46 protein-coding genes and 1 tRNA gene (1 of these 47 running past the window's edge) are annotated in these 57,671 nt (G+C 45.4%); 18 read left to right on the top strand and 29 right to left on the bottom strand.

The window, feature by feature from the left end:
• Nucleotides 1-551, top strand: partial view of a glutamate racemase gene (gene murI / locus E6Q52_RS10080; protein WP_287034153.1) — the 3' portion only. The gene continues 232 nt to the left of window position 1, outside the view; the window shows 551 of its 783 coding nt (coding positions 233-783); its start codon lies off the left edge, out of view; the stop codon is at nucleotides 549-551.
• An 803-nt stretch (nucleotides 552-1,354) separates the two neighbouring features.
• Here murI and E6Q52_RS10075 read toward each other — a convergent pair.
• Together E6Q52_RS10075 and E6Q52_RS10070 are read right to left on the bottom strand one after the other, a co-directional pair.
• A complete protein-coding gene (locus E6Q52_RS10075; protein ID WP_292821619.1) occupies nucleotides 1,355-1,975 on the bottom strand; it encodes a glutathione S-transferase in 621 nt (206 codons plus the stop codon).
• Entirely contained in the window at nucleotides 1,975-2,991 is a 1,017-nt protein-coding gene (locus E6Q52_RS10070) for a quinone-dependent dihydroorotate dehydrogenase (RefSeq protein ID WP_292821617.1), read from the bottom strand. The genes E6Q52_RS10075 and E6Q52_RS10070 overlap by 1 nt, the downstream gene beginning before the upstream one ends.
• 167 nt (nucleotides 2,992-3,158) lie before the next feature.
• Between E6Q52_RS10070 and E6Q52_RS10065 the strand changes: the two genes are divergently transcribed.
• Nucleotides 3,159-3,284, top strand: a complete 126-nt coding sequence (locus E6Q52_RS10065; protein WP_194741635.1) for a DUF3149 domain-containing protein — start codon at nucleotides 3,159-3,161, stop codon at nucleotides 3,282-3,284.
• Between the two features lie 54 nt (nucleotides 3,285-3,338).
• Here the strand turns inward: E6Q52_RS10065 and E6Q52_RS10060 are convergent, their stop codons facing one another.
• Complete coding sequence (locus E6Q52_RS10060) at nucleotides 3,339-7,208, bottom strand: DUF3683 domain-containing protein (RefSeq protein WP_292821613.1); 3,870 nt, start codon at nucleotides 7,206-7,208, stop codon at nucleotides 3,339-3,341.
• 95 nt (nucleotides 7,209-7,303) lie between these two features.
• On the opposite strand from E6Q52_RS10060, the gene E6Q52_RS10055 reads away from it, so the two are divergent.
• The 3 genes from E6Q52_RS10055 to E6Q52_RS10045 are packed head-to-tail and all read left to right on the top strand — an operon-like array spanning nucleotide 7,304 to nucleotide 8,972.
• A complete protein-coding gene (locus tag E6Q52_RS10055) occupies nucleotides 7,304-7,810 on the top strand; it encodes a TlpA disulfide reductase family protein (protein ID WP_292821611.1) in 507 nt (168 codons plus the stop codon).
• Nucleotides 7,811-8,221, top strand: coding sequence for a CopD family protein (locus E6Q52_RS10050; RefSeq protein WP_292821609.1), 411 nt, complete (start codon nucleotides 7,811-7,813; stop codon nucleotides 8,219-8,221).
• A gap of 4 nt (nucleotides 8,222-8,225) precedes the next feature.
• A complete protein-coding gene (locus E6Q52_RS10045) occupies nucleotides 8,226-8,972 on the top strand; it encodes a hypothetical protein (RefSeq protein ID WP_292821606.1) in 747 nt (248 codons plus the stop codon).
• 45 nt (nucleotides 8,973-9,017) lie between these two features.
• Here E6Q52_RS10045 and E6Q52_RS10040 read toward each other — a convergent pair whose 3' ends face one another.
• Nucleotides 9,018-9,515 carry an SRPBCC family protein gene (locus tag E6Q52_RS10040; RefSeq protein ID WP_292821604.1) on the bottom strand — a complete coding sequence of 166 codons (498 nt, stop codon included), beginning with the start codon at nucleotides 9,513-9,515 and terminating at the stop codon, nucleotides 9,018-9,020.
• Between the two features lie 150 nt (nucleotides 9,516-9,665).
• Between E6Q52_RS10040 and E6Q52_RS10035 the strand changes: the two genes are divergently transcribed.
• From E6Q52_RS10035 to E6Q52_RS10015, 5 genes are all read left to right on the top strand, one after another.
• Nucleotides 9,666-10,232 carry a TetR/AcrR family transcriptional regulator gene (locus E6Q52_RS10035; RefSeq protein WP_292821602.1) on the top strand — a complete coding sequence of 189 codons (567 nt, stop codon included), beginning with the start codon at nucleotides 9,666-9,668 and terminating at the stop codon, nucleotides 10,230-10,232.
• A gap of 83 nt (nucleotides 10,233-10,315) precedes the next feature.
• Nucleotides 10,316-11,284, top strand: coding sequence for a carbohydrate kinase family protein (locus E6Q52_RS10030; RefSeq protein WP_292821600.1), 969 nt, complete (start codon nucleotides 10,316-10,318; stop codon nucleotides 11,282-11,284).
• Nucleotides 11,285-11,314: 30 nt separating this feature from the next.
• A complete protein-coding gene (locus E6Q52_RS10025; protein WP_292821598.1) occupies nucleotides 11,315-11,773 on the top strand; it encodes a glycine zipper 2TM domain-containing protein in 459 nt (152 codons plus the stop codon).
• A gap of 176 nt (nucleotides 11,774-11,949) precedes the next feature.
• Entirely contained in the window at nucleotides 11,950-12,738 is a 789-nt protein-coding gene (locus tag E6Q52_RS10020) for a GNAT family N-acyltransferase (RefSeq protein WP_292821596.1), read from the top strand.
• A gap of 1 nt (nucleotide 12,739) precedes the next feature.
• Complete coding sequence (locus E6Q52_RS10015; protein ID WP_292821594.1) at nucleotides 12,740-13,489, top strand: 1-acyl-sn-glycerol-3-phosphate acyltransferase; 750 nt, start codon at nucleotides 12,740-12,742, stop codon at nucleotides 13,487-13,489.
• Between the two features lie 70 nt (nucleotides 13,490-13,559).
• On the opposite strand, the gene chrA is transcribed toward E6Q52_RS10015, so the two are convergent.
• The 6 genes from chrA to E6Q52_RS09985 form a co-directional block, all read right to left on the bottom strand.
• Complete coding sequence (chrA, locus tag E6Q52_RS10010; RefSeq protein WP_292821592.1) at nucleotides 13,560-14,921, bottom strand: chromate efflux transporter; 1,362 nt, start codon at nucleotides 14,919-14,921, stop codon at nucleotides 13,560-13,562.
• Complete coding sequence (locus tag E6Q52_RS10005; RefSeq protein WP_292821590.1) at nucleotides 14,905-15,672, bottom strand: TSUP family transporter; 768 nt, start codon at nucleotides 15,670-15,672, stop codon at nucleotides 14,905-14,907. The genes chrA and E6Q52_RS10005 overlap by 17 nt, the downstream gene beginning before the upstream one ends.
• A gap of 15 nt (nucleotides 15,673-15,687) precedes the next feature.
• Entirely contained in the window at nucleotides 15,688-16,527 is an 840-nt protein-coding gene (locus E6Q52_RS10000; protein WP_292821588.1) for a symmetrical bis(5'-nucleosyl)-tetraphosphatase, read from the bottom strand.
• A 77-nt stretch (nucleotides 16,528-16,604) separates the two neighbouring features.
• On the bottom strand, nucleotides 16,605-17,108 hold the full coding sequence (locus E6Q52_RS09995) for a c-type cytochrome (protein ID WP_292821586.1): 504 nt from the start codon (nucleotides 17,106-17,108) through the stop codon (nucleotides 16,605-16,607).
• A gap of 150 nt (nucleotides 17,109-17,258) precedes the next feature.
• Nucleotides 17,259-18,743, bottom strand: coding sequence for a choice-of-anchor I family protein (locus tag E6Q52_RS09990; protein WP_292821584.1), 1,485 nt, complete (start codon nucleotides 18,741-18,743; stop codon nucleotides 17,259-17,261).
• 105 nt (nucleotides 18,744-18,848) lie between these two features.
• Nucleotides 18,849-19,988 (bottom strand): NDP-sugar synthase, encoded by a 1,140-nt coding sequence (locus E6Q52_RS09985; protein WP_292821582.1) that lies wholly within the window; start codon nucleotides 19,986-19,988, stop codon nucleotides 18,849-18,851.
• 158 nt (nucleotides 19,989-20,146) lie between these two features.
• Between E6Q52_RS09985 and E6Q52_RS09980 the strand changes: the two genes are divergently transcribed.
• Nucleotides 20,147-20,223: transfer RNA gene (locus E6Q52_RS09980), tRNA-Arg, on the top strand.
• Nucleotides 20,224-20,552: 329 nt separating this feature from the next.
• Nucleotides 20,553-22,202 (top strand): YecA family protein, encoded by a 1,650-nt coding sequence (locus tag E6Q52_RS09975; protein WP_292821580.1) that lies wholly within the window; start codon nucleotides 20,553-20,555, stop codon nucleotides 22,200-22,202.
• Nucleotides 22,203-22,407: 205 nt separating this feature from the next.
• Here E6Q52_RS09975 and E6Q52_RS09970 read toward each other — a convergent pair whose 3' ends face one another.
• Together E6Q52_RS09970 and E6Q52_RS09965 are read right to left on the bottom strand one after the other, a co-directional pair.
• The gene (locus E6Q52_RS09970) at nucleotides 22,408-24,051 is read right to left on the bottom strand and encodes a recombinase family protein (protein ID WP_292821578.1); all 1,644 of its coding nucleotides are present in this window, start codon (nucleotides 24,049-24,051) and stop codon (nucleotides 22,408-22,410) included.
• Between the two features lie 161 nt (nucleotides 24,052-24,212).
• On the bottom strand, nucleotides 24,213-24,971 hold the full coding sequence (locus E6Q52_RS09965; protein WP_292821576.1) for a hypothetical protein: 759 nt from the start codon (nucleotides 24,969-24,971) through the stop codon (nucleotides 24,213-24,215).
• A 1,912-nt stretch (nucleotides 24,972-26,883) separates the two neighbouring features.
• Here E6Q52_RS09965 and E6Q52_RS09960 point away from each other — a divergent pair.
• Nucleotides 26,884-27,678, top strand: a complete 795-nt coding sequence (locus E6Q52_RS09960) for a hypothetical protein (protein WP_292821574.1) — start codon at nucleotides 26,884-26,886, stop codon at nucleotides 27,676-27,678.
• Here E6Q52_RS09960 and brxL read toward each other — a convergent pair.
• The 11 genes from brxL to E6Q52_RS09905 all read right to left on the bottom strand — a co-directional run bounded on the left by brxL (nucleotide 27,675) and on the right by E6Q52_RS09905 (nucleotide 46,950).
• On the bottom strand, nucleotides 27,675-29,711 hold the full coding sequence (gene brxL / locus E6Q52_RS09955; protein ID WP_292821572.1) for a protease Lon-related BREX system protein BrxL: 2,037 nt from the start codon (nucleotides 29,709-29,711) through the stop codon (nucleotides 27,675-27,677). The genes E6Q52_RS09960 and brxL overlap by 4 nt on opposite strands.
• Before the next feature lie 5 nt (nucleotides 29,712-29,716).
• Nucleotides 29,717-32,329, bottom strand: coding sequence for a BREX-1 system phosphatase PglZ type A (pglZ, locus tag E6Q52_RS09950; RefSeq protein ID WP_292821570.1), 2,613 nt, complete (start codon nucleotides 32,327-32,329; stop codon nucleotides 29,717-29,719).
• Nucleotides 32,330-32,338: 9 nt separating this feature from the next.
• Nucleotides 32,339-32,935: a Fic family protein gene (locus E6Q52_RS09945; RefSeq protein ID WP_292821568.1), complete on the bottom strand. Its 597-nt coding sequence runs from the start codon at nucleotides 32,933-32,935 to the stop codon at nucleotides 32,339-32,341.
• 231 nt (nucleotides 32,936-33,166) lie between these two features.
• Nucleotides 33,167-34,555, bottom strand: coding sequence for a DUF2130 domain-containing protein (locus E6Q52_RS09940; RefSeq protein ID WP_292821566.1), 1,389 nt, complete (start codon nucleotides 34,553-34,555; stop codon nucleotides 33,167-33,169).
• On the bottom strand, nucleotides 34,555-36,438 hold the full coding sequence (locus tag E6Q52_RS09935) for an ATP-dependent endonuclease (RefSeq protein ID WP_292821564.1): 1,884 nt from the start codon (nucleotides 36,436-36,438) through the stop codon (nucleotides 34,555-34,557). Before E6Q52_RS09935 ends, E6Q52_RS09940 begins: the two co-directional genes overlap by 1 nt.
• 17 nt (nucleotides 36,439-36,455) lie before the next feature.
• Entirely contained in the window at nucleotides 36,456-37,613 is a 1,158-nt protein-coding gene (locus tag E6Q52_RS09930; protein WP_292821562.1) for an SH3 domain-containing protein, read from the bottom strand.
• 84 nt (nucleotides 37,614-37,697) lie between these two features.
• Nucleotides 37,698-41,207 (bottom strand): BREX-1 system adenine-specific DNA-methyltransferase PglX, encoded by a 3,510-nt coding sequence (gene pglX / locus E6Q52_RS09925; RefSeq protein WP_292821560.1) that lies wholly within the window; start codon nucleotides 41,205-41,207, stop codon nucleotides 37,698-37,700.
• A 24-nt stretch (nucleotides 41,208-41,231) separates the two neighbouring features.
• Complete coding sequence (gene brxC / locus E6Q52_RS09920; protein WP_292821558.1) at nucleotides 41,232-44,828, bottom strand: BREX system P-loop protein BrxC; 3,597 nt, start codon at nucleotides 44,826-44,828, stop codon at nucleotides 41,232-41,234.
• Nucleotides 44,829-44,845: 17 nt separating this feature from the next.
• Nucleotides 44,846-45,424 (bottom strand): DUF1788 domain-containing protein, encoded by a 579-nt coding sequence (locus E6Q52_RS09915; protein WP_292821556.1) that lies wholly within the window; start codon nucleotides 45,422-45,424, stop codon nucleotides 44,846-44,848.
• Nucleotides 45,424-46,008 carry a DUF1819 family protein gene (locus E6Q52_RS09910; RefSeq protein WP_292821554.1) on the bottom strand — a complete coding sequence of 195 codons (585 nt, stop codon included), beginning with the start codon at nucleotides 46,006-46,008 and terminating at the stop codon, nucleotides 45,424-45,426. The genes E6Q52_RS09915 and E6Q52_RS09910 overlap by 1 nt, the downstream gene beginning before the upstream one ends.
• A 525-nt stretch (nucleotides 46,009-46,533) precedes the next feature.
• The gene (locus E6Q52_RS09905) at nucleotides 46,534-46,950 is read right to left on the bottom strand and encodes a hypothetical protein (protein WP_292821552.1); all 417 of its coding nucleotides are present in this window, start codon (nucleotides 46,948-46,950) and stop codon (nucleotides 46,534-46,536) included.
• 176 nt (nucleotides 46,951-47,126) lie between these two features.
• Here E6Q52_RS09905 and E6Q52_RS09900 point away from each other — a divergent pair, with 176 nt between their 5' ends.
• From E6Q52_RS09900 to E6Q52_RS09885, 4 genes are all read left to right on the top strand, one after another.
• Nucleotides 47,127-50,540 (top strand): TM0106 family RecB-like putative nuclease, encoded by a 3,414-nt coding sequence (locus E6Q52_RS09900; protein WP_292821550.1) that lies wholly within the window; start codon nucleotides 47,127-47,129, stop codon nucleotides 50,538-50,540.
• A complete protein-coding gene (locus tag E6Q52_RS09895; RefSeq protein WP_292821548.1) occupies nucleotides 50,540-51,511 on the top strand; it encodes a YafY family protein in 972 nt (323 codons plus the stop codon). Before E6Q52_RS09900 ends, E6Q52_RS09895 begins: the two co-directional genes overlap by 1 nt.
• A 102-nt stretch (nucleotides 51,512-51,613) precedes the next feature.
• A complete protein-coding gene (locus E6Q52_RS09890; protein WP_292821546.1) occupies nucleotides 51,614-51,874 on the top strand; it encodes a hypothetical protein in 261 nt (86 codons plus the stop codon).
• A 110-nt stretch (nucleotides 51,875-51,984) separates the two neighbouring features.
• Nucleotides 51,985-52,731: an HNH endonuclease gene (locus E6Q52_RS09885; protein WP_292821544.1), complete on the top strand. Its 747-nt coding sequence runs from the start codon at nucleotides 51,985-51,987 to the stop codon at nucleotides 52,729-52,731.
• Here the strand turns inward: E6Q52_RS09885 and E6Q52_RS13160 are convergent.
• The 6 genes from E6Q52_RS13160 to E6Q52_RS09860 all read right to left on the bottom strand — a co-directional run bounded on the left by E6Q52_RS13160 (nucleotide 52,661) and on the right by E6Q52_RS09860 (nucleotide 56,381).
• The gene (locus tag E6Q52_RS13160) at nucleotides 52,661-53,056 is read right to left on the bottom strand and encodes a DUF3293 domain-containing protein (RefSeq protein ID WP_367125112.1); all 396 of its coding nucleotides are present in this window, start codon (nucleotides 53,054-53,056) and stop codon (nucleotides 52,661-52,663) included. The genes E6Q52_RS09885 and E6Q52_RS13160 overlap by 71 nt on opposite strands.
• Before the next feature lie 73 nt (nucleotides 53,057-53,129).
• The gene (locus tag E6Q52_RS09880; RefSeq protein WP_292821542.1) at nucleotides 53,130-53,606 is read right to left on the bottom strand and encodes a hypothetical protein; all 477 of its coding nucleotides are present in this window, start codon (nucleotides 53,604-53,606) and stop codon (nucleotides 53,130-53,132) included.
• A 299-nt stretch (nucleotides 53,607-53,905) separates the two neighbouring features.
• Nucleotides 53,906-54,394, bottom strand: a complete 489-nt coding sequence (locus E6Q52_RS09875; RefSeq protein WP_292821540.1) for a hypothetical protein — start codon at nucleotides 54,392-54,394, stop codon at nucleotides 53,906-53,908.
• A gap of 9 nt (nucleotides 54,395-54,403) precedes the next feature.
• On the bottom strand, nucleotides 54,404-54,874 hold the full coding sequence (locus E6Q52_RS09870; RefSeq protein WP_292821538.1) for a hypothetical protein: 471 nt from the start codon (nucleotides 54,872-54,874) through the stop codon (nucleotides 54,404-54,406).
• A gap of 75 nt (nucleotides 54,875-54,949) precedes the next feature.
• Nucleotides 54,950-55,321: a hypothetical protein gene (locus E6Q52_RS09865; protein ID WP_292821536.1), complete on the bottom strand. Its 372-nt coding sequence runs from the start codon at nucleotides 55,319-55,321 to the stop codon at nucleotides 54,950-54,952.
• Nucleotides 55,322-55,370: 49 nt separating this feature from the next.
• Nucleotides 55,371-56,381, bottom strand: a complete 1,011-nt coding sequence (locus E6Q52_RS09860; RefSeq protein WP_292821534.1) for a WYL domain-containing protein — start codon at nucleotides 56,379-56,381, stop codon at nucleotides 55,371-55,373.
• A 150-nt stretch (nucleotides 56,382-56,531) separates the two neighbouring features.
• Between E6Q52_RS09860 and E6Q52_RS09855 the strand changes: the two genes are divergently transcribed.
• Nucleotides 56,532-57,620 (top strand): ATP-binding protein, encoded by a 1,089-nt coding sequence (locus E6Q52_RS09855; protein WP_292821533.1) that lies wholly within the window; start codon nucleotides 56,532-56,534, stop codon nucleotides 57,618-57,620.
• The last annotated feature ends 51 nt before the right edge of the window (nucleotides 57,621-57,671 follow it).

Here is a 57,671-nt window from a genome sequence, read left to right as displayed (position 1 = left end):
GTAACACCGCCACCGCGGCCGCCATCGCCGCCATGCGTGAGCGTTACACACTGCCCATTATCGGCATGGAACCCGCCGTCAAACCCGCTGCGGCTGCCAGCAACAATGGCATCATAGGCGTACTCGCAACCACTGGCACCCTCAAAAGCGCGCAATTCGCCGCCCTGCTAGAACATTATGGTCAGGGCGTTCAGGTCGTGACACAAGCCTGCGTGGGACTGGTAGAGTGCATAGAACAGGGGCAGCTGGATAGCCCACAGACACTAGCTCTATTGCAACAATACTGCCAACCGTTGATGGCAGCAGGCGCAGATACCATAGTGCTGGGCTGCACACACTACCCGTTTGTTAAAAAGCATATTCAAGAGATTGTGGGGCCCGAAGTCACCTTGATTGATACCGGGGCTGCGGTTGCCAAGCGCTTGCAACAGGTGCTGGAGCAAAAACAGATGCTTAATGTTGCCACTGAGGCTGGGGATTTTGTGTTTTTAAACAGTGGAACAAAAGATACTCAACGAGTAATGCAGCAGTTGTGGATTCATTCTAATTAAGCGACTCAACTCACGTAAAAGACTTCAAAAATAACTCTTTTGAATTACTATTGAGGTCCAAAATTTCCTTTGGCGTACTAATAACTATCTTTTTCGCCTCTCGGCGAGTTACTTTCTGTTGCTTGCCCCACAGAAAGTAACCAAAGAAGAGGGCCCCCAGCCATCACGGCCTTCGGCTCCCTTGCGTTGCTCAACAAAATAAGCCGGTCACGAAACTCATCCTAGCGGGCTGCAAACTACGCAGCCCACCGCGGGATTCGGACAGTCGCTCCCTCTTCTCTTATTTTGTTTCCGCTACTCAGCCTGATGGAATGGGATTATTCTCGCTAAACTCACATTGACGAGATTTGGACGGTTTAAAAACAAGATTCTTTTTTCTTCTTTGTTTAATTTAGGAGCGGTGGCAGTCGCATGGTGTTCGGGGTCCCCATCTGACGCGCCGAGTAGCGCAGGCGAAGTGGGAGCTTTCGACCATCGGATGTTTGAGCTCCGCAACAAGCCACGTTTTGTGTGGCTTGTCAGGGCGAGTTTCGATGGACGCCCACTTTGGCGAGCAACGCAGGATAAAAGCGGAAGCTGGGGTGCATTTCTTTTGGTTACTTATTCTTTGGGCAAGCAAAGAAAAGTAACTCGCCTAAGGGCGAAAAGAAACCTAACAAACAACCACAAACGCATGGGCAAAAATGCCCCCCCACGAATAAGGCTGATGGATAAGCATGAGAATGAAAGTCGCCGTAGAGGCGAAAGAAACATTACAAAAAAGAATAACCTTTTATTGTAATCAACCAAGCCTGAATCTTGGCCTAAGCAATCATCTCGTTGTAAGTAGGAAATTTCTGCATAATCTCTGCAAACAAAGGGCTTTCCAACCATCCCTCTAACCAATCCCGCAATTGCGGATAAGCACTCCCCGCAAACCACTCAGCATCCACCGCTGCAAACTGTCGAATAAACGGAAAAATTGCCACATCGGCCATGCTGGCAGAATCACCCAACAAAAAAGGATGTTGCTGCAAAGCCGTTTCTAACAGTAACAAAAACTGCTCGCCTTGCTGGCGGTAAACCAATTGTGGTTGCTCCGGGTAACGTTCCGGATATTTATAGCGATCGAGCGCTTGTTTAAAATCACCATCATTGATACTAATGAAGTGATTCGCGGCTTCACCATCAGCATGTAACCAACCTTGTGGGTCATGCTGCGCTAATGCCCACTGCATAATCTCCAGGCTTTGCTCCAGCACCTTGCCATCTGGCAGTTGCAAGACGGGCACAGTGCCTTTGGGGGAAATTTGCAATAAATGCGCAGGTTTGTCGCGCAATGACACTTCACGCACTTCAAGCTGGATATTAGCTGCCCACAACGCCATGCGCGCACGCATGGCATACGGACAACGGCGGTAGGAGTAAAGAATAGGCAATGCCATTAGAGCAGTGCTTTGCGGCAATCCTTGATGAGTTGTGGCCCTTTATAAATCAGGCCACTGTACAACTGCACCAGGCTGGCGCCTGCAGCCATTTTTTCTTTGGCATCCTCACCATTTAAAATGCCACCGACACCAATAATCGGCAAACTGCCTTGCAGGGTTGCCGCCAGGGTTTGAATCACGCGTGTAGCGCCTGCCTTGACCGGCGCGCCAGATAAGCCACCCGCCTCTTCTGCATGTTTTAAACCGGCCACCGCCTGACGTGCCAGCGTGGTGTTGGTAGCAATGACGCCATCCATGCTGTGCTGCATGAGCAATTCAGCGATTTCCTGCACTTGTTCGGTCGTCAGGTCCGGCGCGATTTTAAGCACCACGGGAACATATTTGCCATGCACTTGCGACAGGATTTTTTGTTCTGACTTAAGGGTGGCTAGCAATTGGCCCAGCGCGTCTTTTTCCTGCAAGGCGCGCAGGTTTTTGGTGTTGGGCGAAGAAATATTCACCGTGATATAGCTGGCATGGCTATACACTTTGCGCATGCAGGTCAGGTAATCCTCGGCTGCCCTGTCGTTAGGCGTATCAAAATTTTTACCGATATTGATGCCCAAAATGCCCGTAAATTTGGCGGCTTTGACGTTTTGGATCAGTTGATCCACACCCAAGTTGTTAAAACCAAAGCGGTTAATAATCGCCTGCGCTTCAGGCAAACGGAACAAGCGTGGCTTGGGATTGCCGGGTTGTGCGCGTGGCGTGACGGTACCAACTTCAATAAACCCGAAGCCTAGCGCTGCCATACCATCAATCACGGCGGCGTTTTTATCCAGACCAGCGGCTAGGCCGACCGGGTTAGGAAACGTCAGCCCCATCACTTGTGTCGGTTGCTCAGGCATACGGCCTGCGGCTAATGCCAGCAGTCCCAGTTTTTCAGCGCGCTTGAGCGATTGCAAGGTGAGGTCGTGCGCCTGCTCTGCATCCAGTTGAAACAGCAGCGGCTTAAGCAGCGGGTAAATATTCATCCGTTATTTTCCTGAACAATTTTTGAGTGCAGTGTCGACAACCCTTATTTCAGCGGTTGTCGCCTGCATCACTTTTGCGTTACATCAAAAACCATGTTAGCAATAGGGTTCAAAATAATCCTCAGAGACATTGCTTGCCAGATGACTAGCTTAGAGGAGGAAACCCTATGAAAATTTTGATTGATTTGTTATCTACTGACTATGGTTTGATGAGTTTTATCGTGATTGCCATTATCTTTGTGGTCATGACGTGGGCGGGCATTTATGTCTACCTCAAAGCGCGCCAGCAATAAGTCGCGCAGGCATAACCACTAACACAAACCCCGCTTGCGCGGGGTTTATTTGATTTACAGCAGCACTTTTTCAATGCCGCCGTTATTGGCTTTCTGGATGTAATTTTCCATCCAGTTTTCACCCAGTACATGCTTGGCCATTTCCACCACAATGTAGTCGGCTTCAATCCCTGTGTCATCACCGTAGCGTGACAAGCCTTGTAGGCAGCTTGGGCAAGAGGTCAAAATTTTGACTGCCTGCTCAGGGGCACCCACGGTCAGGCCCATTTTTTCCATGCCTTTTTCCAGTTCTTCCTGCTTGCGGAATTTCACTTGGGTCGCAATATCAGGACGTGCCGCCGCGAAGGTGCCAGATTCACCGCAGCAACGGTCATTCAAAGCAACATCAGTGCCCATCAGCTTATTGGTGACTTCCAGTGGCTTATAGGTTTTCATCGGCGAGTGGCATGGGTCATGGTACATATAACGTGTCCCGGTCACACCTTGCAGACGCATGTCTTTTTCCATCAGGTATTCGTGGATATCGAGCAGACGGCAGCCCGGGAAAATCTTCTCGAACTCGTATTTCTGCAACTGATCCATACACGTACCGCAAGACACAATCACCGTTTTAATATCTAGGTAATTGAGTGTATTGGCGACACGGTGGAACAGTACACGGTTATCCGCCGTAATCTCCTGGCCTTTGTCATGGTTGCCAGAAGCCGTTTGCGGATAGCCGCAACACAGATAGCCTGGTGGCAGCACGGTAATCGCGCCGACTTCGTACAGCATGGCTTGCGTGGCCAGACCGACGTTAGAGAACAAGCGCTCAGAACCGCAGCCTGGGAAATAGAACACGGCTTCCGAATCCTCGGTCACTTTTTGCGGATTCCGAATCACCGGGATCATGGTGTCGTCTTCCACGCCCAACATCGCCCGTGAGGTTTTGGACTGCATTTTCTTCGGCATCGGGCGATTAATAAAGTGAATCACCTGCGCCTTGATTTCAGCCTTGCCTACGGTGGCTGGTGGCGCTTTTTTATCCTTAAGCAGACCAAATTTCTTAGCCAGGCTATTGGCAATATTAATCGCTTTATAGCCCATGCCTATCATGGTGCCGCGCAGGAATTTAATGGTCGCCGGGTCTTTGGCGTTGAGGTACAACATGCCTGCCGCGGTGCCAGGGTTGAATTTCTTTTTACCCTGTTCGCGCAAGAAGTTGCGCATCTTCACTGACACATCACCAAAGTCGATATTGACCGGGCATGGTTTCTCGCAACGGTGGCAGACCGTACAATGGTCGGCGACATCGTTGAACTCATCAAAATGCTTGAGTGAAATACCGCGACGCGTCTGCTCTTCATATAAGAAGGCTTCGATCAGCAGTGAGGTACCCAGAATCTTGTTACGTGGTGAGTAGAGTAAGTTAGCGCGTGGCACATGGGTAGAACACACCGGCTTACACTTACCGCAGCGCAGGCAGTCAGAAATATCATCCGCAATCTCGCCGATAGCAGACTGCTCCATGATGATAGACTCTTGTTCCAGCAAGCCAAAGCTAGGCGTATAGGCGTTTTCCAGCCCAGAACCAGCCATCAGCTTGCCCTTGTTAAAGCGACCTTCCGGGTCTACTTTGGCCTTGTATTTAGCAAACGTATCAATGGTTGCCTGGTCCAAAAACTCCATTTTGGTAATGCCAATGCCGTGCTCACCAGAAATCACGCCATTGAGGCCACGTGCCAGGTCCATCACCCGTGCCACGGCAGCGTGGGCATCTTGCATCATGCCGTAGTCGTCAGAGTTGACCGGGATATTGGTGTGCACGTTACCGTCACCGGCGTGCATGTGCAGCGCGATAAACACGCGGCTCTTCAACACGGTTTTCTGGATTTCGTCCAGTTTATCCAAAATTTTCTGGAATTCGCGGCCGGCAAAAATGTCTGCCATTGGGCGCTTGAGCTCACGCTTCCAGGAGACGCGCAAATCGTAAGATTGTACGGCACGGAACACGTTGTCATATTGCGTAAACGCCTTGCCCAACTCGCCCAACACAGTCACAGGCTCATCCAACGTATTCAGCAACAACCGCCATTTGGCGCGCACATCGCGCAACAATTGCAGCGCAATATTCTGCTTGGATTTCACGCCTTCAGGGTCAGCATTACCGTCCTCGTCCGGCTGCAAGGGCAAATCGCCAGAGACAAAGGCCTCTAATTCATCGACCAAACGCAGTTTGTTTTGAATCGACAATTCGATATTGATGCGCTCAATGCCGTCAGAATACTCACCGAGGCGCGGCAATGGAATCACTACGTCTTCGTTGATTTTAAAGGCGTTGGTATGGCGCGCAATCGCTGCGGTACGTGAACGGTCTAACCAGAATTTTTTACGTGCCTCAGCGGAGACCGCAATAAAGCCTTCACCGTTACGGGCGTTACACATACGCACCACGGCAGACGCCACTTCACCTACGGCGTTTTCGTCATCAGAAGCGATATCGCATAACAACACCATTTTTGGGCGTTGCTGACGCGCAGCCTTTGTCGCGTAACCCACGGCTTTCACATAGCGCTCGTCCATGTGCTCCAGACCCGCCATAATCACGGCCGGGTCTTGTTTGGCCGTGGCATCCAGATAGTCTTTAATTTCAACAATCGCAGGCACCGCGTGCGACACATTGCCAAAAAACTCCAGCGCAATCGTACGCACATGCTTGGGCATGCGGTGCAGAATAAAGGTGGCAGAGGTAATCAGACCATCACAACCTTCTTTTTGCACGCCAGGCAAACCAGACAAAAACTTGTCTGTCACGTCTTTGCCTAGGCCGACTTTACGGAAGCTAGGGCCAGGAATTTCGAGAATCTCTGGCTCGGACAGCAGGTTTTTAAAGTCGATGTCGTAGCGGCTGATTTTAAAGCGCGCCAGCTCGATGTCGTGAATTTTGCCCAGGTTATGGTCTAGGCGCTCCACTTCCAGCCAGGTCGCATCTGGCGTCACCATGCGCCATGAGGCGAGGTTGTCCAGCGCGGTGCCCCACAGCACGGCTTTTTTACCACCGGCGTTCATGGCGACGTTGCCGCCGATACAGCAGGCATCCGCAGAGGTGGGGTCGCAGGCGAACTCAAGCCCGGCAGCCGTGGCTGCATCCATTGCGCGACGTGTCACCACCCCGGCGCCACACTCAATGGTGGCGACTTGGCGCGAGACCCCTGGCAAGGTACGCATTTGCACGCCAGTGTGCTGGTCCAATTTTTCGGTATTGATCACGGCAGACAAGGGTGTCAACGGCACGGCACCACCGGTATAACCAGTACCACCGCCACGCGGGATAATGGTCAAGCCTAATTCGATACACGCGCGCACCAGATAAGAGATCTCAGCCTCAGTATCCGGATTGATCACCACAAACGGATACTCCACGCGCCAGTCGGTAGCGTCGGTCACGTGTGACACGCGCGCCAGACCATCAAACTGTACGTTATCCTTACGCGTAAACTTGGTCAGTTTGGCCAGGGCTCTTTTACGCAAATCTGCGGTTTGTTTAAAGTCGTCGGCAAACTTCTCAACGGCTTTCGTGGCCGCAGCCACCAATTTTTGCACTTTATCGTTACCGCTGCTGCGCTCGTTAATAGCAGAAATCCGGTGGTACAAGGCCTCAATCAGCGCTTTGCGGCGCTTGGGATTTTCCAGCAAGTCATCCTGCAGATAAGGGTTGCGCGACACCACCCATAAATCCCCTAACACCTCAAACAGCATGCGTGCGCTGCGGCCGGTTTTGCGCTCTGCGCGCAAGACGTTCAGGATGTCCCAGACCTCTTCGCCCAGAAACCGAATCACAATTTCGCGGTCAGAGAACGAGGTATAGTTATACGGGATTTCGCGTAAACGCGTGAGAGGAGTAGAATTGTGCTTTAACAAATCTGCGTTGACAGGTGCGTTCATTGATAATTTATCAAAAACAAAAGCCAATTATACCACGCCGAATTCGGCACAAACACGGTACTGCCGCTAGGGTTTTTGACTAATCAGGTTTTCAGATGTCTACATTCAAATCTAAGCTTAAAAAATGGCTGGTGCCGCTGGTCGCGCTGGCACTGTTTGCGGGGTTGACGCTGGCGGTGATGCAAAAACCACAAGCGCCAGAGGTCACTTTTACCACCTTGAGTGGCGAGAAAATCAGCATGGAATCCCTGCGCGGTAAAACCGTGCTGGTAAATTTTTGGGCCACCGACTGCCCTGGCTGCATCAAAGAAATGCCAGACCTGATCAACACCTATCAGCAATATAAAGACAAAAACCTGGTGGTGATCGCGGTCGCCATGCCGTATGACCCGCCTGCGCAAGTCGCCAATTACACCAAAGAAAAAGCCCTGCCTTTCAGCGTCATGCATGACGGCTACGGTGAAATGGTGAAGGCCTTTGGTGATGTCAATCTCACTCCGACTACCTTTATTTATGACGCCCAGGGCAATCGCCTGCAAAAAACCATCGGCGAACTCAACTTTACTGAGTTGCGCAAATTACTAGACAAAGGCACCAGCTAAATGTTGTGGATCAAGGCGTTTCATCTTATTTTTGTCACCAGCTGGTTTGCTGGCTTGTTTTACCTGCCGCGCATTTACGTCAACCTGGCCATGGAGCAAGACCCACAAGCCCAGGCCCGCTTGCTATTGATGGCACATAAGCTCTATCGTTTTATGCAGCCACTGATGTTACTGGCGCTGGCTTTCGGCATCTGGCTCTGGCTGGGTTATGGTTTCAAGGGCGGCTGGCTGCATGCCAAATTGACGCTGGTGATTGTGCTGATCGGCTATCACCATTACTGCGGCAGACTACTAAAACAGTTCCGCGCCCAACAAAACCATCATAGTCACGTCTGGTTTCGCTGGTTTAACGAGGTGCCTGTGCTACTGTTGTTTGCGGTCGTCATTTTAGTGGTGACCAAACCGTTTTAACTGCATGCTCCACGCATTACTGCAATCCGATTGGCTGATACGCATGCTGGACAAATCCGGCAGGCCAGCTTCCCACAGGCTTTTAGCGCTGTTTAATATTCTGGATGACCTGCTTTCAAGCCCGATCGCCCAGCAAACACCAACACCTGCAGCAGATAGCTACCCGGCAGACCGTTTGCAAAACTATCTGACCAGCCAGGCACACCAGGCGGGCGCCAGGCTACCTGATATGCTGGCGAATCAATTGTATTTTATGGCGCTCAGCGCTTGTCAGGAAAAACTGCTACACCCACAATCAACCGCCTTGCAACAAGCCAAGCAGGCAGCGCAGGCACTCATCGACGTGCAAACCAAACGTGAGATCGACTGGCTGGCCATCCGCAATTATGGCGTAGTCATGCTGACCTTATTTCTTGGCATCACAGGCGGTTATTATTGGCACATGCAGGTTACGCCAGACCCGTTAATACAGGCAAAAGCGCCAGACGATCCACCACCCACACACCCGCTATCACAAGAAGCCAGCCCGTCGGAAACGGCCGCCATTTACAGCCGCCTCGAGACCATGAAGCACGGCGATTGTCGCCTGCTCGAAGCCATCCAACTGCCCGAGCGATTAAAAAGCGTTTATATTGAAAACATCATCAATGGTCATGTCACCACCAATCGCGACGAACAAGTCTTGGTCAATCAGTTGCTAGACCAGGTGAAATGTAATTACACGCCCAAATTGATGGTCAACTCCAAATAAAAAAGCCGTCGCATACGCGACGGCCTTTGGCGAACACCTAACCGATTACTGGAACAAGGTTTTCAGCTGATTTAAACCACCATCGTACACACCTTTGATCGTATCAGAAGCTGCTTTTTCATCTGCTGGCGCTTTGGGCAAAAAGTGGCTTTCCCACACCACCACAGACTTGCCATCACCATTGCTGTGCACGCTAACAGTTGAGGCGTACTCATTGACTGGCAACACGCCACCGGTAATTTTGTAAGAATAGCTTTTAGATTTAGCGTTGTAAGCGGTCAATGTTTCATTCACTTTACCGCCATCTTGTAGCGTTAAAACGCGCTGGGCACCGGCATTGTTGTTTTTACCAGACACAATCTCCGTTTTAGCCACCGCTGGATGCCAGGCACCCAGATCGCCAAAATCAGCCACTTTTTTCCAAACCACATCCACTGGCTGGTTGAGTTCAACTGACTTGACCACAAATAACGGCTCTGCCGCAAACGCGCTGCCTGCTGCAGCCAATAATGTCGCTAATACCAATGATTGTAGTTGACGCATGATGTTCTCCTTGTGTAATTGATTGACCATAAAAGTATACTATACGGTATAGTATATTTAACACGATAACTAAAATTAAATCAAGAGGATTTATTCCTTACCGCAAATCTGACAACTATACAAATCAGTATAGAGTGCTATAATTAAATCATGAATACTTTAAAACAAAAGATTCTTCAGGTATCCACTGACCTGTTTCAGACGCGCGGTATTAATTCGACCGGCGTCGATACCATTGTGGCCGTGGCTGGCACCACCAAAATGACGCTCTATAAGTATTTTGAGACCAAGGAAGAATTGATTCTGGCCGTGCTACAGCAAAGCCACCAGGACTTTCAAAACTGGATGAACGATAAGCTGGGCGGCCTAGGTGGCAGCCCAAATGAAAGAATCCAAAAGCTGTTTGAATTTATTGAAGAATGGGTGACCTCGCCTTCGTTCACGGGTATCGCCTTTATCAAGGCCTCTGCAGAGTTTCCCAACGAAGAGAACCGTATTCACCAATTGTCTTCGCAGCAATCGCGTGAATTTCGCCAGTTTATTACCAAGCTGGCGCAAGACGCTAACATTAAAGATGCCGAAGGGCTGGCGCTGCAACTCTCCATCCTATTTGAGGGCGCGGTGCAGGCCGAACAAATCAAGCGCGGCTCGGGCGCAATTAAATCAGCCAAAAAAGCGGCCAAAACTTTAATCGACATAGCGATTAAACAATCCTAACAGGATTCCAGCATACACCACTTGCCAGCAGCCTGGCTGGCGGCAATAATAGCCTCACTCTCATTAAAGACTCTCGCTGATTCATGAAAATTCTTATTTGTGGCTCCCTGGCCTACGACACCATCATGGTGTTTCCTGACCAATTTAAAAACCATATTCTGGCAGACAAAATTCACAAGCTCAGCGTGGCCTTTTTAGTGCCTGAAATGCGCCGTGAATTTGGCGGCACTGCAGGCAACATCGGCTACAACCTGCAATTGCTGGAAGGCCAGCCGTTGATTATGGCCACGGTCGGTGATGATTTTTCGCCTTACCAGGCCTGGCTGGAGCAGAACAATATTGATCCGCAGCATATCAAAACCGTGGCGGGCACCTACACCGCGCAAGCATTTATCACCACTGATATGGATGACAATCAGATCACCGCTTTTCACCCGGGCGCCATGCAACATGCACATGCAAACAGCGTGAATGATGCACGGGATATCAAACTGGCGATCATTGCGCCGGATGGCCGCGATGCCATGTTCCAGCATGCCCAAGAATGCCACGATGCGGGTATTCCCTTTATGTTTGACCCTGGGCAGGGCTTGCCAATGTTTAATGGCGAAGAGCTGCTGCACTTTATTGACATGGCCGACTACCTGGCAGTGAACGATTACGAGTCACAAGTCATCCAAGACAAGACAGGTTTATCATTGGAGCAATTGGCGGCTAAAGTCAAAGCACTGATCGTGACGCTGGGCGGTGAAGGCTCGCATATTTATGCCGATGGTCAACGCCACGATATTCCGTGCGTTAAAGCAGAGGCGTTGGTAGACCCCACCGGCTGTGGCGATGCTTACCGTGCGGGCTTGCTGTACGGCATCGTACGTGGGTGGGACTGGAAGGCCTGTGGCCGCCTGGCTTCAACCATGGGCGCCATCAAGATCGGCAGTCGCGGTGGCCAGAACCATCAGCCAAGTCGTGCGGAGATTGAGAACATTTACAGCCATGCACTGGTACAGGATGCGTTGAAAGATGACCCGTCGCTGCGTCAGACGGCCAGCTAACTGAGGTGCGTTAAATACGAGGAGAAAAAAATGACAACACGTGTATTCAAATGGATTGTAGTTGCAGTGATCGCCGGGGTATTGGGTGCATGCGCCAGTTCAAACTCTGGCAATGTGTATTCACGAGACGAAGCGCGTAAAGCGCAAACGGTTAAAACCGGCGTGGTAGAGAGCGTACGCTCAGTCAAACTGGAGGGCACTAAATCCCCTGTAGGTACGATTGCCGGTGGCGCCATTGGCGGGATTGCCGGTAGCTCGGTCGGTGGCGGCAGAGGCAGCGCAATTGCCGCGGTGATTGGCGCTGTGGCGGGTGGCCTGGCAGGTTCTGCTGCAGAGGAAGTAGCCACACGCAAAAACGCCTATGAAATCACGGTGAAACTGGATGGCGGTGGTTTGGTCGCCATCGTGCAAGAAGCTGACGAGCAATTTAATGCGGGCGACCGTGTACGCATTGTTGAAAACGGCGGCACCTCACGCGTTTCTCACTAAGCACATCAGTAGCATCATTTAAAAGAGCGGCCGTGGGTCGCTCTTTTTGTTTGTGCATAGGATGCAGTCCGCCGTATATCAGGCCCCGCGCCGTCACACAACTGTCACAGCAACGTCACCAATCATTCATGTGGCCCTCCTAATATCACGCTAAACCTCAACCAAGGAGTTGCGTGATGTTAGAACGCCATCTGCAAGAGCACGGCACATACCAAGCTGAAATCCAACCCTCAGCGCAGACTAACCGCAAGCCAGCTGCTGCGCTCAGCGTGGCACTGGCCACCAGCGCAGAAGAAGTCATGGAAGCGCAACGACTGCGCTACCAGGTATTTGCCGAGGAAATGGGCGCACAAATCAAAGGTCAGCAAGGACTAGATGTCGATGGTTTTGATGCGTTTTGTGACCACCTGCTGGTGCGCGACGATGCTACCCAGCAAGTGGTTGGCACTTATCGTATCCTCAACCCGATGCAGGCCATGCTGGCTGGGGGCTATTACTCTGCCGGGGAGTTTGACTTAAGCCGCTTGGCGCCATTAAGCGACCGCACTGTAGAAGTCGGTCGCGCCTGCGTACACGCTGACTACCGTAGTGGTGGCACCATTACCCTGCTATGGGCTGGCCTGGCCAAGTACATGATGGCGCGCCAGTATGAATATATGATCGGTTGCGCCAGCATCTCCATGCATGACGGCGGCCACATGGCCGCTTCACTGTTTAACAGCCTGCGTGAAGACTATTTGTCCCCTGCTGAATACCGCGTGTTTCCACACAACCCATTACCAATAGACGCACTGGACCAGTCACTGACAGTCACTTGCCCGCCACTGGTCAAAGGCTATTTGCGACTGGGCGCCTACATTTGTGGCGAACCTGCCTGGGACCCGGCTTTTAATACGGCAGATATGCTGGTATTGTTACCCCTGTCTCGAATGAACCCCAGATATGCAGCGCATTTCTTGAAATAACTTGTCACAAACCTCAATCATCGTTCGCGGGTGGCGCATCACCCGCATCACACTGCATGTCGTCACAGGCATCACATTAGCCGCTCTGGTGCTACCGGTCTGCAATCGCTGGATGCGGCTGGGGCTTATTCAATGGTGGTGCAAACGCTTGCTGCATTGCTTTAACCTGCGGGTGACGACCAGCGGAGAGCTACCCGATATCCGTACCCATGGCGTATTGTTTGTGGCCAACCATATTTCCTGGTCAGACATTCATGCTATCAACAGCCTGATCCCCGTGCGCTTTGTGGCCAAAATGGAGATCAAAGACTGGCCTATCTTTGGTTATCTGGTGAGAAAGTCGGGCACTATTTTTATTAACCGCACGCGCAACCGCGATGCCGCGCGCGTGGTGAATATTTGCAGCCATGCGCTCAAGTTAAATGACAATCTGTGTGTGTTTCCGGAAGGCACCACCACCGAGGGCCTGAGTGTGTTGCCGTTTAAAAGCAGCCTACTGCAGGCGGCCATTGAAGCCAACAGCCAGATTATCCCGGTGGCGATTCATTACCCGTTGCCAGATGGCCAGCCCAACCTGGAGGCGGCGTATGCAGGTGACACCTCCATCATTGCTTCAATGAGCACCTACCTGAAGATGCTGCAGCCCACGGTGCACTTGCACTTTGGCACGCCGATGACCACCAGCGGCCAAACACGGCAACAACTGGCACAACAGGCGCATGCCCAGATTCATGCAGCATTATTTGCTTAGTTAACGGCATGGCACTGACTGCACGGCGCCAGCTGCACCTAGATTCACCGCCGTTCACGCTCGCCGCCAGCTAGCGCAGCCATTGCACCAACATCCCTAGCAGCGCATACGCCGCGATCACGGCAATCACATTGATTTTAAAGCGTGCCAACGCCAACCACGCCATGACCGCCAAGCCTATCGCCAGCCAGTCCACGCCTGCAAACCATGGGCTTTGCAAAAACACATGGTAGGCAAAAAACAAGGCCAGGTTGAGGATGACACCGACCACGGCGGCAGTAATCGCACTCAGCGGCGCGGTCAGGCGCACATTGTCACGCGTATTTTCAATCCATGGCGCGCCGCCAAAAATAAACACAAAGCTGGGTAAAAAAGTAAAAAAAGTGACCACTGTCGCCGCTAAAAACCCCGCAAACAATGGCCCATGTGCAGCCAATGCCTGATTCAGCCAGCCTCCAACAAACCCGACAAAGGTCACCACCATAATCAGCGGGCCGGGGGTGGTTTCACCCAGCGCCAGGCCGTCCATCATCTGCGTCGCGCTTAGCCAGTGGTAATGATCCACCGCGCCCTGATACACATAAGGCAACACCGCATAAGCGCCACCAAAAGTCAGCAAAGCCGCTTTACTGAAAAACCAGCCCATGTGCGTCAGGGCGCCTTGCCAGCCAAACTGCCAATACAACCCCACCATGACCAGCAACCAGAGCGCCACCCCGGTCAAGGTCACCCGGACCATGCCCTGCCAGCTAAACTTGGCATGTGCAGGTGTTGGCGTGTCATCGTCAATCATGGCGCGTCCAAAATGCTGGTTGGCCGCACCATGTCCGCCGACAGTAAAATAGGTTGGCATCAGGCGTGCGCCGAGAAACCCCAGGCCGGCGGCTGTGAGTACAATCAAGGGAAAAGGGAGTTTGAATAAAAAGATCGCCACGAATGCTAGGGCAGAAATCGCCCACATAACGCGGTTTTTAAGTGCGCGCGTGCCGATGCGATAGGCGGCAAACAGCACGATGGCCACCACCGCCGGTTTAATGCCGTATAACGCACCTGCCACGGTAGGCATATGCCCATAAGCCATATAGCCCCAGGCCAATAGCACCAGCATAAAAAATGAAGGCAACACAAACAGCACACCGGCAATGATGCCACCCCAAGTGCGATGCATCAGCCAGCCGATGTAAGTGGCTAACTGCTGCGCCTCTGGTCCGGGTAACACCATGCAATAGTTGAGTGCATGTAAAAAACGTTTTTCTGAGATCCAGCGTTTTTGCTCAACCAGGTCGTGATGCATGATGGCAATCTGCCCGGCCGGGCCGCCAAAGCTAATCAATCCGAGTTTAAGCCAATACCAAAAGGCTTGCTTGAGCGACACCGGCGCTGGCGGGGTTTCCAAGGGCGGTGTCGGATCAGCATCATGAAGTGCCCGCATAAGCATCCATTCCTGTTTTTAAAATCAGCAACAAAACCACTAACATAAATACCCGGCGAACCAGTCCAGCCCCATGTTTGAGTGCTAGCGCCGTCCCCAACAGGCTGCCGACCACATTGGCAGCAGCCATCAACAATCCCACCTGCCACCAGACATGGCCAGTGGCCGCCAACATCAGTAGCGCCGCCACGTTGGTGGACGCATTGAGTACTTTTGCCGAGGCAGAGGCATGCAGAAAGTCTTGCCCGAGCCAACGCACCAGCAAAAAAATAAAAAAACTACCGGTGCCTGGACCAAAAAAACCATCATACCAACCAATACCTGCGCCAATTGCCAGCGCCAACCACAAGCGCGACTTTGTACTATGCGGCATTGGCGTCTGCTGCAAACCCAATTGCGGCGTTTTCAAGGTATACACCAGCACCAGCAGCAATACCCAGGGGAGCCCTCTGCGCAAGTATTGTGGATCCATCCAGGTCAGCGTCCAGGCGCCCAGGCCAGACCCGGCAAAGGCCACCATCGCAGCCGGGGCCAGCCAGCCCCAATCCAGCCGCACGCGATGGCTGTAGCGCCAGGCCGCCACCGTGGTGCCGAACACACTGGAACATTTATTGGTGCCCAGCAGCAAAGCAGGCGGCAGTGACGAATAGGTTGAGAGCAGTGCGGGCACCGTTACCAGGCCACCGCCACCAACCATCGCATCCATCACGCCAGCCAACAATGCCGCGGCAACAACGATCCATAACTCCATGACAACACGCGCCGACTATTCGCCAACCGCCCCTGCTGGCCGGTCACGTGGATCTAGTGGCACTTGCGTCACGTCACCGCTGTCCAGCGCATAGGCTGACAATTGCCGCCCCCATAAACATCCAGTATCCAAGGCGATCACGCCGTCACCCTGATACAAACCGAGTGCGGACCAATGCCCGAACAAAATAGTTTGCGTGGCTTGTGCAGATTGCCGTGTCGCGACCTTGAACCAAGGCTGATAACCCGCTGGAATATCCTGCACCTCACCTTTAAAGGCAAATTCCATCGCCCCCGTGTCATCCAGCAAGCGCATGCGCGTGAGGGCATTGGTGATCGCGCGCAGGCGGTCTATACCGGTCAGGCGATCATCCCAGGCGGCAGGCTGATTGCCATACATCTGCTGCAAAAAACTTAAATAATCGGCTGATTGCAACACCGCCTCGACCTCGGCTGCCAGTGCCCTGGCCTGCGGCAAGGTCCATTGTGGATACAGCCCGGCATGCAGCATGGCAAAATCGTCTTCCAGCACCATCAGTGGTTGCTGGCGTAACCAGGTGAGCAACGGGCTGCCATCTTCCACCGCAAACAATGCGGTCAGCGTGTCAAAGCGATGCGGCGGCCGGATGTCATGCGCCACCGCAATCGCATGCAGATCATGATTACCTAGCACCACTCGCACATGGTCGCGATGCGTATACACCCAACGCAACACCTCGAGCGAACCCGTGCCGCGGTTAATCAAATCCCCGACCAGCCACAGACTGTCACGTCCAGGCTGAAAATCCAGCTGGTCTAGTAAATGTAGCAGGGAGTGGTAGCAGCCCTGAATATCTCCAATTGCATATCTCGCCATGGCGTCAACTTTGCAAACAATTCATTCACCAATAAAAAAGCCGCTTGAATCAAGCGGCTTCGGTCAGTTATACCTTCTTATTTTTTCAAGCTGGCAGCATCAAATTTTGCGCCCGCCTGATTTGCCATATAAGCCACGGCATCGGCTACTTCGTGATCGCTCAACTCAGCGTTACCACCACGGGCTGGCATACTGCGGATACCTTCGATCGCATGTTTGACCAGTGTTTCATAGCCTTGTGCAAGACGTGGGCCCCAGTCACCAGCGTTACCAATTTTTGGCGCACCCAACGCACCCACGCCGTGACAGGCGATACAAACCCCTTTCACGATCTCTTCACCACTTTTTTCAACATGCGCGCCTGAAGCCTCAGCGACTTCAATGGTCGCCACTGGTTTGATATTGGCCACCACTTTTTGTTCGACGGCGTCTGTTTCTTCTTTGGAAGGCGCTGCTTTTTCGCTACCAAACACGCCAAACAGGTAAGCCAGCAGCGAGACCAGCAAAGTGAAACCGATAATGGCACCTGGAATCGCAATAATTAACTCTTTAATGCTTGAACCTTGTTTGTAATCCGACATATCCGTATCCCGTTGCGTTAGAAAAAATATCCACGCGATTATAACGCAGAACGACACGACAGGAAACGCGCGTGCGGGCTTTTGCATGCGGCACATAGCAAACAGCCGGGCATGTGTCCGTGCCCGGCTGTTTATTCACACAATGCCCGATTACTTCTGACGACGGCGCATCGCTGCCATGGCCACCAGACCCAAGCCCAGCATCGCCGCAGAGCCAGGCTCAGGTACGGCGCTGATGCGGAATAATGACGTAGTGTTAGAGCTCTCGTTGGCAAACGCCAGGAAGATAGCGCCGTCTTTTTCAAACGCGACCAGGCCTTCTGGCGCCAAATCACCCTCAGACACGATCATATCGATAAAGCTGACCTTGGTCGGGTCTGTGATATCAAACAGGGCAATCGCACCTTTCAGGGTTCTTTCCAGGCCAACCGCTGCAATCGTGCGACCACCGAGCGTGAACAGGTCTACGCCTTCTGGCTCTACGCCTTTATCACGGCTACGGCCATCATCGTAAATGCCACGTGCAAACGCTTCTTTATCGAGGATGTCGCCACTGTCATACACCAGGTTGCCATCGGCATCACGGATGCTGAAAGAACGAGCACCGGCAGCATATAGATCGCCTGGGGAGGAATCCGTATTTGAGACACGGATATTGGCCAGATCGCCAGTCGCTCCCAATGAGCTGGCCGCAGAACGGTCACCGTCATCTTCACGGAAATCGCCTTCGTTGGCGGTCACCAGATAGGTTTTGCCAGCGACGTCATAAGCGGCGATACCGTCTGGCATATACAACCCTTTGACGTTGGCGCTGATAAAGTTAACGCTACCATTGTTTAACGGATCAATACTGTTACCCGGCAAACTGAAATCTTTCACGCCCAGGCCCACCACTTTGGTGAAAGCCTGCGTATTCAGGTCAAGAATACCAATCGCGTTGGCTTCTTGCAGCGTCACATAAGCTTTGCTGCCATCGGCACTCACGGCGATATATTCAGGCTCGAAATCCATACCAGTGCTGGTGCGGATATGACTACCGGAAGTTGGCACACCTGCCAACGTGGCAGTCGCGGCGACAGTGCGATTAGTCACATTGATAATCGTCACACTACCAACCGGGTCATTGGTTGCCGGGTTGTACACGCGCGGCACGCTGCTGCCTTTGCGCGTGCCGTACACATCCGGCGTGCCTTCGTTAGCCACCAGAATCTTGCTGCCGTCCGGAGTAAAGGTCAGCATGTCTGGCAATGCACCCACGGTAAAGGTGTTGGTGCCTGCAGCCAGGCTTCTGCTAGACGTATCATACAACTGCACGATACCGGCGTTGGTGCGCGCGGTGTTTTCAATTGCAAACGCTGCCATGCCATTGCTGATGCTCACGCTGTTGATGTTGCCATAAGCGCTGGTATCAATACGTTGCAGTAAGCTGCCAGTCGTGGCATTCAATACATCCACGCCTTTGACACCCGCCACCCACAAGGTGTTGGTCGCTGCATCAAAAGCCGGGATTTCAGACAAATAGCCACCACCGGTATGCGAAAATGTCCATTCTTTGCTAATTTGGTACGTGGTTGCCGCTTGTGCCATGCTCATGCTACCGAGCACCAGGCCGATCATTAAAGTCATTTTTTTCATGTGTTTAGCCTCTCCTCAAAACAACAAAGAGCATAGCCAGCAAACATGACAAATCCTTGACGTCCACGTGTCAAAAAAATGGCAGCGGACTAGGTTAAATGCTATTTAAAGACGGGCATAAGCATAGTTTTGTGGATAAACTACTTTCTCGCGCGCATCGGTCCAGATAATGTCGCAACTCTCATCATCCATATGCATCATGCGGCCATTGCGGTCCACACAATATTCACCACACACAATACGATCTTCAATCGCATAGCCCTGGGCAATGCGCGTATAGTCAAACAAAATCGAACGTATCACCATGCTATCACGCTGAATATGGCAACCAGCGTTGATCCAGGTTGGGCCGATAATGCGCGTATTTTTATCAATGCGCGAACCGGAGCCGATATACACCGGCCCCTCAATCTGCGTGTGCTCCCAGTCAATATGCACATTCAGCCCCACCCACACACCAGGTTTCACTTGCTTGCCGGGGATAGGCATAGACGGGAAAAATCCCTGCATCATCTGCTGCATCACCAGCCAGTAATCACTCACCACGCCAATATCAATCCAGTTAAACGGATGCTGAATCGCATAAAACGGCAAGCCGCGCTGCACTAACAATGGGAACAAATCCGAGCCAATATCAAACTCACTACCAGAAGGGATCAGATCCAGCACCTCGGGTTCAAAAATATAAATGCCCGTGCTGGCCCAGTTAGAGCGCGCCTCTAACTGGCTGGGCTTCTCCTGAAACGAAATAATGCGCCCCTCATGATTGGTCACCACCACGCCATAGCCAGAGACCTTGTCCATCGGCACCTGCATGGTCACCAGACTCGCCAACGCGCCCTTTTCCTTGTGCTCTTTCACCGCGCGCGTAATGTCGAGGTCAATAATCGCATCGCCGCACAGCACAATGGTCGTGTCGTCAAAAAAGCCACTAAAGTCCTGAATCTTGCGCATGCCGCCAGCCGAGCCCACCGCGTGCGGCACAATTTTACCCTCGACAATATCGCCCTCAAACGAGTAGCCGATATTCACCCCAAACCGATGGCCATCCTCAAAGTAATCCTGAATTTTCTGATGTAGATAGCTCACATTGACCATAATATCCGCCACGCCATGCATGGCCAGATGCTCAATCAGATACGCCATCACCGGCTTACCCAGCACCGGAATCATTGGCTTAGGTAATTCATAAGTCAGCGGACGAACACGGGTACCCTTACCCGCGGCCAGAATCATGGCTTTCATATTGCAATACCCTTAAATAACTTAACGTTTATCGGCTAAGCATAGCCACGCACTATGACAACATTATTTCAGCAGCGTAGTTGCCAGGTGGACAAGAAGAGAAAATAGCCTGCACGCGCGCCAAGCCAGCGCGACTTATTTGCTATAATGGCAGGATTGCGCCCGTAGCTCAGCTGGATAGAGTATTGGTTTCCGAAGCCAAGGGTCGTGGGTTCGACTCCCGCCGGGCGCACCATACAAATCAAAGACTTAGCTATACTGGTGCTATAAAACTCCATGTAACTGGTGCTATAATGGTGCTAAAAACCGGTTAAATCCGGACAATTCCTAGCACCATCCCTCTTCAATTCGTAGCCGAATTCCTTATTTTCCTCATAGAAAGAGATTGATAATTTCGCTCGTGATGGACTCATACTCCATGGGTCGTCGTTTTAGATTTGGACAAACATTTCAAATAAATGAGTGCATTAATTTAATTTCAGAACACCTACAGAGCTAAGGGCGCCAAGAACTGGATTATTATTTAGCAGGATTCAAGCATTCATTCTATTTAAGAGCTAATAATTGAATATAAAAATTGGCAGAAATCAGCTATGCCCCTGTGGTAGCGGTGAAAAATACAAACGCTGCCATGGTTCTTTATCTACACCCACTCCCCCAAAACTTTCGCCGGAGAAAGTAAAAGCGATTATTGACGCACGTGAGGCTTACTTGAAAACCTATGCTGCCCAGAAACTACAAAGGCAAAAGCAACAAGGACTAGGAAGAGAGATAATTTCAACCGAGGCCTCTGGTACAAGGTTTGTAGCTGTTAATAATAAGATAGCTTATGGGAAGAACTGGAAAACATTCACAGATTTTCTTTTCGACTACATTAGAGATATCGTTGGCAAAGAGTGGGGGCAAAATGAGATAGATAACAAGTCTGACGAAGAGCGGCATACTTTAATATCTTGGTATCAGAAGCTTTGTCTTTTACAACAGTCCTATTCGGAAGAACCTGGGAAAATTTACTCAATGCCTTTGGTCGGCGTCGTCTCTGCATACCTTGGCCTGTCATACGATTTATATTGCCTAGAGCATAATGGAGCGATGCAACAAGCTTTACTTGAGCGCCTAAAAAATCCTGATGAGAATTTTTATGGGGTTCGCTATGAAATAACTGTTGCAGCGATTATGATTCGCGCAGGGTTTGAATTAGAGTTTGAAGACGAAACCGATAGAAGAACAAGTCACTGCGAATTTACGGCCACATCTAGCAAAACCGGTAAATCATTTTCCGTAGAATGCAAACGATTAGAGTCTTCTCAAGACGATGGAATAGTCAACCTCAAAGCGCTAGGCAAAAGATTCTCAGGCGCATTAAAAAAGCATGCCGACCATCTCCGAATTGTTTTTATCGATTTAAATTTTCCATATGACCCAAAGGTCAACTTTGAATATCCCAAAGCCATGGACTTGGCAATTGACCATATCCGTAAGTTTGAATTCAATACTGCTAACGGGGGAAATTTACCTCCTGCATTTGTGTTTTTAACAAATGCTCCATTTACTCATCATTTATACGATGAGGGAATAGCATATGCGGTAATTACTGATGGCTTCAAAATACCTGAATACAAAACAAATAAACCCTACCACTCATTAAGAGAAGCAATCAATGACAGGGAAAAATTTTCTGATATTCACCACCTCTTAGAATCAATAGAAAAGTATAAGACGATACCTACTACTTTTGACGGAGAACTTCCAGAGTTTTCACTCGACCCTGAATTACAGAAAAATCGTTTGATTATTGGAAATAAATATTTAGTGCCTGACGACTCTGGAAAAGATGTTGAAGCAGTACTCATCCAAGGTGTGGTTATGGAGCATACGAGTGAGGCTTTTTGCTATTATCAAACTCAAAAGGGTTCCAAGATACTTGCTAAGTGCCCTCTATCCACTGAAGAAATAGTAGCTTACAGACGAAGTCCTGAAACATTCTTTGGAGTAATTGATGGCCATAGAAAAGAGGCGCATACAGCGTTAGAGTTATACGATTTTTTGTATGAAGTCTACAAGAAAACTTCAAAAGAAATTCTATTAAATTTCTTCAAAGACAGTCCTGATTATTTGGAATTGAGTCAACTATCTCAAGATAACTTAGCTAGTATTTATGCTGAACGTTGCGCGTATAGTGCCTTCAGCCAAAACGAAAAGATAAATAAATAATGGGAATTTCTGACCATTGAATATGGCTGTAGGTCTTTGCAAAACTGGCGCTATGGTGGTGCTATCTTTTGAGTTTGGTGCTCTGGTGGTGCTATAAAATTGCCCGAATTTTCACTATTTTTGTCCGGTTAAATCCAGTAGAAAGTGCGCGGCAAGCCCCGTATTTACTAGGTTTCCACTTTAAAAATAAGTACTAACTTATTACTCAATTGGTGCTTTCCGAAGCCAAGGGTCGTGAGTTCGAATCTCGCCGGGCGCACCAATCAGGGATAGAAGTGGGCACTTGTTTTATGTGCCCATTTTTTATTGTTGCAATCTCATTAGCAACTATGAGATTACTTAAACCACCCTTAACGACTATCTCCCCATTCGTAACTTTTACCTCACTTACAAGTAGGTGCAAGTAATTACGTGCTATTTCTTGATCGTCACCTAATAGCTTTGCCCTTAGCAGATTACTCATCTTCTCAATTTGGCTAGCGCGTAAGGGCTCAAAACTTATTGCAGGCTTATGTTTAAGATTTGCTTGTTCAATCAACAACGCTTCTCTGGAGATTTTGATTTGCTGCATCCGTTTCTGAGTCAGTTCATCCAGCTCAACGACACCTGACTCAATCGCATCCAAGAGCCTGTGCTGGCGCTCGTCTAATTGATCCAACTGTCGTTGAACCATATTATTTTGTTGATCAGTATTTTCAATTTTTGCTTGCTGGCTCCTTCTAAAACTGCTCATTAGCTCTTGCATGCGTTCGACAGAAAATGCTTTATCAGCCAACTGGTTAAGAATGAGTTGGTCTAGCTTCTCCATGGGCAGATTTTTGCTATCACACATATCGTTACCTTTATTCCTTCGACGTGTACACTTGTAATAACGATATTTCCCTCCTTTTCCTGTAGCCAGGGTGAGGGCATTTCCACAACCTCCACACTTCAATAATCCAGTCATTAAACATGGAGAACTGACTGCACGTGGATTGGAGTTTTTTGGTGCTCGTGATTCACGCTTTAGGCGCACTTGTTCAAACTCATGTGGATTGATAACTTGAGGAATCTCGGTCTTCACCCACTCGGAAGGAGGTCGCTTTTCTCTAGTTTTTGAATTAATTACATTAAAGTAATACTCACCCATATATAAAGTATCAGACAATATCTTGTGCACTTTCTGCATACCAAAAAGTTTGCCGCGCATATTCAAGCCTGCTGAGTTCAAATGAATTGCAATCTCTTTCACTCCCATGCTTTTGCCATGATTTCCCTTTAGATACAGTTGATAGATCTTTTTAACTACATCGGCCTCTGCTTCATTAATCGAAAGCTTTTTCTTTTTGCGGCCACGACTACCTTGCACATCAGTTGCACTAACCATGTATCCGTAGGGAGGTTTTGAACCATTAAAGTAACCCTGACGAGCATTTTCTCGCATTGCACGAGAAGTATGTTTGGATGTTTCGCGAGATTGATGCTCATCAAATAACGTGATGATTCGACGCATCATTTCACCACCAGCATCATCGCTGGTTGGTTGAGTGATAGAGATAACTTTCACCTTGTTCTTTGCGAGTTTTCTCTCATACACTCCGAATTCAATACCATCGCGAAAAAATCGAGATAGACTATGAATGACAATGGCATCAAATGGGTTGGGCTTCACAAGCGCAGCCGCAATCATGCTTTGAAATTCAGGGCGCTTATCATCAGTGGCAGATGCTCCTGGTTCCACAAACTCCAACACTGTAATATGTCCGTTCGCTTTGGCCCAATCGCGCATCTGACGTAACTGATCAGGTATGGACAAATCGTTTTCAGCTTGGCGAGTTGTGGAAACCCGTGCGTAAATAGCTACTTTCATATTGCCCCTTTATAACTAATCATCTTTTTTAGATTCGATATTCCGATTCCATACATAAAAGTATCTCTTCGATCCAATGTTCCAAGAGCTCAATTTCTTCCTGACTTACCGTTGCAAAAGCTCCAGGTTTAAAAACAACTGAGAACTGTTCATTTTGTAAACTAGACATGGTTTTTAGCCTCGTCTAATTTCTGTTGGTGAGCCTGAGCAAGAAGACTTAACCGAATGCCGTCATCACGAAGTCTGCGTACATATCGTAAAACCTCCAACGGTTTAGGAGCGTTCTTAATTCCCGCTCGTTTTACCTCAGCGCAGTACAAGGCAACTAATTTACCAACTTGGCTTCTGACACCACCAAATCCAGGTAATGAATATAATTCACGAATGAGACTAATGAGCCTTGACGGGCAACCTGATCGCACGTCTTCGATAATGCGGCATCTGAAGCTCTCGTATGCTCCTGCAGATAAGCGCCAAGTCAATCGCGTTTGATTTGAACGCTCCTTAAAATTCGCAGGCTTGCATTTCGTCGGTTTTAAATGCGGTAACTGGACCAGCTCGTACCCTTCAAACCTCAATGCACTCAAGGACTTCTCTACATCGATTAGTTTTTCAGAAGTATGGGCAAAATGAGCACCTAAATCCGGTGCATTTACCAATAACCACCAATAAACTTTGTCTCGCCTACTTAGGCAAAGCCACTTGGCATTGCCTAAGCCATTTCTTTTGCGGCGAGCGCGAAGATTCTTATCGGCGAAGACTTGATACTGAATATCAAATTTTGTGGCAAGGCGAAGGGCCCTGTGTGCGGAAACTTCCCCATTAACAACATGTGTATAACCATGTTGGACGGAATCAAGTAACCGCTGGAGAATCAACTCTAGCCTGGTAAATACTATTGGATTTGCAGTACTTCTCATTTATCGTCTCTTCAAAGACGATGAGCAAACCGATGCAGCTCATCAGATTTGATGAGTTAGGAGTCGATAGCTTACATTACCGAAAAATCCACATATTGTCAAATAGTTGTTTTAAAACAATGACTTGATTTGAATAATACAAATCAAGTTTTTACTTGATCGTGTATTTGGAATTCTTGCAGACGTACCGAAGGTACGGTTAGCTAGGGGTCGATAACCGATGCGAAAAAGGATGGCAGAGATGTCATCCTTTAACTTTTTTAATCCCTGATTTGTTGAAGTATTCAGAATCATGGATTAGGATTTTAAGAAGGAATTCCCGGGTGATTACTCACCCGGGAATGACAAGATAAAATCTTGTTACAACAGTTTTGGCCCGAAGGCCTGCAGATATACTACGCTATGCAATTTACTCACACACTCTTCAATTAGACAGAATGTGGCTCCCGGTAACGCTGGAGTCTCGATTCAATTAAACATTGATTGCTAATAGTTTTCCCTGCAAAAAAACTCACAGTCGGCTTGCCATCGCCGCAACTAACTCATCTTAAAAGATAAGCAGGCGTTAGTTATAAACCCTTAAAACTGCTTAAGGTACTTTATCGCGTATCGATATCAATCGCTGCCAGGCGATCCTCACCAGCCGACCAAGGCCGGTGAGTCATTTCGATATGCCTCCCTGCCAAGGGAATCACACTTTTTTAACTGCTAGAGACTTTCGCTTGACGTACAAAACAGCCTGTCTGCACTATCGAGTCCTCCTGTCATGTTCTAGGATACATCGTCCTGACATGCCTACTCATCTCATCTCCCTCTCCATAAACTTATTCGCATAAGACCAGTTCTATCAGTGCTGCCACGCACTACTGTTGGAGATTCCCGACTTAGCTTGAATAACATTGTGTTTAGCGCATTGGCTCATTTTTTTTGATATTCTAAGAGATCATCTCTTCTACCCACCTCGCGGACTTCAGCAAGGTCAGATTATCAGGACGGCAAGATTCCAAAACCCGTTCCCTACTCCAAAAAAAACTCATCACCACAGGCTTACCTTCACAAAGTGAAGACATACGCACCTTTCAGCCTACTCACCTATAAGGCTTTCGTCACACACCCATAGACTCTTCTTGAGAGCCGTTTCTACCTTAAGCTATACATATACCCAAAATGCTTGCGCAAATTGGGCAAGTGCTTCCGATCTCTCTCAGCACCCTGCGACGTTACCGTCACCTCATAAGCCCAGCAGTGGTCAACTTTGCCTACCCTCGCGGGCAGTCTCAGCGGTGGGATTGCTTACCCACTTTATTCAAACAGGGTTTCCGGTTTCAGCCATTCAAGACTTCCCCCATTGGCCCGTTTCGTCGTCGCCCAATCATTTCATTCAATCTCAGATTGGAGTCGAAAGGAGGAATTTCACCCCCCAGCGCTCCGGTGTAGCCGCACCAGCCCAACTACGGGCATGCGGCTTCAGCAGTTATGTACTTTTGGCAAAAGTACGAGAGCCTTCCGGCTCAAGTGTGATGCATATCGGGGTGGCAACCCGATAAATATCTTCGGGTGGCTTCCCAGCGATACTTTTAATTATCGGATTTCCTAACGCTTTATTTACAAATTGGAATCTTTATTTATTAGGTATCCCACACCCAGGTGTGGGATGCTCTCTAAGCCTTTTAAAACCTATATCTTGCTTTATTACAGATTATTCACCCCAATTTTTCTTTTGCTAAATCAACTACCCTCATCCGTGCAACAATTCTCTGCACAAGACCAACAAAGCCTCGACTCTTTGATATCGGAGTGAAAATCCAAGTTTTTAAAGACGAGAAAATCCTTGGTATGTTTCGATTTTTAATTATTTCAAAACTTAATCCGATAATCATAATTACAAAATTTAATTAGATTAAGGACAAGCATGCAACAGTTAAATTTATTCGAAAATATAGTGGTTAATGAGCAGATCAACTTTGATGTATCAATTCTAGATGATTTCAGGACCTCACAAAAATATTCGAGAAAAGATGCAGAGCTCAACATCTTAGAATGGCTTTCAGAGTGGGGACTTTCCACCTCGAGGATTTTGATATTTAGAGGAAATACCAATAAATATCACCTAGATAGACTTTGCAAAAATCAGTTGCTAAGCAAAAGAGAAATAGCTTATGGATATCCTAAGTACTTTTACAGTCTTGACGTTGAGGGTGAATATAAGTTGGCTGAAAAATTTGGGAATATCGAAGGTTCATTTCGGCATTTAGCCTGGATCAATTCGGAAACAATCAAACGTTGTTTAATGATTCAACGATTGACACTTCAAAACCTTGACCGGATTAGCTCTTTTGTAACTCCAAAACACTACTTTTCGGAGGGCTTAAAACAACCTGATTGCATTTGGATTGCTCAAAATCAGAGAATCGGAATTGCACTGGAATTGGAGACTAGAGGCTTGTGGGATTTCGACGATTTCATACTAATGATCTTCAAATGTTTAGAAGGTGATCACAATAATATTTTTAAATTAGATCGTTTCATCATATTCTCTACAGAAAAGTGGCTCGTTGAGAATTATCGGCACGCTTTTCAAAGGAAAAGTGAGCGATTTTTAAACATATGGGGACACAACGAAAAAGGTAAATGGGGCGTGATAAGTCAAGTCAAAATACCCTTTGAGATTTTGTCTAAAGTCTCGATTGAACATTTAGTGCTTTAGTCCCCCCCAATCGCCTTAAAAGCAGCATCCACTGGGTCTGAGTAAAAGCTGATCTGGAATTTAGCAAACAACTCTGCTGGCACAGACGGAATATCTATAGCACTAGACATCGGAAGCAACACTCTCTTAGCACCAGCATCAAAAGCAACCTGCAAAGTCTCTGCAAGCCCTCTTGTTTGGGTAATGGTACCGCCCAAACTCATATCGCCAGTAATCACCATTTGACTCTGCAGCGGCTTGCTCAGGGCTGCAGAGCATAAGGAGATAAAAGTAGAAAGCGTTGTGGCATCAGGTGAGCCTTGATTCTGCAGATCCACCAATTGCAGATGAAAGTCTGCCTCAGTTACTTTGATTGATCCACTCACACGATGTGCGTTAGCTTTAAAGTAATCAAATGCAATCTTAGCCGACTCTTTAGAGCCATTGCCGGAGACAGAAAACTTGCCGTTGCCAGAAATCGTTTGCATCTCAAATCTATACACACCAGGTATGCCATTAGAACCCATGCATACCGTGTACAAAAATCCTGGGCTAGGTTTACCTTCGGGAATTAACGAACCTCCGCCTTGCTCTGGCACAGAGATAAATCGCTCCTGCCCCTCCTCCAGGTCGATGTAACTGAAATGCACATCATAGAATTCCATGCCACCGATTTTTTTAAGCTGCTCCTTTACACGACGCCTTGTCTCAAGCGCATATTCCAAACACTGCCTAACGAGTTCTTTATCATACTCACCATCTGGACGGATGAGCTTTAAGAGTCCAGATACCGTTTTACGCACAGCAATGGTGTCTCGCTGATTTAGGTGGTTACCCAGTCTGAACCATTTATCAATAGCATCCGCAAAACTGTACTTACGCATTTCGCGTAACCACTCAGCCAGATAGTCTACAATCATGCCGTATTGATTCGTGAAAAACTCTGGCCGCATTTTTGGAATTTCCCAGCCAGGAAGATATGCGTGAAAGCGATCAAAGAAAGCTGAATCAATCATTTCCTGTGGAAATGGTGAGAGTAAATGGCTGGTTTTCACCAAGTGTTCAATACTGTGGTTAATGTTTCCAACAAACACCATGGATGCGCTGGCGTTAATCGAGTCACGGCCACGTGAGAAAGAGCCACTGGCCATGTAATCTTTCATGATTTGAATGCCGTCTTGCTCTTTAAAATCAATCCCGGCAACTTCATCAAAAGCCACCACATCCCATAACCCAACCAATCCCACTTTTTTGGAGGACATGTTATAGAACAAGTTAGCCACAGTCGTCTGCCCGCCTGAAACGAGAATACTATTCGGGCTGATTTCCTTGTAGATATGGCTTTTGCCCGTGCCCCTTGGGCCGAGTTCACACATGTTGTAGTTATTCTCAACCAAGGGCACCATGCGAGAGAGTAAATGCCATTTAACGCGTTGGTCCAAAGCACTAGGCTCCATACCAGTAGAACGGATCAATGCATCAATCCAATCGGTATCTGCGAATTTCTTTCTCGCAGCAAACAAATCTTGCAAGTCCAGATTCGGCATCTGAATTGGCTTTAACTCCACGACATTAAATGGAGATGTTTTCTGATTTTCTTCAAAGTAGTACTTGATGGTGACAATGGCCCATACTCCACCAACCAAAAGCTTTTCATAATCACGCACAAATTGTGTCGCAATTTCAGCATTCTTAACGCCAAGGTTTGAAAGTATCGCTTCATAGCAGTCACGCTTTTCATTTAACTTGACGGTGACTTTATCAATGACTTTGAAGCTACCACTTTCGCGTATCTTAGATTTAACCTTTTCAGCTTCATCAGGCCGCACATAATTCTCAGACAAGATATGCTTAACGGTTTGCAGACCCTTATCAATAGTCAGTTGATCATCTGAGGCACAGTACATTCCAAGCAGATACTCCAACACATAGACCGGGACATTAGCCCCCTCTTTAATCAGCTTGGTGAGATCCTTGCGGACAACTTTTCCAGCGAAATGTGTTGTCAGTTGTTGGTCAAGACCAGCTTGTGCTTCAAATGTGTTTTCAGTCATATATTTTAGAAATCGTTACTAAACGACAAGTCAATTTTTATCGGTTGCCGAATAACTTCCATGTCTGAGACTATGTCCTTGGCCACAAAGTAGTACATTTTTGTCCGGTCATAGTCCCCAGCTTTCAAAGTAATTAGCGTAGAAACTTTTAAGTCATCCAACATGCTACCTGATTTGTCGAAGGTGATGGTTTGCTCATCCGAAATAGGCTGATGGCCATCTTGAATCGACAATTTAAGCGTGCGAGGAAGTACATAATCTGAAACAGATTCAGTTTGCATCAAATCAAAGCGTTGCATATTGGTGACCACTTTGAGCACTTGGCCTAATAACTGTACATCTACAGATTTTGTTTTCGCCCGCTCAGACTCTTTTTGCTTAACGGTAATCACGGGCACCACAATTTCTTGAGGCATCGCACTTCCGTGAACAAATCTAGCACCTCCAGTAAAATGAAATCTTGATCCGCCCTTAGGCAACCAAAAATCAAGACTACCTTCCCCTTCAACCGTATTGCCAGTGATTGCAGTGTTTCCGCACCACGCTTGTAGTGATGGTCCAATATCAGATCCCAACAGATATCGCTTTTTGGTAACACACGCCTGTTGAGGCTTTTCAATCAGCTGTGACTTATCTGCAGTCTCAAGCGCTGACTCTTGGTACATAAAACCATGATCAGCAGTCACAAATACGGTCGATGCTGCCAAGTTATTAAACAAAAAGCCAACAACTTTCGACAGCTCCGCAATGCTCTGGTCAACGGCTTCAAACGTCTTTGTTTCAGTGACTTGTTTATCGCCAATGGCATCCACTCTGTCGTGATAGATGTAAACCAGTTCAAACGGTTTTACAAATTCTCTTGCACCATCCTTACCCATATTGAGCAATTCGTCGTACTTTACGGCAGTGCCATTAAATTTGGCCAAAACCTGTCCACGCTGCTCCAGTCCAGAAGTTGATAACTCATCTGCTAAAACTGAAACAGACTGACCCACTTTGTATTTGAGTTTCTCATGGGGTAACAATGCAGCTATCCCTAGGCTGGTATAGCTGGGCAAAACCCCCAGCATGGCATCCAGTTGCGTCTGAAATTTGTTACGGTAACTCAGTGATTGAGCAAGCTCTTGCGAAGCTTCAAATCGAAAAGCATCCGAAATTAACACAAACACACGTTTGGTTTGACCACTGAATAATGGCTTAACGTAGTCTTTATAAAAGCGATACTGATTTAACCATCCATCAGCACGCCAATTTTTCAACAGACCATGCTCACCCTCAAGCAACTTTGACCATGCGGATGACAGCTGCGGAATAAACCAACCCGAATAAGCATCCTCAATCTTGTCTACTAAATCCTTGAGCAATTTCCAACCCAGATGCTCCACTTGTTCAGAAGAAAAATGGAACTGACGGTAAGACTGATCGAATTGATAAAGTGCATTTTTATAGGCATTCAAACCAGCAGACGCATCATTAAAGCTAAAGCCAGAGGCGTATTCAGCCTTGAGGCTAAAAAATCGAATGGCGGCTTCTAAGGCACGATAACTGGCCGCATAGGCCTTTAAAATATCTGAATCATTGAGTAGCGTGGAATTCGCCCAAAAGCCATCTTTTCTTAGATTAATGATTTCTAGCGCACCAGCATCCATTTGCTCGCTCAATACAACAGATTTAATACGGCCAAGAATTTCGCGCTCCACCTCCTCAAAGGTTTGCACAGGTAATAAGTCTTCTGTAGAAAGTGTATGCAGATTATTTTGCATATCGAGCTCTTCGCCTAACTGGCGAGAGATGGCAATATACCCCCCAATCAAGCGCACATCATTACGCCAGCGCGATAAAAAGACCTTTGCATTCGCCCTGGAGGCAATATCGGTCAACACAAAATGTGAAATTCTCTGAGGTACGGAGGTTGGATCTTTCAAGCTAGTTGCGAAATCCGTTACCCACAACTTTAGTATCAAATTTTTGATCGTAGGCGCTTCTGATTGATAGCCAAAATGCTCGTTCATTAGCAGCCAAAAAGCTCCCTCCATCTGATAATTTTCAATATCAGACCATACTTTTGAGGCTTGATTAAAATTAACCTCATCCTCTTGCAGCAATGACAAAATGACCTGATTCAGAATGGCAAACGCGTCCAACTGCTCGGAGCGCGTCAAAATGGAAAGGATCTTTAAATCAAGTAGCTCAGCTGTATCGCCATGTTCAACAATCCGCTTCAGTTTCTCTACCCTGTCTTTGGCTGCTAAGTACTTAGCGCGTTTTTTTAGGTATGGGCGTAATGTATGTGAGGATAATCCCAGCTCATCCAATTGAATTTGGGTTGCATCTGCAGAAAAGCTCTTGCCCTTTAGGCGATAGGAAAGCAGCCAATCAAACTTACGCTCAGGCTCGGGGTTGTTTGAGTAGAAAAGAAAACGAGTTGAAGCATCTGATTGCGCGATTTCAAGCTTAATTGCCAAAGCAGCCGAGTTATCCGTCATCACCAGTCGTACACCCTCTAAAGCAAGACTAGAAATACACTCCAGATACTCTTTCTCGGTGTCATACCAAAATAAAAATCGCTCTTTGGTAAGTTGTGACTGAATAGAGTCAATTATTTTCTGATTAAGCATTTATTCTAATTATTCAGATTCAATTTTCGATGTGATGTTTAGCAATATCCGTTTCAATGGCGCTTCATCCCCATGAAAACTAATAATCATTGCTTCCAGATACTCAACCAGGTCCATCAGTGAGTAATCAATAAAGTAGCCTACACTCTCTGCAAGCTGGGCACAAAATAAACGATTAATACGCCCATTTCCTTCCCTAAATGGATGTACCGCATTCATTTCAGACATAAGATGCGTCAAGACATCAATAAACGACTCGGGTCTGAGCGATTTAAGCGATGCCACGTTTGCCACAGTAGCAAGCTCTTTGTTTAAGTGAGACTCAATAAATTGAACGTTGGCAAAACGACTGTTGCCTTTAGAAATATCGACTGTTCTGATTTTGCCAGCCCAGTCATATAAATCCTGAAACACGCATTGATGCAAATGACATAAGTGCTGTAAATCAAAGTTACCGGTATAAGGTTTCTCAGCCACCTCAACCAAGCGAATAGCAGTCAAATCAGCTTCAACGGTATCCAACTGCGCTTGATTATCTATGCCCAGCTTATTGATTAAAACTGATGTGCCTGGATAACAAAAATCATCTGCTTCGTAACGAGACATTTTTAGCCAGTACATCGTCGATAAGCAATTGCGTGGAGCCTCCATGATTAACACAGGCATTCAACGCGGTCACAATAGACGGATTCGGTTGGAGTTTCTCAATCTTGAGTGAAGCCACCACAGACCCAACCATCTTTTGCTTGACCTGATTTTTAGTCACCGTCTTCATCTCAAACTCCTCTAACAACAAATGGCATTTCAAGTATGCACTTTTATCATTCTACTCAAACATCAGCCTTTAAGCTCATCAAATTTTGCCGCCATGGTCGGATTACCTTTGGTCAGTTTCTTGATAGTTACGTCTTGTGCCTTATCGTTGGCCAAGCGCAAGTTATTGCTGGTACTTAGCAACGCATCTTTGGTTTTTTGTAGGTGGTTAATCGATTTGTCTATCTCATCAATCGCAGTCTGAAACTGTCGTGAAGCCAAGTCATAGTTTCTGCCAAACCGCTCTTTAAAGCTTTCCAACTCATTTTCAAAGTGGGTAATGTCGATATTCTGCGCTTTCACCAAAGCCAGCTCAGTTTTGTATTTCATCGAGTTCAAGGCTGCATTACGCAACAAAGTAATCATGGTGATAAAAAACTGCGGTCTGATCACATACATCTTGGGGTATCTGTAAGAAACATCCACAATCCCAGTGTTATAAAACTCGTTATCTGCTTCAAGCAGGCTGACGAGCACCGCATACTCGCAACCCTTTTCGTTGCGATCTTTATCCAGTTCTTTCAAAAAGTCTTCGTTACGGCTTTTGGAGGCAGTGGTGTCATTCTCGTTTTTCATCTCAAACATAATCGAGACAGTCTCAGTGCCACCATCGTCCAGATCACGGAAGATAAAGTCGCCCTTACTGCCCGAGCGTGCATCGTTATCTTTTTCAAAATACGCTTTGGGGAAAGCCGTGGCGCGGATGCGGTTAAACTCGTTTTCGCAGTGTTGCTCTAGTGTTTCGCCGATCATCTTGGTAGAGAGCTTGGCTTTCAAGTCTTTCAAACGCTCAATTGTATCTTCACGGTCTTTAATCTGCGTTTCATATTTATCCTTCAACGCACTCTCAGCCAGCTGTTTTTCAAGCGCGGCACTTACCAAACTGGCTTTCAGAGCATCGCGCTCTTTTTCGACTTGGCTCACCGCCTGGTTAACTGCCAAAGTCTTTTCAGTTTCAATGGCTTCTAATCTTGATTTTAAACTTTGTATTTCACTGTCTTTGGCAGATGCTGTTTTTTGCAGCTCGTTCTGTAGTTTTGCTTCTACCAAATTAGCTATGGATGCCACCTCTTGCTTGGCTTGCGTCAGTTGGTTCGCCAACGCATCACGTTCTTTTTCCACTGCGCTCAATGCCTGCGTCACAGCCAATTGCCGAGCTACAGCCTCAGACTCCAGCTTGGCTTTTAGCTCCTGAATCACAGCATCCTTGGCCGACGCGGCTTGCTGCAACTCACTTGTCGCTTTAGTTCTGGCAAGCTCAATCGCGTTTTGCTTTTCTTTCTCAGCGAGCGCAAGGCGTTCATGCAGCTGGTGCTCAAAATCGCTATCGCGCACTTGTTTGAGAATATCAGCATAACCAGTCTCATCAATTTTGAAGGCTTTATTGCAATGTGGACAGATGATTTCGTGCATTACTTTATACCCTTTGCCTTATCAAGTATTTGTAAAAACATTTGTGGTACTGTCCCACCTGCTTTTAATGTAGCACTTCTGTAAAGAAGTTGATTCTTTCTTAGGGAGAATCCGGTTTCATTTTCAATCTCCGAACAAGCCGCACTCCACTCAGGCCAGATATGATTTATTGAAGACTCAAGTTGGTCATCAAGAACAGCAAACTCTTCCATAACTTTTGAATTTGGAAAATCCTCTTCTACTTGGCCAAAATATTTCAGTACTTTGCGGTTAGATGAAACATGACCGCGCCTTTCTTCCTCAATCTTCTCAGCGGATTTTCCATTTGAATTTGCACGAGCCTCAAAGCCCGAGTCCGAATCAAAAAGTGTATAAACTGAAATGCCAATCGAGGAAAGAATCGCGTGATATAGAGGTATTAAAGATTTACCACCAACAGGCACAATTGAAATACCCAGAGACTCCAAGTGACCGACAGATAATTTGTCACCAATCCCATAAAAAACTGACGCTTCTGTAGTACCTTCGACTAATAAAACACGGTTAGAAAAAAGTGCTTCTGCCAACTCTCCAGAAGCCGCCGCATCTAGACAGCTATCAACTTTATCTGAGTTTATAATTCCTGTGAGCTTTCCTTTAACGATCGAATTAGTAGCAAAGCTAACGGTAACATCAGTTATCTCACCAACAACTCTGTTTAAACGCCTTACCTGATCAAAATGCTTAGCCTCAATAAAATATGGGCTATGAGTTGCATAGGTCACTTGAATTCTCTTTGACTCATCCTCAGCAAGCGATCTTAATATCTTCGCAAACGCCTGTGCTTGAATTGGATGTTGGAAAAGCTCTGGTTCCTCGATTGCCAGGAATATCACGCCTTCGGTCTCAGCTGCAGTTGATTGCGCTAAAAGTTGAAGCGCCGAAATCAATAATGTTCTTTGAAAACCATGCCCCTGACGATCAACAGCAGTCGCAGTATCTCCATCCAAAATTCCGACATTAAACGAAGTTTTTGCCGCTTTTAATTCAATCTCAGCGGGTTCAACAGTAACTTTGCGACCGGGTGAATAGATTGAAATTACATCATTTAATTGATTTGTTAAACCATCAAGTTGAGCCTTAAAAGTGTCTTCATAAACCCGTTGCTGCTTTAATTTTGATTCAGCCACAATTTCAGCAATTTGTGCATCTGCAGCAGACCTATTTATTGACCTTTCAATTATTTTTCCTATGATGCTTGATTTACCATCCTGTGACTCTTCGCTTGCTCTAAGGTCAGCAGTGACAAGAACAAAATCGAAAAGACCACTCATCTTGCCACCACTATTAAATCCAAAGAAATTTGTCTCTAATACGTCAGGCGCATCAACAAGTTGCTCAATATGCTCAGCTTCCCATGAAGTCATGGCTTGTGCAGCAGCATCTTGGTTTGTCCATGCAGCCAACCCAAGCGATGGATCAGCTGTGCGAAGTTCGTTGTAAGCAGTTTTTTTATCTCCCGCCGAACCTTTAGAACGGATTTCATTAAATGGTGGGTAACTCTTAGCATTTGCAGACAGTACTTCTGAGCCAGAAACATCACGATATTTCCATGCTGAAAATGTTCCAACGCCATCGGGCACATACTTTCCAAGTGCCTCTTTATCTTTTAGAGTAAGTTCATTAAAAGTAACGCCGACTTCAATGTCTTCATCGATTGCTCCAAAAGAACAATCTTTCTCAGTTAGTGAACCTGGCTTGCCATTGAAGAACCAATCAAGCGCACGTAACACTGTAGATTTACCAGCCCCATTAGGCCCTATGAATGTTGTAACTTTATCAAATGGTATTGTTACATCCTTTAATGTACGGAAGTTTTGGATTCGAACCGACTTTATCTTCAAATTCTTTACTCCCTAAATCAATCTTGTCTGTATGGAGTATTTTTTGCTACACGCAAAAAATATTTCTTCAAAGTCCAACCAGTTTGGTATTCTTGGTGAAGCCAGTGGTAATACTCAATTTCTATCCATTTACCATCTTCCGATATAGGGCGCACCACTTCATTTGGAAGAAGCTTCCCAAGAATCTTTGCTCCGTTCATGGGCTTGGAACGGACCACGGCTACTCGTTCTTTCACAACAAATCGCTGCTCTTGTCGGCTGGCCTCTTGTACCAACGCCTTCTCCACCAATTTAGTGAGCGCCTCGATCATCTTTCGCTGATGCTCGATTGCTTCAGCCTGAGTTTCGAGTTTTGTATCAGTGGATTTTTGCCATTGCGCTGAAGAGTACTCTTGGTAGATTGGAACTAGAAATGTCAAAATAAAACCCAAGAGGGCCATTAGGTCGAGTGTTTTGCGGCTAAGGCCAATTCCTTGATCTTCTTGCTCAATTAGCTGAGAATTGATTGAGCCATCAGGATTAATGCCTAAAGCGGCAAGCTGAGACAGTATGCCCTCCGAACCCATGAGCTTTGCAAGAGTAGCCGCTGAAGCGAAGTCCATTACAGGTAAGGATAACTTGCCAACCTGATCTTGTAATGCCTTCAATGGACTTATGGTTTCTATCAACGCAGATGGTAAAGCCCAATGCCTATTTGACTCCTCATACCGTTTCATCATTTGCTGCAAGGTTGAACTAAGTGAAGGCTCAGCCAGCAACTTCCTGGCATGTTCTATAGAGCTATCAAAACTCATATTTAAGCTTTGCAGATAGACACTAGAAAAAGGCTGGTCTATGAGTTTTCTCAATTGCTCAGCAGCTGCAAAAGGTCGAGAGAGTTCTGCAATCTGCTGGAGAGACCTGTCACCTAAAAAGCCACTTCGAATGTTTGCCAAAGGTTCAAGCATCCTTCGTAAACTATCTTCTTGGGCTTTCTGCATGTCATAGATTTGCTTCGACATTTGAGCCGCTGTTGTGTCTAGACTCACCAATTTTTTAATTTGTTCTGCCAAGCTCTGTGACTCAGTTATAGTCTTTATCCAAGTGGTTCTCTCTAGCTCCATTTTCGTGAGCGCGTTTACCATATCGCGGCTACTTAAAATACTTTGGTTATTGGCTAATTCCCTTGGGGTCATAGATTGACTCCATTTTTTTCTGACGCTAAAAATTGACTCTCAAGAACATGACGTAAAACTAGGCAACTTTTGTATTTATCAAACTTAATCATCACTGCCCCCCGTAATCGCTTTCACATCTGAGAGCAGATCGCCAAACTTGCCGTAGTTTACTTTTACGCCATCGTCTAAATCGAGTTTGATGCGCATATCAGCGTAGTGGCGGAGTTTTTCGTCGTAGGTTTGTAGTTCAAACTGTTTTTTGTTGAGTTGTTCAATTTCTTTGTTTATTTTGTTGCGGGTGGCGGTGCTGGTGGCGCTGTTGGCGTCTTTTTCTAGCATTTCTATGCGGGATTTGAGTTTGCCCATGAGGGGAACAACGTATTCACTGCGCATACGGGCAAGAGTGCCTTCGTTATAGCGGTGCAAATAAACCAAGGCTTGGAAAGCACCTTGTTTACCACTGCTAAAGTGCCAGTAGATAGGGCGTTTTTTATAGGTTTGCAGGTGATCTTTATAAAATTGGTTGGAGAGGTATTTTCTAATCACCTCTAGCGGTAAATCATTGGTTTTGCCACCTAAGCTTTCAGCCAACCAAGCCAAGTTTTCATCGAGGGTTTGTTTGCCCCATACAGCCACTAAAAACTCTGCAATTCGATTAGTCGCGTCATCTTCAAACCAAGCAGCATCGGTAATCGGCACAATGCCATCGGCATCAGCAGGGAAAGTGGAATAACGGCTGGCATCAAACCCTTCGTTAACAGCATGCGCATAAATCAAGCCTAGTTCATCCAAGCTATAACGCCCCATCATGCATCCGATGGAGTAAGAGATTAAGCGTTGAGAATCTTTTTCGCGATCAGCACGAGTTAAGGTGATTTGCTCATCGGGCACTTCTGGCGTAAGTTCATCCTGTAAACCATAAGCGTCGATAAATAAGCGATTGTTTTCTTCCTCTAACCGCTTCATTTCGGCAACAGCAGCAAACTTTTGAGATTGCCATTCGGCAAAGGACTTTGCTAAGGTTGGTTGTTTGGTCCGAATGAGTGGATTCTCAGAAAAATCCCAAGAGGTTTCGTAAGAGTCCCAATCTGATTTAGCGATTCCAATGCAAACCTTTACACCTAGGCTTGCATTTTTTATTAAAATTATTGGCATCCTATCTAGGTGAGAGATTTCATAATTTAAAGTTGCAGAGGTCGCAGACAATAAATCAGAAAATGGCTTTGAGTTGATACAGGCTAATAAATCCGTCAAATCATTATCGGATATTAATGCCGAGGTTGAATCTAGTGAAACGAAACCAGAATCAAAAAAGCGCATAGAAAAAATGCCACTTGTGACTTTTGACCATGAAAGGCTTGGGGAAAAATAGTTTTGTGGACTTCGAATAACTGATTTAGGTGTTAAAGATCTGAGTAATTCGCCATCTCGATACCAATCAATAACCCCATCTTGATTTCCATACCATTTACGGAATTCACCACCTTTATTGCATGGATACCATTTTCTTAAATCTTGTTTTGAAGAACTACTCTCCTTGCAATTAAAATAAATATTTTGATGACCCACCTCATACCAGAACCGAATGAACCTCTCATTCTCTCCTGTTGATAAGCCTTTAAAAAGCTTACAAACATCACCAAGCTTAATTTGAGTCTTAAACAACTCTAAAAGCTTATTACTTAACCAATACACAACTGGACTACCTGGGATTTTTTTAAAGTCATCTTGTACTGTATTATCAAAACGAAAATGATTCGTTTTTAAAGCCATCTCTTTTTCTGCTTCCTGACCATCCACTAATCTAAAAAATACTGGTTTAAAATCATTGGAATGGTTTTTTTGCAAAACAAATGAGGTAGTTTGCACAACTTCGCCAGAAATTTCACTAAATGCTCTTGCTCCTAAATGCGCCATTGTATGAATCGTGCGATTTGCTAATAATTTTTCTCGCATGGCTTCATAAGAGGACAAGAACATCCAACTTTGCATGGTAACCATACTGTTAAATCCAAAGGTTTTACACCATTCAAACCCACGCTCAATAAACATTGCAAACAAGTCTGATTTGCTTTCTGGGAATGTTACTTTTGCATAATCCTTAAGGGCAGCATTCATGCCTTTGCTACCCATATAAGGCGGGTTGGCAACAACAGCATCGTATAGTTTGGCTAGCAACTTTGCTTGTTGAATTAATAGCAATAATCCTTGTGCGGACTCTTTAGCAAACAGATCACCCTCTGCAATCGCTTTTTCAAGCTGTGTTTTGAGGTTAGGCAGTTGCGCAGCCTGTGTTGGTTTGATTCTAATCAGCGAGCCGAAGGTTTTAGCATGCTGAAAGGTATCAATTAAATCGGCAATCGTATTTCGGTTAACACCAAACTGGCTGAGTGACTGCGCCAATTGATCCGCATTTAATCCTTTGCTTTCTTGCAGGCTGATGACGTTGAGCTTGGGTGGTTCTTGTAAAATGCGTCTATCATCTGCTCTTGCTTTCATCAGCAAGGCAAAGCCTGCAAGTTGTGCGGCACGGTCGTCAATGTCTATCCCAAACAGGTTCTTTTCTAAAATTAGACGTGGGATGACTCTGGGTTGGTAGCCTCGCTCTAGGTAGATTTGTTTTAAACATTCGTAAGCCTCCACCAAGATATGCCCACTGCCACAGGCAGGATCTAGCACGGTAATGCTTTCTGGATTTAGGGTGGTGCCGTCTTGGGCAATACGTTCATCAATCAGCTTTTGTAGCTCAGCATTCACCTCTGAGGTTTGCTCGGCGGGTTTGATGTAATATGGCCATTGGCTATGAATGCTGGAGCTTGGGTTGGCGAGTGTCCATAATCTACCCACACTGTTTTGCACCATGTATTGCACAATCCAGTTTGGGGTAAACAATTGAGTGGCAGCGGGGATATCTTCGCTCTTGACCACTTTGCCAATGACTTCGTCTTTTTTCTCGGAAATATAAAACTGGTAGAGCCAGCCGATGATCTCGACTTGTGCCCAATCCGCTTCTGGGATTTCTTTGACCAGTTTAGCAATGACTGAATCTGTGAGTAAGAGGTTATCGGGTAGCAAAAGCTCGGTTTCATCATCAATCTGCTCAAACATAAAGGGCATGGCGTTTGAGAGCACATTGCATTGCGCAATGAGGATTAAGCGGTAGAGCTCACCGTCTTTATTGCCTGCCAACTTGAGCTGTTTGGCGTATTCAATATTCAAGCCATCTAATTGCAACTCAGTGAGTTTGCCTAATACCTCAGGCATATTGCCTGTGATGCTGGATAACACGCGAAAGCCATGATCGAGGTAATCGTGCAGCTCCATGTAGCGTAGCGCCACAAAGCGGTTAAACCAGGTGTAAGCCACAGCTTCAACCGTTTGCGCAAAACTGCTGGCACGCATTTTTTTAATTAAGGCCTGGCGTTGCTTTTCAACCTTGGCTGGCCACTCACGCCCCGCAATAATCGCCACATCACCACTGACATTGGCCTCAGCCACTTTAAGCGAGCCATCTTCATTAGATAAACCCAGCATATTGCATCGAGCTTTTACAGCAGCGATAAAGTCTTTACGGGCTTGTGGGGCGTAGCTTTTAAGGTTGTTTTTGTTCATGCTTCTTTTTCCAAATTGTTTTTGTTATTCAATACGTGCACGCTTGCCGTTGCGCACTAAATGCAATAAGTGCGATTTTAATTTCTCAATATAAGCATCTACCGCTTCTGGTGTTTCTAAATAAGGTTGTTGCGAAAAGCTTTGCGCGGACACAACAGTAATTGGTTTGGGTTGTGGTTTTGGCGTAACAGGGGTAACTGGCGAAGTGATGGTTGTTGAGGGCTCTCCACTCGGTGCACTTGGAGTAACTGGCACATGCTTGGGACGCATTGCGTCTTCTAGCTCGTGTACTGCGTTGTCCATCAAATTACGCGCATATGGAACACTGTCTTTAATGCGTGCCACGTTGGTAAGGCTGTGGACTTTATGCAAATGCTCTTGCAACGGACGCAGGATGCGGTTGCTTAAGCTCTCATCAGCACCGTACTCCGCAAGGTTTTGTTTGACTACGGTAATAGTCCTTTCAATTTGACCTTTTGCATATTCAAAGCCAGTTTGAATCACTTTGCTATTTTGCTGTTTGAGGGTTTCAACCAAGGCAGGGATTTGCGACACCACACCCCATGGGGTGGCGTTGTTTCTGATTTGCTTGAGTTGCTCAATCGCTTGTTGTGCTTCTGGAATATGCTCTAGCTCGGCATGGTTTTCATTAGCAGTGTTTAAGGCCTCTAACATAGAAGACCAAACAACGAGTTGGGTGCTATAAAAATGACGAATATCGGTAAGATCGTCAGCAAAGTCTAACCAGTCGCTTTTCTGTTGGTTTAGTTGGCTGACAAACTCAAAGCTGTCGCGAATATTTAACTGTTGTTTTATCTGTAAGATCGCAGTCTGCAATATTTCTTTGCCAGGATAAAACTGCATGCTTGCTTTATTAAGCAATACAGCCGTTTCTTCCAGCATGTCAGCGAACTGACTTCGAAAATCTTTGACGATGGTGTCTTCATCATCAGCAGTGATTTTCTTGAACACTTCTTTAAACAATTCTTTGGCTTTGCGCAAAGCATCAGCATCGGCTGATTTGCGCTTAAGAATAGAAATGGACGAGAACTTGCCCGGTTTGGTGAGGGGGTCTGCAGCTGAACGATTATCTAAATCTCCGCCTTCATAAGCCAACTTGATTTCACCCGCCATGAAGAGTCGGGTGATCAATAAGACAATTTCAGACTCTGGTTTCCAGCCATAGGGCATGCTGGTAAAGCGTTTTACCACATCTGACAGCAACACCCGCTGTGTACTGGCTGCCAACAGCAGATACTCTTTCAACTCATTAATCGCCTCAGGATTCGCCTCTGCGCCCAGTAAACCGAGTGAAGTTTGCGTGTTGGCGGGAGAATTCAACAGAGCGCGAATTTCAGCCCAGGCATCAACCTGACGATGTTTTAGCAAGCTGAGCTTGTTGTAGCTATTGCTTACCAGGTAGTTGATGACTTCATCTAGCAGGGTTGATGCATCAGCGGCTTTGATTTGGGGTGATTGACCCAGGACATAGACATCACCACTGACAACAGCCTCTTTTAAGTGTTGAATAATCCGTGCCTTCCGGCCTCTATTTTCTTCTTTGATGTTTTGTAGAATGACTTTTGTCGATTGATTGGTATTGCTTGCCTTAGGGCTCACAATAAAGTTTTCGATCTGCAGATAATGTGTGATTTCGATGTCGAAACGGTCAATTTCATTCATCTTGATGAGCGCTCTATCGTTACTCTTTAATACGTACTGGCTATCGTTTAGACGATCATAATCGTCACCCAGCGGGGTGAGTACATCCAGCACCAATTCATACGACGAATTACGATAAGGCAAACCATCTAACAACCGATTAAATTCGTAATCCCCCTTGGTCTCTCGATGCCGGATTTTAGCTTGGCTGTTGAACACCTCTTCAAACATGAGTTCAGCTAATAAACGTGATTTCTCGGTACTGCCAATAGTGATTTGTGCTACTTCGTTGGCAATATCACGCTCTTCGTTGGTGAGGAAATACCACAAGTCGCCATTACGGCTAATCAGACGTTGTTGTTCAAGGCGAGTCAGGCTCTCTTGAATTTGCTTGCGTAGATTGATTTTGTCTTCGTCGATATGGGTAACGCAGAGGGTAGCGATGTTATCGATATTGGGTGTCATCGAATCGCTGATGTAGCGAATCAGGAATAAGCCCTTGAGCAGCTTTACATCAAACTCTATCAACGACGGGTTGTTTGGTGCATCTTCGATTGAACGTTTGGCGACAGTATCAATGAAGCTTTCTATGGATGGATAAAAGTCATATACCGGAATTAGGCGATTTGCATCTTCTGTCTGGCTTTTGATCGCTGCAGACTGGAATGCATCCAATAACGAACGCTCACCTCTTGAGAGATGTGAGCCGGTGGCGCCGACCTTGCGTATCGCCTCAAAGATCTTTTGCACCAATAAAAACTGATAGGGTGCGAATGGGTAAAAGGCAGAAAAGTCTGCGGCGTCTTTAAACCCTTGGTAGGTGACCGAGTTGCCTACAAACACCAACTGGTTGTTAATGATGTCACCTTTTTGTTGGAACAAGGTTTTAAGCGATGTATTTGCTTGATCGGTTTTGGCCAGCAACCGTTTACTAATGACCTCATCAACGTTTGAACTCGCTAATGACAAACGTGTATGAAAACGCCCCTGAATTTTTGAAAAGTCTTGAGATTTGGCCTTGTTTGCTTCGCCTATGGCCGCATCAATATCTGCCTGACTGGTCACAATGACCCAGGCACGACCATTACACTTCACACCCAACTCTTCAGTGATGGTTTGCAAATTAAGCATCAACTGGGTGTTGTTACCAATAAATTGGCCAACTTCATCCACCAAAAAAATCACACGGTGATTTTTGTCTTTGGTCTCCAGATACTCTGAAACCACTTTGGCAAAGGTATCGATATTGACTTTGTAGTTGTCTCTGGCGTTATCAAACCATTTCTCTGCTGACTCTATCGAGTTGCCCAACGCGGTTGAGATGGCATAAACAATATCATCCCCCAGCAAATCAAAGGCATCACGCTCTTTGAGCCAATCGTTCCCATTTTTATTTTTGAAAGCTTGTTTGAACTGCTCGTATACTCCCTTTGATTCAAGATAGCGCTCCATATTTGCAATGTGTGGCGCATCGCCGGAATAGCCGAGTTTTTCGTTGAATACCCGCAAGAAGACTTGCAAGATAACGTCGCGCTCATCTTTACTATCTGCTTTGGAGTCGATATTAAACAGGATGACATCGGCGGTGCCTTGAGTAGCCCTTTGAATATCTGCCACCAACATAGGATCTTTGATTTTATTGCTGTCAAAAAAATCAGCGGCTTTTTTGGACTCACCCGTCGTGGGTGATGTCACTATTTTGTTCTCAAGCAGGTAGGAGATGATTTTAATAAAGTGAGATTTACCTGAACCGAAGAAGCCTGAAACCCATACCCCCATGCGGTCGCCAGACCTTTGCAAATAAGCATCAAAAAATTTACGGATGTGCTCGGTCACCTGTTTAGTGACTACATACTCATCCAACTCCTGCCAAACGCTTGCCTGGTCAAGCTGCTCGGCTTTGATGACGCCATTAATGGAACGATCAATAGGTTTTGTAAATAAGGATTTAATCTGCATTTTTTATTCTCGGTTTTTTATGGGACTAATCTAAAAGCTCGGTAATAATGATCATCTTCTAGCGTATTAAACAGGCGTAGACTTTGACCATCGTATTTGCCCGGGTAAAACATCACCAAAGGGGTATCTTGCATAAACGGATGAAGCGCCGACAACAAGGTATGAGTTCTCAACATCGGATAAGCTGATGCCACTCCAGATAAAATAACCATATCTGTTTGATCGTGATTGATCATGCTGCTTAATTTCTGTGCCAACTTATCCTCTTTGAGTACTGGCCGGATGGCATCTAATGTTTTTTGGTCTCCACCCGTTTTTTGAAACTCAATCACTTTATCCAACAGATTGCGCTCCTTGAGCAACTCGATTAGAAACTCAAATAAGTTGATATGCACCACACGCAGTTGATATGGAGGCGACTTTAGGGATTGGATCACGATGCCATTGAGATAGTCCATGACAAGATCATCTTGCTCGATGGGGTAGTCAAATATCCAGAAGCCAATATCATTCCCTAAGCCATTACTGCTCAGAAAATCGGGCGATGTGAGCTTGCCGATCACTTGGTTTAAGCGTTGTTGAAAGTCGGTTTGCATTAATTAAACTCCATCGCAGCAATTAAATGTGGATGGTGCAGGCGTATGACGCTAAGCGCTTCAGGGCGTAGGTGGAACGGTGCGATTTCCATATTTTTTGTTGTCTCAATATACTTTGCTTGACTCAATATTCTAAGGATTACCTGACTTAGCTTAGTTTTAGTTGCGGTGGACCATTGATTGATGGAAGGATCTAATAATGCACTTTCCTCCCAAAAATTCTCCCAGGCATATCTGTAAATTGTTTTTTCCAGTCGTTTAATATGCTGGGCGTAGACTTTAATCATATAGTCATACAATAATTGGCTATGCAGTAAGGCCCCCGCAAACAATAATTGTGTAGCTAATTCATTATCACTGTTCGCAATCTGTTCTATCAATTCAATATTCATTAATTGAAAACGCTTTTTTACCAAAGCGGCTTGACGCTTTGAAGTCGCCGGCGTTTTTTTTTGAAGAATATTTTCAACCTCAATCGCCTCACGCCAGCGCTCAGGTGTTGGTTGTGTGAGATATAAGCGTGCCAACTGCTTGGACTCAACCAACATCAAGGCTCCGGCAGAAATTTCAGCGTTATAAATCATTCACGATTACTTAGGTTGCTATAAATGTTAAAGATTATATAGTGTTTGCCATATTTAGCTCTTGATAGAAACACTCTTTAATTGAGCATCAAACTTTTCTACATCCCTCATCTCACAATCTGCGATATAGCTCCCAATAACATTTGGGAGAAATTGATTGAGTTAGTCGGGCCAACCTCACACGCATCTCCCGATCAGTTCATGTTTGATAAACAAAATGCACGGTCATCATGACTCTTAATTTGGTAGCAGCGACTGCGACTATTCTGTGTTTGTGCCAAACAAAACTGACGCTGATCATTGTTTTTGATTTGATAACAGCGGCTACCTTCGTTGCGGCTTAACGCTAGGCAGTGCTGTCTGGAGTCTTTATTTTTGATCTGATAACACTGTGAGTTTGCATTTGCGCTGCTTGAAAGCATTAGTAAGGATAGTGCTACCCATACCAATCGCTGACGACTTGAGGCAAGGACCTTTTGTTGTTTGTTTCGGTGTATGTGTATACGCATTCTATTTCTCTAAAAGTCACTCTCGCCACGCGTTATAAATGGGCTTCTTGACTACGAGCTTTACTAATAAAAACCGGACTAATAACCCGCAAAAGAGAATTTTTATCAAAGTAGTAAGAATGGTGTTTGGTGTGTAAACCGTTGCACTATTTAGTAACTCAATCACTGCTGTGCATAGCGTGCAGGCCATAACACAAAAATAAATACCTTTTATAAATGGCATATCAACCTCCAAATTTCTGATTAAATAATTAGTGCTTGTGCTTCCCACTGGGGCTATGAATGCAACCACCGCCTCGTTGCGCGGATCCACACCAGCGACAGACATCGCCATGGCCATGACGGTGCTTGCCGGTTGGACTATGCGCGCAACCACTGCCGTAACTCCTAGATCCACAATATTCGCAGCAATCCTCATCACCATCATGCTCATGCTTTCCATTTGAGCTATGAATACATCCAGAGCCAAAGCTGGATGATCCGCAATGTCTACATTCGCTCATTATTTTCTCCTTTCATAATGAGCCACATCATCTAACACGCCAGGCTCACCACATGAGCCTGAGTTGAGCTATAGTGCAATTTCAATCATAAAAAAGAACAACACGCATGCAAAAAATTTCTGAGCAAGTGTTTTACTCTGCAAGTGATCTCGCTAACTTTTTAGAATGTGAGCATTTAACTTCGCTAGATAGATTGAATCTCGACTCACCAATGGAGAAAACTGCCGATGGAGAGGATGCCGAGCTGATTCAAAAAAAAGGGCTTAAGCATGAGAAAGAGTTTTTGGATGCCCTAGTCGCTAGCGGAGTATCAGTGGTTGATATTACAAGAGTGGTAGATGCCCAAGCATCGACGCAAGACAAAGTCGATGCAACTATCCAAGCCATGCAATCAGGCGCTGATATTATTTTCCAGGCAACATTTGCTGATGGTGTTTATTTGGGACACTCTGACTTCTTACGCAGGACCAACACCCCTTCTCAACTGGGTAATTACAGCTACGAGGTCATTGATACGAAGCTTTCAACCAAAGCACAAGGCAAGTTCATCATTCAATTGATGTTCTACTCAAAGTTGCTCGCCAAAGTTCAAGGACTGATGCCTGTAAAAATGTATGTTGTGCTGGGGAACAAAAAAGAAACTGCATTTTACTGCTCGGACTACTCTGCTTATTTTGATGCACTGGTTCAACGCTTTGAAGCACATGTGACGAATCAATCAACCTATACATACCCCAATCCATGCAAACGTTGTGACCTTTGCCATTGGCGAGATCGTTGTGATCAGAAGCGCATTGACGACGATCACCTGTCACAAGTTGCAGGCATCCTGAAGTCTCAGATCGTCAAGCTGAATGCTGCAGGCATACACAGGATGGCCGACTTGGCGGTAGTCAACGATAACTTTAGCGTTCCTAAGTTAAACCCTGAGTCGCTACAAAAAATCATACACCAGGCTCGGTTGCAACATCATCAAAAATCAACCGGGGAAGCCAAGATCGAATTGCTCCCAACGGATCCTCATGGCAGACATGGGTTTATGCGATTACCAGAACCTAATGAAGGGGACATCTACTTTGACATGGAAGGTAATCCGCTTGAAGACCCTCGCCATCTAGAGTATTTGTTCGGCATCTACTATTTAGACAATGGTGCATACGTGTTTAAAGGTTTTTGGGCACTAAATCATAGTGAAGAACAAAAAGCCTTTGAGGACTTTATGGACTTTGTGACTGCGCGTATCAAGCAATATCCGCAAGCTCATATATACCACTACGCAGCCTATGAAGAGACCGCCATCAAGCGGCTGATGTCTTTCTATGGTACTAGGGAGCATGAAGTCGACAACCTGTTGCGCCAAGGGCGACTAGTAGATCTGTACAAAGTTGTGCGTGAATCGATGCGCACCTCAGAGCCTAAATACTCGATTAAAAACATTGAGCATTTCTACTTAGAAAAGCGTGCCGGTGAGGTAACCAATGCCGGTGCGAGCATTGTCTTCTTTGAAAAATGGAAAGCGACTCAAGAGCAACGATACTTGGATGATATCGAGGCATATAACATCGATGATGTACGTTCAACACAAGCTCTTCATGCGTGGCTAATCAAAAAGCGCCCAGCAGTTTTGCCATGGGGTAATGCGGAAGCGAACAAGCTGCGTGAGGCGGAGGACAGTGCCCCTCAGCCATCAAGTGCGACAGCACTCGCAGAACAAAGGCTAGAGAAATATCGCCTTGCTCTTTTAGGGGCTGTTCCTATTCCTGAAACTCAAAAAACTAAATCGGATTATTACCAGGAGTTAATGTATTACCTACTGGGCTTTCATCGCAGGGAGGCAAAACCTGCATGGTGGGATTACTTCTCACGTCGTGATAAACAAAGGGATGAATTAATTGAGGATGCAGAGTGTATTGCCGATGTAAGGCTAGTCCCAACCAACCAACCTGAGGCGATAAAACAGTCGCTAAAATATGTCTGTAAATATCCTCACCAGGAATTTAAACTTCATACAGGCTCAAAAGCTGAAGTTATGGAAATCGGAAAGTCGGTATCCAACTTAGTCATTGATGCAGCCAATCAAGAATTAAGCTTCACCATAAGTAAAAAGCAGACACTGCCTGATTCTGGATTTACTCTGGCGCTAGGAAAGCCGATTGAGTCCAGAATCCTGACAGAAGCGATTGAGCGTTATGTCGATAACTATTTATCTGGCGGTCTTTTATATAAATCGATTAATGACATGCTGCTTAAAGCTAAACCAGCTTTTAAGTCATTGGTTCAGGGATCAGAAATTATTGATGAAAAACAGCCTATCATCCCACAGATGATTCATGCCACGGCAGATCTCAATGACTCGTATTTAATTATTCAAGGGCCACCAGGGACGGGTAAAACTTACTCGGGGTCTAAGGTAATTGTTGATTTACTCAAACGTGGCAAGCGCATCGGCATCACCTCTAACTCGCACAAAGCTATTAACAACCTGTTGATTGGCGTATGCAAAGAGGCCATTTCACAAAACTTTGACTTTATTGGTGCAAAAAAATCTACCGATGGCGACGAAGAATTAGATGCATACACCAACATTCGTGTTTTGAAAGACAATAGCGAAGCCTTAGAAAACCTCAATCAATTAGTGGCTGGGACTGCATGGCTATTTGCTCGTGAAGAGGCAGATCAATTATTTGATTACTTGTTTGTCGATGAAGCAGGCCAACTGTCTTTAGGCCATTTAGTGGCCGCAGGCACCTGCGCGAGAAACATCGTATTGATGGGTGACCAAATGCAGCTGGGCCAGCCTACGCAAGGAGTACATCCTGGAGAATCTGGTCAATCTATCTTGGAATTTTTATTACAAGAACAACACACAGTATCGCCAGATACAGGCATATTTTTAGGCACTACATATCGTATGCACCCAAGCATTTGCCAATTTATTTCAGATGCGGTGTATGACAGTCGGCTGCAATCTGCGCAGCAGACAGTTAACCAAGTTATTTCAGTTCCAAACACTGCCCATCCCTTGATTAAAAGCCATGGCATCGTTTATGTGCCCATTGAGCACATGGATTGCGCACAAACCAGCGACCAAGAAGCCCAATTGATTCAAGCGCTCATTACCGAGTTACGGAAAACCACTTATTTCGATAATAAGGGCGCGGAGCATCCAATTAAACTCTCAGATATCCTGGTGATTACGCCATACAACGCGCAAGTGCAAAACCTGCTTAGACACTGCCCAGAGGGTTCAAAGGTGGGAACAGTTGATAAGTTTCAAGGGCAAGAAGCCCCCGTCGTATTGTTTTCAATGGTGACATCAAGCAGTGATGATTTACCAAGAGACATCGGTTTCTTATTTAGTAAGAATCGCTTAAACGTTGCCATCTCAAGAGCTAAGTCCTTGATTATATTTATTGCAAACCCGAGACTCATGTCAGTGCAATGCAATAATCCTGAAGAAATGGCTTTGGTAAATACGCTATGCTTGATTGACCAGTATCGCGTTGATTGGAGTGCATGATGAGTCAGAACGAACGCATTTATAAGATTGACCAACTTCTCAGCAATCACACCTATGTAACAATTCCTGAATTTCTGGACCGCTTGGAAATATCACTAGCCACATTTAAGCGAGATATAGCTTACATGCGTGATCGCTTAAATGCACCGATTGAATTTAATCGTGACTTAGGCGGTTATCAAATGACTAAGCAAAATCAAATTGGTGACCGATATGAACTGCCTGGCCTATGGTTTTCTTCTGAGGAAATATATGCCCTCATCACGATGCAGCAGCTGCTACAAAACCTTGATGGATCTGGCTTACTAGGTGGGCATATTAAACCCCTACTCTCTAGACTGCAGATGATTCTGAATCAAGATGGGCATGTATTAGAAAACATAGAGCAACGCATCAAAGTAAAAAATGTTGGCTACAGAAAGTTTCAGATTGAGCACTTTCCTCTGATTGCGACGGCCACATTAAAATCACAAAAGATCAATATCATTTATCAGGCGAGAAGTACTGATACCGAAACCCAACGCATGGTATCACCTCAACGAATTAACTATTACAAAGGAAACTGGTACTTAGAGGCTTGGTGCCATGTTAGAAATAACATGCGATTTTTTTCTATGGACTGTATTAATGCAGTCGAGGTTCTAAATGAGCCATGTGAAAAAGTTGATAAAGAAATTTTAGAGCTATCTGAAAAAACTTATGGCATTTTTAGTGGAACAGATATTCAGTGGGCTAAGCTTAAATTTAACGCTACAGCAGCGAGATGGATTAAAGCTGAAATTTGGCATCCAGATCAAAAGAAAACTTTATGTGAAGACGGCTCCTTAATACTTGAAGTGCCTTACTCAGATGAAACTGAAATGCTAATGGATATTCTGAGGCATGGCTCAAATTTAAAAGTTCTGGCCCCTTTATCACTTGAACTGCAAGTTAAAGAATCACTTAAGAATGCAATAAATTTATATCAATAGCTTTTCATTCGTGAAATTTGAATGCAAATCAAATAGCCCGCTATAGAGTATTACTAACATTGATTAGTGCTCTCCAGCTTTATGATCACCTAGGACCTCACAATGTCAAAAAAAATAATTGTGCGATTTTATAACTGGCAAGATTGGAAAAAAAACATATCAGAAGCGAATATCGGTTCGCTAGGCTCTAACAAAAAAAATCAATCAATGTTGAGAATGGCAGCACATGAGGCCCAAAATGAAGATAATGAAGTATGGCTGATAACAGCTTCTAAAATAAGAAATGGATGGTTTCCAGTTGGCTCAAGTTACGTCCCAGATCTAATGACGAGCCAATTGAAAACTCTCAATATTCAACTCTAGACTATTATGACTTACAGAAATCCAAAATAATTGGGGACCACTTTTCTGGAAAGCTGCAATTTATCCCTGAGGTTGATCAAATACTTAGCAGCTTTGGCAAGGAATTAGAAATGACGGGGAAAGCTGGGTATGAAATACAAGAGCAAAAGGGTAGAGAAATTTATCACTTGATGAATAAATATCCAGGACAACCTTTTCCTTCTAAAAGTCAGACAATTAACGAGCTTGATAGCACTAACAAAAACATAGCTCAACAGAAAAATATTAACCCGGTACCCTCTCATCTAGAGATACATTATGAAAGCCTACAACGAGTTTTCGAAAATGATATTACTAGACTCGAAAATGAATACCAAAATAAGCCCGGTACTGACATAGATGTAATTGTAAAAAAGAGAGTTGGCCAATCCTCATTCAGAAACCTTCTAGAAAAGGAGCATGGATTGAAGTGCAACTTATCAGGAATAACACATAAGAGTTTACTTATAGCCTCTCACATTACTCCATGGTCAAAAGCAGAGCCATTTGAAAAGACTGATGCTAATAATGGCCTGTTACTTGCAATAAATTGGGATGCTGTTTTTGATAAAGGACTAATGACATTTAACGAAAATGGTGAAGTCTTGTTTTCAGACTCATTGGATTCTGAAACCATCAAAAGTCTTGGGCTTAACAAGAATTACAAACTAGACCAAACCACTCTGAATCAAAAAAGATTGAATTATATTCGGAGGCATAGAATGGAAATTTTTAACAAGAACTACCATGGCTCCCAAAGAACTGACACTATCTCAGCAAGACCAATTGCGGAATACCGTCTTTGTCACTCCAAAGAATCGCATTCTGTTGGAACTTGATCCCTAAGATTTTTGATGCTTCTAATGACAAACCCAACACGAGAAAACTGGGCTCTGCTGGCCACATGTTTGAGGGGTGTAAGCCTTGTCCATCTAAAAACGTAAGGCTTCGTGTTTGAAGCTCTTTATAAAGATCAGACTGAAGCTGGGCATTCTTAGCATCTAGTGTGCTCTCGCTATATGGGTTATAAGCTGTGATCAATGCACTACTCTCAACTCGGTGCCTCTTGTGTAACGCGATCAAAGCGTCGCTCTTTTGACCAACTCGAAGAGTAATTAGGGGCTCGATGTTTACTGTGTATTCAGTTTCGCGATAAGCGTTCATCAAGTCTTCTGCTATAGCCGTTAGTTTTTGCTTATTATTCATACTGTATGTACTACTCATTTAAAAGCCTTGATTAGGCAATCCGCAAGAGCATGGCTTTTGCAGTATCTATCGAATACTTATGGCCGAGATTTGCCTGAGGCGTATTATTAACACGCAAAATAATCTCATTCATATCACAACTATTTAAGCCACCATCAAACCAAACATAATGCCTATACAACTGCGCAAGGTCGTTCATGCTTCCGAGGATGCTTCTACTGGTAGTTTTACTAAAAGTAATATTTTCATATTCAGCCATTAGGGCATCTAAGCTCTTCAATGAAAAATCTAATTCCTTGAAAAAAGTTAAGAGCTGACTAATAAATAAGTTATGCATGTCATGCTTTAGATTCTTGGACTTTTTGAAGCCACCACATACAAATGAAATTAACGTTCGTTCATTCACAAACAGAAAGTGTTTTTTTCTCTCAATCTCGATTAAATTAACATACCAAGCCCCCAGCAATGTGGAGTCTAACAGTTCGTGATTCATCAATTCAGAAGACATCAGTGATAAATAGTCTTGCACATTTTTTGTACATTTAAGGGTCAGCAATTAGCTTGTCTCGCTGTAAGTAATATTTTTTTTAATATTTTCAATCGATTAATTTTTAAACAGATCTAGATTTAATATAAATATCAATTAAATAGAGAACCTTTCCTAGACATGTCCACCGTTTTATCCACAGCCACTGAGGATGAAATAATACTTGCAACTCTCTATTCCCTAAGGTTGCAAGTTAAAAATAACCGAAGAATAAACTCTAAAAACGTGCTCGTCTTAGTAATTATGATTGTGTCGGCATTTTAGCTGTTTTGAACATCATCCAATCTAATTTCAATTTGGTTTAGATTGCTAGAAAGGTTTTGCTTTATGGACTCCAAGAGTTGTCTGTCGACCACTCTATCTTCTAGCGGAGTGGAGTATGTAATTTCCAAGCCTGTACGCTGATCTTTTCCAAGTGGAAGTAACCTTGGTATGAGAAGCTCTAATGCTCGATTTATTGCAATTCTAGTTCGTCCAGTAAACTCGACCGCCGGATAACTAGCCGGAACGCCCAAAGGTGAGTGAAACATGGGCATAGCAAAAACCATCCTGCCAGACTGATCTGTTGAGAAACTCATCCAATATTTAACTTCCTCGTCGTCAAGTTTCAACTTAAATGTACCTGTGAATCTCTCCCAATCAATTAAAAAGTTAAAGAGTCGTACGCGCTTAGGCTCAGGATATCTCGTGACGTTGAGCTTTAGCCAATCTTCTACTTCAACAATTGAGGGCCGTTTGAATGAATCCATGATTTCTTCCTAGAACTTACCTAAAGGACTTGTGGGCGATTGCTTTTGCTCTTCTCTAACTTTTCCGATGTTGGTAAAAGCGCCCATTACCACTTGAACAAAGCTAGGATACTCATAAGCACTGCCATTGTTGTGATCAATGATGGCTCCGATACCTCCGCCCAACACAATATTGCCAAACATAGAGCCTTTGGTATCTGAAACGACGCCTGCTCGACCATTCTCAAAACCATCTTTTCGGCATGTTAATTGCAAGTCATCATTCGAGCGGCTAATTGTTATGGTTCCAGGAGTGGTTACAAAATAGGTACCCTTCTTATTAATAAGCTCGCATTTCGCCTCAGATACTTCTTTACCACTTGCCTCCCGTGTTTGTATTGAAATATTTTGAGTCGTGGATCCTGTTATTGATGCACATCCTGACATAGTAAAAACAACAGCAATAGACATCACAAACTTATAGTATTTCTGACTATTCATATAGGGCCTCCGATTAAGTTAGACGCCATTATTCACGAGTCAAGGATCACGGGCTGAGCCTGATAATTAACACTCTCATTCATCATCGATAAAAAATCGATTACAAAGATGGCATAGGTAGTGCTGGTCTAGCATTACTTTTAACTCTGTTTTCTTGAGCTCAAAATGATCAGAAATTTGGGATACAAATTCAGCCGAGATACATTTATCAACGTATAGGTAATAGAATCCTCTTACCCTATCAAAAACAACCCGCCCTCTTGGGTAGTAATCGTATGCATGAGATTTAAACAACAACTCATCTTTATCAGTTGGCTTGAAAGTATCCCAATAGTTATAGTGCTCCCCATGCTCTGCGAACATCTCATTCGAATAGGCCATGGCTATTTCGACTTTGTCGGAAATAATGGTTTTATTGACCAAAAAGAAAATCCCCACGTTTGACACTTATGCCCATCCTTTTTTATCTATCACAAGCTGCAATAGAATTTATTTGTTAATTGTAGAGTTTAATAGCCTCTGAAATTTCATGACTAATCTCCTCTCTCAAAGACGGCGGAGATATGACCTCGACATTTGAGCCCAAACCGAGAATCCACCATTTAAGTTGCATGGTATTTGCCACTGAAGCCTTTAACTCGATATGCTGTTCATCAACATCACACGTTTTTTGATCAGTAGATAGTGGACTTTCAATAAGGTGCATGGCTGCGCCACGGCTCATTTTCAAATGAAGCTTTATTTTCGTATCCGATTGACTTGAGAAACCAAAGGCACCACTTTGTACATAATCATCAAGTTTGAAGTCACTTGGCCTGTTTGATGCAACATTAAGCACTGTGGCAGAATGAATACGGTGCACTGCAAGCAACCGCACATCGGTGAACGGTTCGATTGTACAAACCAAATACGTAATGTGCCCTCTTATGACCAGACCTAACGGATTGACTGTTCGAGAATGACCATGGGGATCTTTTCTGGATTGGTAAATTAAATCCAACTGCTTTTGATCAAAAATTGCTAGATGTACTGAGGATAAAGTTGCTTCATTGATTTCTGGTGGGATGAGTGGTTGCCATGGGTGAACAACCTGAACATTGCTCAACCAATTTGAGTACCCCTTATAAAGTTGAGGTCGCTGTAGTACTTTCTCAGCTTCTAAAATATATGGCTTCAAATTATTTGCAATACTAGTTGGCATTAAACCTGACAGATGCGATTCAGCCAACTTGAAAGTTAAGGCTTCTTCTGGCGTCAATGCTGGCAGGTTTAGTCTAGGACTGTCTTTTTGCCAACACCACCCTCGCGGCATCAGATTCTCATCATTGAAGATTCCAAAGCTCTCAGACAGTTGGATTAGGTCACGCTCTACCGTACGCTTGCTCACCTCAAAACCATCCGTACACAACTTCTTATGTATCTCACTTACTGTGAGCTTACGCGGATAAATTGGAATCAAATCCAACATCCTTATAAGTCTGTCAAAAAGCCTTTTATCTTTCTTCATGTCTAAAGATTATCCTCATAAGCTTAAATAACCACGCTGCCAGAACCAACTTGGTTATGTTGATGACTTTCAATTCTGCCCAAGTTTGCGACATATTATGTCGCACATCATAAATATAATTGAGCTCATCAATAAAACATAGTTAAAAACATGGCCTCTATTACTATCAAATATGATCCAAATCTGGTCGATGATCCAACACTCTCGGATATTGGATGGTTATGGACTTTACGGATATACGCTTCAGGGAAAATACCCTTGAACTTCGAATCATCCTGGCCCGTTCACCTACTGCCACTCATTGAAAAATACGCCACTAATAATCAAGGCAAAGAATCTATTGAGTTTAAATATGAGTTCTTAGCAAATGAGCTGGATAGATTGGGAAGTGCTAAGACAATTAATGATAGTCATCTAGCCCAAAACCTGCGCATGGTTGCAGACTCCTTTACCCTATCAGACATAGAGCGCCAGATTCTTGAGTTTAGAACTATCTATCGGGTACACAATGGCCTAGAGCAAACTGTGGACCTCATTTCAAACAGGTGGACGGACAATCTAGTACATCAAATTATTGGTCACGCTTTGGCTGTGCCGACCACAATAATTGCTGATGCATTGCGCCCAGAGAGCAAACTTATTAAAAGTGGCTTACTCATCATGCATAGCAGTATTAAATCAGACTTTGGACGAAAACTAATTGCGTTAGATGGCTTTGTAAATGGCGTCCAATCATTTCGAGAAAAGACTTTGGACATCTTTGGTTTTTTATTTAATAAAGCAACTGGAGCCACCCTCGCACTCAACAACTTTGCACATCAAAAAGATGATATTGACATCATTATTAAATATTTAGAGCAGTGCCATAAACACAAAAGAGTTGGTGTCAACATTCTGCTTCACGGCGTACCAGGTGTTGGGAAGACAGAGCTAGCAAGATTGATTTCACAAGAATTGGAAATAACAGCTTATGAAGTTTCGTCATCGGATTTTGATTCTGATGATCAAAACGATCAACCTCCATCTAGATTCAAGTCTTACTTGATACTACAAAATCTCATAAGCCAAATGGATTCCGGTTTGATTATTTTTGATGAAATTGAAGATGTTCTACCCAGGCTTGGACTGTTAGACAGACCAAGCAATGGTCATAAAGCTTGGATTAACAATCTGCTCGAAACAAACCAATCCCCTAGCATTTGGATATCTAACCATGTAAACCATGGTTTACATGGTTAGATATCCAAATGCTAGGGGATTGGTTTGTTTCGAGCAGATTGTTAATCCAAG

Origin of the sequence: Methylophilus sp. (assembly GCF_008015755.1) — a bacterium.
Taxonomy (GTDB): Bacteria; Pseudomonadota; Gammaproteobacteria; order Burkholderiales; family Methylophilaceae; genus Methylophilus.
The sequence above is the reverse complement of the archived record's forward strand: the minus strand, read 5'-3'. Positions and strand labels throughout refer to the sequence as shown.

Coding starts and splice junctions, on each gene's coding strand:
- E6Q52_RS10075 (WP_292821619.1), bottom strand. CDS start 1,975: ATGGCATTGCCTATTCTTTACTCCTACCGCCGTTGTCCGTATGCCATG.
- E6Q52_RS10070 (WP_292821617.1), bottom strand. CDS start 2,991: ATGAATATTTACCCGCTGCTTAAGCCGCTGCTGTTTCAACTGGATGCA.
- E6Q52_RS10065 (WP_194741635.1), top strand. CDS start 3,159: ATGAAAATTTTGATTGATTTGTTATCTACTGACTATGGTTTGATGAGT.
- E6Q52_RS10060 (WP_292821613.1), bottom strand. CDS start 7,208: ATGAACGCACCTGTCAACGCAGATTTGTTAAAGCACAATTCTACTCCT.
- E6Q52_RS10055 (WP_292821611.1), top strand. CDS start 7,304: ATGTCTACATTCAAATCTAAGCTTAAAAAATGGCTGGTGCCGCTGGTC.
- E6Q52_RS10050 (WP_292821609.1), top strand. CDS start 7,811: ATGTTGTGGATCAAGGCGTTTCATCTTATTTTTGTCACCAGCTGGTTT.
- E6Q52_RS10045 (WP_292821606.1), top strand. CDS start 8,226: ATGCTCCACGCATTACTGCAATCCGATTGGCTGATACGCATGCTGGAC.
- E6Q52_RS10040 (WP_292821604.1), bottom strand. CDS start 9,515: ATGCGTCAACTACAATCATTGGTATTAGCGACATTATTGGCTGCAGCA.
- E6Q52_RS10035 (WP_292821602.1), top strand. CDS start 9,666: ATGAATACTTTAAAACAAAAGATTCTTCAGGTATCCACTGACCTGTTT.
- E6Q52_RS10030 (WP_292821600.1), top strand. CDS start 10,316: ATGAAAATTCTTATTTGTGGCTCCCTGGCCTACGACACCATCATGGTG.
- E6Q52_RS10025 (WP_292821598.1), top strand. CDS start 11,315: ATGACAACACGTGTATTCAAATGGATTGTAGTTGCAGTGATCGCCGGG.
- E6Q52_RS10020 (WP_292821596.1), top strand. CDS start 11,950: ATGTTAGAACGCCATCTGCAAGAGCACGGCACATACCAAGCTGAAATC.
- chrA (WP_292821592.1), bottom strand. CDS start 14,921: ATGCGGGCACTTCATGATGCTGATCCGACACCGCCCTTGGAAACCCCG.
- E6Q52_RS10005 (WP_292821590.1), bottom strand. CDS start 15,672: ATGGAGTTATGGATCGTTGTTGCCGCGGCATTGTTGGCTGGCGTGATG.
- E6Q52_RS10000 (WP_292821588.1), bottom strand. CDS start 16,527: ATGGCGAGATATGCAATTGGAGATATTCAGGGCTGCTACCACTCCCTG.
- E6Q52_RS09995 (WP_292821586.1), bottom strand. CDS start 17,108: ATGTCGGATTACAAACAAGGTTCAAGCATTAAAGAGTTAATTATTGCG.
- E6Q52_RS09990 (WP_292821584.1), bottom strand. CDS start 18,743: ATGAAAAAAATGACTTTAATGATCGGCCTGGTGCTCGGTAGCATGAGC.
- E6Q52_RS09985 (WP_292821582.1), bottom strand. CDS start 19,988: ATGAAAGCCATGATTCTGGCCGCGGGTAAGGGTACCCGTGTTCGTCCG.
- E6Q52_RS09970 (WP_292821578.1), bottom strand. CDS start 24,051: ATGAAAGTAGCTATTTACGCACGGGTTTCCACAACTCGCCAAGCTGAA.
- E6Q52_RS09965 (WP_292821576.1), bottom strand. CDS start 24,971: ATGAGAAGTACTGCAAATCCAATAGTATTTACCAGGCTAGAGTTGATT.
- E6Q52_RS09960 (WP_292821574.1), top strand. CDS start 26,884: ATGCAACAGTTAAATTTATTCGAAAATATAGTGGTTAATGAGCAGATC.
- brxL (WP_292821572.1), bottom strand. CDS start 29,711: ATGACTGAAAACACATTTGAAGCACAAGCTGGTCTTGACCAACAACTG.
- pglZ (WP_292821570.1), bottom strand. CDS start 32,329: ATGCTTAATCAGAAAATAATTGACTCTATTCAGTCACAACTTACCAAA.
- E6Q52_RS09945 (WP_292821568.1), bottom strand. CDS start 32,935: ATGTCTCGTTACGAAGCAGATGATTTTTGTTATCCAGGCACATCAGTT.
- E6Q52_RS09940 (WP_292821566.1), bottom strand. CDS start 34,555: ATGCACGAAATCATCTGTCCACATTGCAATAAAGCCTTCAAAATTGAT.
- E6Q52_RS09930 (WP_292821562.1), bottom strand. CDS start 37,613: ATGACCCCAAGGGAATTAGCCAATAACCAAAGTATTTTAAGTAGCCGC.
- pglX (WP_292821560.1), bottom strand. CDS start 41,207: ATGAACAAAAACAACCTTAAAAGCTACGCCCCACAAGCCCGTAAAGAC.
- brxC (WP_292821558.1), bottom strand. CDS start 44,828: ATGCAGATTAAATCCTTATTTACAAAACCTATTGATCGTTCCATTAAT.
- E6Q52_RS09915 (WP_292821556.1), bottom strand. CDS start 45,424: ATGCAAACCGACTTTCAACAACGCTTAAACCAAGTGATCGGCAAGCTC.
- E6Q52_RS09910 (WP_292821554.1), bottom strand. CDS start 46,008: ATGATTTATAACGCTGAAATTTCTGCCGGAGCCTTGATGTTGGTTGAG.
- E6Q52_RS09905 (WP_292821552.1), bottom strand. CDS start 46,950: ATGAGCATGATGGTGATGAGGATTGCTGCGAATATTGTGGATCTAGGA.
- E6Q52_RS09900 (WP_292821550.1), top strand. CDS start 47,127: ATGCAAAAAATTTCTGAGCAAGTGTTTTACTCTGCAAGTGATCTCGCT.
- E6Q52_RS09895 (WP_292821548.1), top strand. CDS start 50,540: ATGAGTCAGAACGAACGCATTTATAAGATTGACCAACTTCTCAGCAAT.
- E6Q52_RS09890 (WP_292821546.1), top strand. CDS start 51,614: ATGTCAAAAAAAATAATTGTGCGATTTTATAACTGGCAAGATTGGAAA.
- E6Q52_RS09885 (WP_292821544.1), top strand. CDS start 51,985: ATGACGGGGAAAGCTGGGTATGAAATACAAGAGCAAAAGGGTAGAGAA.
- E6Q52_RS13160 (WP_367125112.1), bottom strand. CDS start 53,056: ATGAACGCTTATCGCGAAACTGAATACACAGTAAACATCGAGCCCCTA.
- E6Q52_RS09880 (WP_292821542.1), bottom strand. CDS start 53,606: ATGTCTTCTGAATTGATGAATCACGAACTGTTAGACTCCACATTGCTG.
- E6Q52_RS09875 (WP_292821540.1), bottom strand. CDS start 54,394: ATGGATTCATTCAAACGGCCCTCAATTGTTGAAGTAGAAGATTGGCTA.
- E6Q52_RS09870 (WP_292821538.1), bottom strand. CDS start 54,874: ATGAATAGTCAGAAATACTATAAGTTTGTGATGTCTATTGCTGTTGTT.
- E6Q52_RS09860 (WP_292821534.1), bottom strand. CDS start 56,381: ATGAAGAAAGATAAAAGGCTTTTTGACAGACTTATAAGGATGTTGGAT.
- E6Q52_RS09855 (WP_292821533.1), top strand. CDS start 56,532: ATGGCCTCTATTACTATCAAATATGATCCAAATCTGGTCGATGATCCA.